This window comes from Paracoccus sp. Z118 (genome assembly GCF_019061185.1).
Taxonomy (GTDB): Bacteria; Pseudomonadota; Alphaproteobacteria; order Rhodobacterales; family Rhodobacteraceae; genus Paracoccus.
In genome coordinates, this window is sequence record NZ_JAHQZU010000022.1 from 1 (window position 1) to 40815 (window position 40815).

General features: G+C 69.9%; 31 protein-coding genes and 3 pseudogenes. 11 read left to right on the forward strand and 23 right to left on the reverse strand.

From position 1 onward, the window contains the following. Window positions 1–62: 62 nt before the first annotated feature. From KTN05_RS14120 to KTN05_RS14130, 3 genes and pseudogenes are all read right to left on the reverse strand, one after another. Window positions 63–839 carry an ISL3 family transposase gene (locus KTN05_RS14120; RefSeq protein WP_371823373.1) on the reverse strand — a complete coding sequence of 259 codons (777 nt, stop codon included), beginning with the start codon at window positions 837–839 and terminating at the stop codon, window positions 63–65. A 223-nt stretch (window positions 840–1062) separates the two neighbouring features. Next, window positions 1063–1456 (reverse strand): annotated as a pseudogene (locus KTN05_RS14125) (IS481 family transposase); the annotation flags it as partial. Between the two features lie 93 nt (window positions 1457–1549). Then, a pseudogene (locus KTN05_RS14130) lies at window positions 1550–1774 on the reverse strand (transposase); the annotation flags it as partial. Between the two features lie 309 nt (window positions 1775–2083). On the opposite strand from KTN05_RS14130, the gene KTN05_RS14135 reads away from it, so the two are divergent. From KTN05_RS14135 to KTN05_RS14145, 3 genes are all read left to right on the forward strand, one after another. After that, complete coding sequence (locus KTN05_RS14135) at window positions 2084–4042, forward strand: FG-GAP-like repeat-containing protein (RefSeq protein ID WP_217330051.1); 1959 nt, start codon at window positions 2084–2086, stop codon at window positions 4040–4042. Between the two features lie 102 nt (window positions 4043–4144). Next, complete coding sequence (locus KTN05_RS14140; protein WP_217330052.1) at window positions 4145–4396, forward strand: AbrB/MazE/SpoVT family DNA-binding domain-containing protein; 252 nt, start codon at window positions 4145–4147, stop codon at window positions 4394–4396. Next, window positions 4386–4784 (forward strand): PIN domain-containing protein, encoded by a 399-nt coding sequence (locus tag KTN05_RS14145; RefSeq protein ID WP_217330053.1) that lies wholly within the window; start codon window positions 4386–4388, stop codon window positions 4782–4784. Before KTN05_RS14140 ends, KTN05_RS14145 begins: the two co-directional genes overlap by 11 nt. Before the next feature lie 246 nt (window positions 4785–5030). On the opposite strand, the gene KTN05_RS14150 is transcribed toward KTN05_RS14145, so the two are convergent. Beyond that, a complete protein-coding gene (locus KTN05_RS14150; RefSeq protein ID WP_217330054.1) occupies window positions 5031–6074 on the reverse strand; it encodes a hypothetical protein in 1044 nt (347 codons plus the stop codon). A gap of 6 nt (window positions 6075–6080) precedes the next feature. Beyond that, entirely contained in the window at window positions 6081–7520 is a 1440-nt protein-coding gene (locus KTN05_RS14155; protein WP_217330055.1) for an oligosaccharide flippase family protein, read from the reverse strand. Window positions 7521–7689: 169 nt separating this feature from the next. Between KTN05_RS14155 and KTN05_RS14160 the strand changes: the two genes are divergently transcribed. After that, window positions 7690–8796 (forward strand): cellulase family glycosylhydrolase, encoded by a 1107-nt coding sequence (locus KTN05_RS14160; RefSeq protein WP_217330056.1) that lies wholly within the window; start codon window positions 7690–7692, stop codon window positions 8794–8796. Between the two features lie 30 nt (window positions 8797–8826). On the opposite strand, the gene KTN05_RS14165 is transcribed toward KTN05_RS14160, so the two are convergent. Then, complete coding sequence (locus tag KTN05_RS14165; protein ID WP_217330057.1) at window positions 8827–9555, reverse strand: hypothetical protein; 729 nt, start codon at window positions 9553–9555, stop codon at window positions 8827–8829. A 470-nt stretch (window positions 9556–10025) separates the two neighbouring features. Here KTN05_RS14165 and KTN05_RS14170 point away from each other — a divergent pair, with 470 nt between their 5' ends. The 3 genes from KTN05_RS14170 (at window position 10026) to KTN05_RS14180 (ending at window position 14284) form a co-directional block, all read left to right on the forward strand. Continuing rightward, window positions 10026–11798, forward strand: coding sequence for a type I secretion system permease/ATPase (locus KTN05_RS14170; RefSeq protein ID WP_217330058.1), 1773 nt, complete (start codon window positions 10026–10028; stop codon window positions 11796–11798). Beyond that, complete coding sequence (locus tag KTN05_RS14175) at window positions 11795–13240, forward strand: HlyD family type I secretion periplasmic adaptor subunit (protein ID WP_217330059.1); 1446 nt, start codon at window positions 11795–11797, stop codon at window positions 13238–13240. The genes KTN05_RS14170 and KTN05_RS14175 overlap by 4 nt, the downstream gene beginning before the upstream one ends. A 396-nt stretch (window positions 13241–13636) precedes the next feature. Next, on the forward strand, window positions 13637–14284 hold the full coding sequence (locus tag KTN05_RS14180) for a sugar transferase (protein ID WP_371823372.1): 648 nt from the start codon (window positions 13637–13639) through the stop codon (window positions 14282–14284). Window positions 14285–14313: 29 nt separating this feature from the next. Here the strand turns inward: KTN05_RS14180 and KTN05_RS14185 are convergent, their stop codons facing one another. The 5 genes from KTN05_RS14185 to KTN05_RS14205 form a co-directional block, all read right to left on the reverse strand. Next, window positions 14314–15681 (reverse strand): O-antigen ligase, encoded by a 1368-nt coding sequence (locus tag KTN05_RS14185; protein WP_217330061.1) that lies wholly within the window; start codon window positions 15679–15681, stop codon window positions 14314–14316. 61 nt (window positions 15682–15742) lie between these two features. Next, window positions 15743–16639: a glycosyltransferase gene (locus tag KTN05_RS14190; RefSeq protein WP_217330062.1), complete on the reverse strand. Its 897-nt coding sequence runs from the start codon at window positions 16637–16639 to the stop codon at window positions 15743–15745. A 1-nt stretch (window position 16640) separates the two neighbouring features. Then, window positions 16641–17681, reverse strand: a complete 1041-nt coding sequence (locus KTN05_RS14195) for a Wzz/FepE/Etk N-terminal domain-containing protein (protein WP_217330063.1) — start codon at window positions 17679–17681, stop codon at window positions 16641–16643. Continuing rightward, window positions 17678–18925 carry a polysaccharide biosynthesis/export family protein gene (locus tag KTN05_RS14200; protein ID WP_217330064.1) on the reverse strand — a complete coding sequence of 416 codons (1248 nt, stop codon included), beginning with the start codon at window positions 18923–18925 and terminating at the stop codon, window positions 17678–17680. The genes KTN05_RS14195 and KTN05_RS14200 overlap by 4 nt, the downstream gene beginning before the upstream one ends. Before the next feature lie 47 nt (window positions 18926–18972). After that, on the reverse strand, window positions 18973–20019 hold the full coding sequence (locus KTN05_RS14205; protein WP_254368231.1) for a glycosyltransferase family 2 protein: 1047 nt from the start codon (window positions 20017–20019) through the stop codon (window positions 18973–18975). A gap of 236 nt (window positions 20020–20255) precedes the next feature. On the opposite strand from KTN05_RS14205, the gene KTN05_RS14210 reads away from it, so the two are divergent. Further along, window positions 20256–21209 (forward strand): glycosyltransferase family 2 protein, encoded by a 954-nt coding sequence (locus tag KTN05_RS14210; RefSeq protein WP_217330066.1) that lies wholly within the window; start codon window positions 20256–20258, stop codon window positions 21207–21209. Beyond that, window positions 21202–22515 carry a glycosyltransferase family 4 protein gene (locus tag KTN05_RS14215; RefSeq protein WP_217330067.1) on the forward strand — a complete coding sequence of 438 codons (1314 nt, stop codon included), beginning with the start codon at window positions 21202–21204 and terminating at the stop codon, window positions 22513–22515. The genes KTN05_RS14210 and KTN05_RS14215 overlap by 8 nt, the downstream gene beginning before the upstream one ends. Window positions 22516–22555: 40 nt before the next feature. On the opposite strand, the gene KTN05_RS14220 is transcribed toward KTN05_RS14215, so the two are convergent. From KTN05_RS14220 to KTN05_RS14230, 3 genes are all read right to left on the reverse strand, one after another. After that, window positions 22556–23821: a family 1 glycosylhydrolase gene (locus tag KTN05_RS14220; protein WP_217330068.1), complete on the reverse strand. Its 1266-nt coding sequence runs from the start codon at window positions 23819–23821 to the stop codon at window positions 22556–22558. A gap of 1088 nt (window positions 23822–24909) precedes the next feature. After that, window positions 24910–26040, reverse strand: coding sequence for a ParB N-terminal domain-containing protein (locus KTN05_RS14225; RefSeq protein WP_217330069.1), 1131 nt, complete (start codon window positions 26038–26040; stop codon window positions 24910–24912). After that, window positions 26037–27341, reverse strand: a complete 1305-nt coding sequence (locus KTN05_RS14230; RefSeq protein ID WP_217330070.1) for an AAA family ATPase — start codon at window positions 27339–27341, stop codon at window positions 26037–26039. The genes KTN05_RS14225 and KTN05_RS14230 overlap by 4 nt, the downstream gene beginning before the upstream one ends. Before the next feature lie 562 nt (window positions 27342–27903). Between KTN05_RS14230 and KTN05_RS14235 the strand changes: the two genes are divergently transcribed. Next, on the forward strand, window positions 27904–28635 hold the full coding sequence (locus tag KTN05_RS14235; protein WP_217330071.1) for a DnaA N-terminal domain-containing protein: 732 nt from the start codon (window positions 27904–27906) through the stop codon (window positions 28633–28635). Between the two features lie 373 nt (window positions 28636–29008). On the opposite strand, the gene KTN05_RS14240 is transcribed toward KTN05_RS14235, so the two are convergent. From KTN05_RS14240 to KTN05_RS14275, 9 genes are all read right to left on the reverse strand, one after another. After that, window positions 29009–29683 (reverse strand): hypothetical protein, encoded by a 675-nt coding sequence (locus KTN05_RS14240; RefSeq protein WP_217330072.1) that lies wholly within the window; start codon window positions 29681–29683, stop codon window positions 29009–29011. Then, window positions 29680–29814, reverse strand: coding sequence for a hypothetical protein (locus tag KTN05_RS18480; RefSeq protein ID WP_256449527.1), 135 nt, complete (start codon window positions 29812–29814; stop codon window positions 29680–29682). Before KTN05_RS18480 ends, KTN05_RS14240 begins: the two co-directional genes overlap by 4 nt. Before the next feature lie 104 nt (window positions 29815–29918). Then, window positions 29919–30596, reverse strand: coding sequence for a hypothetical protein (locus tag KTN05_RS14245; RefSeq protein WP_217330073.1), 678 nt, complete (start codon window positions 30594–30596; stop codon window positions 29919–29921). Between the two features lie 427 nt (window positions 30597–31023). Further along, window positions 31024–33009 (reverse strand): AMP-binding protein, encoded by a 1986-nt coding sequence (locus KTN05_RS14250; protein ID WP_217330074.1) that lies wholly within the window; start codon window positions 33007–33009, stop codon window positions 31024–31026. Then, a complete protein-coding gene (locus KTN05_RS14255) occupies window positions 33006–33947 on the reverse strand; it encodes an alpha/beta fold hydrolase (RefSeq protein WP_217330075.1) in 942 nt (313 codons plus the stop codon). The genes KTN05_RS14250 and KTN05_RS14255 overlap by 4 nt, the downstream gene beginning before the upstream one ends. Beyond that, window positions 33944–35401: a peptidogalycan biosysnthesis protein gene (locus KTN05_RS14260; protein WP_217330076.1), complete on the reverse strand. Its 1458-nt coding sequence runs from the start codon at window positions 35399–35401 to the stop codon at window positions 33944–33946. Before KTN05_RS14260 ends, KTN05_RS14255 begins: the two co-directional genes overlap by 4 nt. A gap of 207 nt (window positions 35402–35608) precedes the next feature. After that, window positions 35609–35815, reverse strand: coding sequence for a hypothetical protein (locus tag KTN05_RS14265; RefSeq protein ID WP_217330077.1), 207 nt, complete (start codon window positions 35813–35815; stop codon window positions 35609–35611). A gap of 601 nt (window positions 35816–36416) precedes the next feature. After that, window positions 36417–38411, reverse strand: a complete 1995-nt coding sequence (locus KTN05_RS14270) for a BCCT family transporter (protein ID WP_217330078.1) — start codon at window positions 38409–38411, stop codon at window positions 36417–36419. A gap of 210 nt (window positions 38412–38621) precedes the next feature. Beyond that, window positions 38622–39857, reverse strand: a complete 1236-nt coding sequence (locus KTN05_RS14275) for an alpha/beta hydrolase (RefSeq protein ID WP_217330079.1) — start codon at window positions 39855–39857, stop codon at window positions 38622–38624. 250 nt (window positions 39858–40107) lie between these two features. Here KTN05_RS14275 and KTN05_RS14280 point away from each other — a divergent pair. Then, window positions 40108–40815 (forward strand): annotated as a pseudogene (locus KTN05_RS14280) (hypothetical protein); the annotation flags it as partial.

The following is a 40815-nucleotide window of genomic DNA, read 5'->3' on the forward strand; positions in this document are numbered from 1 at the left end:
TGAAAGCCGGGCTGTGGTTCCGGCGCGGTCGTCTGCTCATGGTCTCTCCTCGCTCCTCGGCATCATGCCGATGTCGCGCGGATGATCCACTCAACCCCCCTGTTCAGATTTCCCGACCCAGCTCTCTCGGCCGAGGTCAGCAGTTCCGGGTCGATTGTCCGGGCGCCGAGCGCTTGGCGGATCGGCGTCATCGATCGCCGCACCACGTCGAGGAAGGCTCTGCTGGCGTTCTCCATCAGGTGCCAGCGATCGGCGACCTGGACCACCACCGGTGCCGCGCGGGCGACGGCCTGGCCGTAACCGCCGCCGCGGTCGCGCGAGACGATTTCGACGGCGGGATGGTCCGCCAGCCACGCCTCGACGGTGGCCGCTTCGCGGTCGGGAAGAAGGTCGACGATCTGGCGCCGCTCCAGGTCGCAGACGACGGTGCCGTAACGATGCCCGCGTTTCCCCGCCCAGTCGTCGATGCCGATCACCCGCGAGGCCGGCTTCGCTTTCGGCGCCCGTGCCCGGACCACGCGCAACAGCGTGTCCTTGCTCACCGGCATCAGCAGCCGCCGGGCGAGGCCCTGGCCGGGCCGGCCGCCGAGCGCCAGGCCAAGATGGTGGACGATCGTCTGCAGCCGCGCCGTACGGCGGGCGTAGGGCGCGACGATCTCATCCCAGAACCGCTCAGCGAAGATCACCCTCGGGCAGCACGCGTTGCTGGACCGGAACCGCCGGACCGTGAGCTTGATCCGGACACGCCGGCCATGGGCTGGGAGGTCCGAAACAGATCGCTCGTAGCGGCTGTGCACCTGCCTCGACTGCATGCCGCAATCCGGACAGATCGATCCGATCTCACGCGAGCGCGGGTCGCCGCGACCTTGCTATCGTCTATCTGCACATGCTCGATGATCAAGCCCGGCGGCAACAACGACGCCGGTAATCGGCTCCGACCCATCCCTCACTCCCCTCAGCCCGGAACCAGAGACTATCGACGACCACGAGCGCCTGCACCGAAAGTGAGTCAGAGCCCCTGTTCAACGCCGATTGGGGATCCCGTTTCAGGGCCGTTGACACATAAGCCTTGAAGGGCTTGTGCGCGGGCCGGGGCGTGGCGGGCTTCAACTCGCGCAGGTTGCCCGCCCCGTGCCGCCGCAGGCAGCGGTCGAGCCCCGAGCGCGAGACGTTCGGGTTCAGGAACTCGCGCACCACCGAGAGCAGGTCGTCGAGCGGCAGCAGCAGGGACTTGCGCAGCGCCACGGCCACGGCCTCCTGCACCGGCGCAAGCGTGGTCTGAAGCCGATGCGGGGTGTGGCTGCGGTCAAGGACGCTGTCGCGCTTGCGCCATTTCCAGACCGTCTGCTCGGAGATGGTAGCGTTCGGCAACCATCCAGGCAGGCTCCGCGCTCGCCTGGATCGCCGCACGGATCTTCGGTGTCGTCGTCGCCTGCTTGTGCAGAGAGATCAGCATGGTCGGCTCCCTTCCCGGACCTCGCGCAGGATCGATCTTGCCATGAAGAGGGCGGTCCGGCGAGCGCCTATGTGATCATCCGGGATGGGACAGGACCGTGGTCTCGGGAAAGGCGGCGGTGATGGCTTCCGGGAAGCCCTTCAGCCCGTCGACGACCGCGATCAGGATGTCTTGGACGCCCTGGTTTCGCAGCTTGTTCATCACCGACAGCCAGAACTTGGCGCCTTCGTTGTCGGCGATCCAAAGCCCAAGAACCTCGCGCTCGCCCCCGTGGGTAACGCCCAGGGCGATGTAGACGGCCTTGTTCCTCACCATCTGGCTGTCGGCATCGCGGATCTCGCCCGCAGAGCGTCGAAAATGACGCCCAATATCCTTGATTCCCGCCCTGTCCGTTGCGATCATCCGTCTTGGGCAACCCATGCACGAACAGCCCGGCGGGCCGCGTGGCGGTCTGCGGGCGGGTGATGCCCGTGTCCTGCGCGCTTCCGGCCCCTTCGGGCGCCCGGACCAGCGGCAGGCCTGATCCGAGGAACGAACCGGCCCTTTGCGGGGCCGTCTGGAACGACCTCACATCAGCCGCCCGGCAGGCCGCCAAGGCCGCCCGGCACAGACAGCAGGATTATTCCCATGTCCAATTCACGCTTTGGCCAGTTCCGGCAGGCGATCCATGATTTCCGCGACCATTCCCGCGGCGTCGAGTTCGACGCGGGCGGCGGCCCAGACCTGGTGCTGGGCTCGCGCTTCGCCGACCGGCTGCTCGGCGGGCGCGGCCCCGACGCGCTGTTCGGCAACCGGGGGGATGACGATCTCCGCGGCGGGCGGGGCATCGACACCGCCGCCGGCGGGCGCGGCAACGACAGCTTCGTCTTCGCCCCCGGCGACATGGCCCTGACGCGCGGCTTCGGCAACGGCCATCTCGGCCTCGTCGATACCGTGCTGGACTTCCACGGCGCGGGCACCAACGGCAGCGGCCAGCAGGATGTGATCCGGCTGGAAGGCTTCGGCGCCGGCACTACGCTGCAATTCGCCGGCCACGCCTTCGGCCAGCGCGACCTGCAATACTACAAGGTGATGGACCCGACCACGCGCGGGCCGGACGGCGTGATCCTGATCCGCATGGCGGACGGCACGAACCGGCTCACCCCCGAGGACGTGGAGATCGTGCCCCGCAACGCCCCGCCCGCCTTCGCGGCGGATGCGTTCGAGTTCGCCATCGACGAAAGCAACGCCCCCGGCGCGGCGGTCGGCAGCGCCCCGGCCAGCGATCCCGACGGCGACGCGCTGACCTACGCCATCCTCGAGAACGAGGACGCCAGCCGCGACAACGACGTGCCCTTCGCCGTCGACGCCAGCGGCAACATCACCGCCACCGCCCCGCTGGATCATGAACGCGAGGCGAGCCACAGCTTCACCCTTGGCGTGACCGACGCCGCAGGGCTGACGGACACCGCCGCCGTCACGGTGCGGGTGGGCGACGTGACGGTCCCGGCGGCGCTCGACTTCGTGGTCGGCGGCGGGCTGTCCGGGAGCGCCATCCACTTCGGCGATGGCCAGGGCGGAGAGGACCGCATGGCCGAGCTGGGGGCCGTCATCTACTCGCCCGTCTTGGGCGACATGGACGGCGACGGCGATCTGGATATCGTCGCCATCGGCGGGGGGATCGAGCTGCGCCTGAACGACGGCAGCGGCGATTTCGGCGATCCCGTCCCGGTGGCGGCGGGGGATTTCACCTCGCTGACGCTGGGGGATCTGAACGGGGACGGCGCCCTCGACATGGTGGCGCGGGGGATCGGCACCGTGACCGCGATCCTGAGCGACGGTCAGGGCGGCTTCGTGCCCGGCGCCGATATGGCGCTGGCGGGCTCGGGCGCGGCGCTGCTGGGGGATCTGGACGGCGACGGGAACCTCGATCTCGTCAGCGCGGACAGGGACGGCGGCGCGGTGCAGGTGCGGCTCGGCGACGGTCAGGGCGGCTTCATCGCCGCGCCCTCGCTTGCGAGCGACAGCCCCGGCGCGCTGGCGCTGGGGGATCTGGACGGGGATGGCAGCCTCGATCTGGTGGTCGGCAGCGAAACCTCGGTCTCGGTGCATCTGGGCACCGGCGACGGCGGCTTTGCCGCGACGGGCACGGCGGTCGATACGCGCGGCTCCGACGTGGCGCTCGGCGACGTGAACGGGGATGGGGCGCTGGATCTCGTGACCTCCCATGACGGGGCGGGGGGCGCGGACGCGGCCCCGACCGTGAGCGTGCGCCTCGGCGACGGTCAGGGCGGCTTCGACGGCGGCGAGGATTACGAGGTCTACGGATTCCCCATGGCCACCGGGCCGCTGGCGCTGGCGGATCTGGACGGCGACGGCGATCTGGACATCGCGGCGGTCTTCTATACCGGCCGCCTCAGCACCGAGGTCTATTCCCTGCTGGGCGAGGGCGACGGCAGCTTCGGCCCCGGCGGCGGCTTCGGCTCGGTCCCGTTCCCGGCCGGGCTGGCGATCGGCGAGCTGGACGGCCCGGCGGAACTGACGAACTCGGGCCTGCCCGATCTTGGCCCGCTGGTGCCCGCCACGAACGAACTCGACTGGGCCTGACCCGTCCCGCGGCAGGCGGCGGCCACCGCCGCCTGTCCCTTGATCCGCGCCGGGCCATGATATACATTCTTCAAACGTATATCCGCACCGGAGGATCACATCATGCAGGTCGCGAAATGGGGCAACTCGCTCGCCGTCCGCCTGCCCGCCGAACTGGTCCGCGAACTGGGCCTGAAGGAGGGCGACCAGATCGAGCTGGAGCGGGCCGAGAGCCGCCTTGCCATCAGCCGCCGCCCCTCGGCCGAGGAGGTGCTGGCCGATCTGCGCCGCTTCCGCGGCCGCCTGCCCGCCGCGCGCAGACTGACCCGCGACGAGGCCAACACGCGCCCCCGCGACGACATGAATGCGCGCTGACTTCCTCGACACCAACGTCATCCTCTACCTGCTCGACGACGGCCCCAAGGCCGACCGGGCGGCGGCGCTGCTGGCGCAGGGCGGGCGGATCAGCGTGCAGGTGCTGAACGAGACGCTGGCCAACTGCATCCGCAAGGCCGGGATGTCGTGGCGCGAGGCGGGCGATTTCCTCGGCGGCGTGCGCGAGCTGTGCGAGGTCATCGACCTGACCGCCGAAATCCACCGCGTCGGCCTGGCCCTCGGCGAGCGCTACGGCTTTTCCGTCTACGACGCGATGATCGTCTCCGCCGCGCTGACGAGCGGCTGCGAGCGGCTGCTGTCCGAGGACATGCAGCACGACATGCTGGTCGAAGGCCGCCTGCGGATCGTCAACCCGTTCCGGGACTAGAAGCGCAGCAAGGGGGCGCTGCCCCGTCCTTCGGACTCCCCCGGGATATTTTCAGCCGCCCGAATGACACGCAGGACAGAACTCGGGACGCCGGCATTCTGAACCCGCGTCCAGGGCATGACTCGGAAAGCCAGAACTCCGGCGTTAGAGTTTGGAGCGCCCGCGTTCGGGCGGCCCCAAATATCCCGGGGGAGTCCGAAGGACGGGGGCGGAGCCCCCTTCTGCCCGCGGGCCGGACCCGCCGTCTTAGATCAGCCGGAAGCGGCGCAGCCAGCGCATGGCGGTCGTCTCGTTGTGAAGCTGGCGCATGCTCCGCAAGGCCGATCGCGCCAGGTTGCGGCGCGAGAACCCGCGCCCCGCGCGGCCCCCCGTCACGCCGCCGACCTCCACCCAATCCCCCCGCGCGCCCTCCGCGCCGTCGGCCAGCGCCTCCAGCGCGGCGAGCCATGCGCCCGCGATCTGCTCGGCCGCGGCGCGGGCGCGGGCGGGCACCCGCTCGGGCGCGTCCACATAGGGGTTGGTGTTGATCTCGAATATCTGCGGCTTGCCGCCCACCACGGCGTAATCGGCGCGGCCATACTGGATGCCCGCCGCGTCAAAGGCCGCCCGCAGCGCCTCGCGGTCCTCGTTCCCCTTCAGGAACGCCAGTTCCCGCTCGGCGGCGGGGACGCCGTTGGGGTCGCTGTGCTCGCCCTTGCAGACCCACGCGCGGCTCTGGTCCAGCGCCGCCGGGAACAGCCGGTCGCCCACGCGGGTATAGGACCGCTTTTCATGCAGGCCGAGATCGTTGCGCGCGTCGATGTATTCGGTGACGGCGAAGCCCTCCCGCTCGGCCGGGTCGAGCGCCGCGATGGCGTCCCGCAGCGCCTGAGCCGAGTCCAGCAGGTCGGACTTCGGCCCCTCGTGGTCGTCCAGCCGGCGCAGGAACACCGGATAGCGGAACGCCTCGGCCGGGGTGTCCAGCGGCAGCATGCGGAAGTCGTTGACCCCCGCCTCGTGCAGCCGCCGCATGATGTCCAGCCGGTTCCCGATCCGGGCCGGCAGGTTCAGCACCTCGCAGCCGGGGCAGGCCCGCCGCAGCGCCTCGACCCGGCGGATCAGGCGCGCCCGCCCGCCTTCGTCCAGCCGCTCCAGATCGGCCAGCACATAGGTGGCGCGGGGCAGGCGCGGGGATGACAGCAGTTCCTCATGGCTGAGGATCACCAGCCGCCCGTGCAGGGCATGGTCGCGCGTCTCGAGGACGTCGCGGACGGTGTACTGATGCTCGGTTGTGGCGACGAAAACGATCATGACTGGTTACCGGTTGCGAAGCAGGGACACGAAGCTCTGAAGACATGGCCTGCACGTGACCATCAGGGCGGCAGGATAGACGATCACCCCCGTCAGGATGATGAGCAGCAGGTTGGTCGGGGTGATGTTCGGCACTCCGCCGCGGAAATACAATGCGGCAATGACGCCCGCCATGACCGTCGCCGCCAGCCAGACCCGCCCCATCCGCAGCAGCGCCGCCCCCGCGCCGCCGCGGGCCAGCATCCGCGCGAAGATCAGGGCGACGGCGACGGTCGCGATCTCGTAGATCGAGAAGGCGGCGGGCACGGCGTAATGGCCGTCCAGCCAGGCGGCCACGGCGAAGCCGGCGACCATGCAGACCAGCGCCACGCCGCTGCCGACCAGCCCGTATTCCGGCCGGCCGAGCGCCGAATAGCCCGAGTAGTAGAAGCGGTAGGGCAGCGACAGCGCCACCGACAGGCACAGGATCCGCGACACCGGCACGGCCAGTTCCCAGCCCGGCCCGACCAGCAGCGGCAGCAGCACCGGCGCGCTGACCGCCAGCCCGACGAAGGCCGGGACCGCCGCCACCGCGACGCCCGCGCTGATGTCGCCCGCCGTGCGGACCAGCCGCGGCACGTCCTCCTGCAACCGCACCAGCACCGAGAAGGCGATGTTGTGCCCCACGCTCATCAGCGCGTTGCGCAGCGGATCGACGATCCGCAGCGCGATGTTCAGCTGGCCGAGCGTCGTCGCCCCGAAGACCGCGTTGACCATGAACGCCAGCACCGCAGGGGCCGCCGAGGTGACGCCCACATCGGCAAGGAACAGCCACGAGAAGCGGAAGATATCCCGGAACCGCTGCGCGTGCCAGCGCACGGGGATCCAGATCCGCTGCCCGCGCCACCACAGGAACAGCGCCGCCAGCATCGGGTAAAGCACGTTCGGCAGCAGCCGTTGCAGCAGCAGCGACCAGACCCCCCACCCCGCCAGCGCCGCCAGCACCGCAAGGGCCGAGGCGATGACCGTGCTGCCCGCCTGGCAGGTGGAAATCTCGACGAAGCGCCGCGAGCGCCGCGCCACCGCCCGCGAGACCGAGGCCGGTCCCTGCCACAGCAGCAGCAAGCTGGAGACGATCAGATAGACGGCAAAGCCCGGCGCGTCCGCCAGACGCTCGATCAGCGGGCCAAGCACCACGGACAGCCCCACCGCGATCCCCGTCAGCACCATCGAGGCGAACAGCGCCGTTTCCAGATGCGAGGTGTAAAGCCGCTTCCGTTGGCTCAGCGATTCCTCGAACGGCAGGCCGATGAACGCGCCCATGATCGTGCTGACGGCCAGGACCAGCGTCGCCACGCCGAATTCGGCCGGCGACAGGATGCGGGCGACGACCATCGTGCTGGCCATCTGCGCCACAAGCCGCAGGACCGCGTCCGCAGTCGATGCTCCGATCCAGATTCTGACCATAGGTGTCTTGCGTTCTTCTCGTCTGGTGTCTGGTATCGGGGCGGACTCCATATCACAAGAAAACCAAAGGCTGGTATCGCCTTTCCCGGAATCACATAACCGTTTGCCCGGCCGCCACGCAGGATTGCCCATGAAAACCCCGCCCTCCCGATTCCGATTCATTCCCGGGTTGATTTCCAATTCGGTCAATTCGCCTTTTACGCGTTTCCCCCCGCGCCTGCGGGAAACCGCCGCCGCCGGTCTGGCCGCATTTGCGCTGAGCTTTGGCGCGGCGGGCTTCGGGGCGGCCGCCGCGCAGCCCGCCATTCCAGCCGATACACTGGGCCTTGCCGTGGGGCTGGACGCATTGCGCTGGCAGGACAGTTTCGATCTGCGGGACGAGTTCGCGGATTACAGGGCGATGGGGGTGCGCTGGCTGCGCACCGATCTCAACTGGGAAACGGTGCAGCAGGACGGGCCGGACAGCTTCGACTGGTCCGAGATGGACCGCATCGTCGATACGGCGGCGTCCTTCGGGATCTCGGTCCTGCCGGTCGTCGGCTCGACGCCGGAATGGGCGTGGGAAACGCCCGAGCAGATCACGCCCCCCACCGATCCCGGCGCCTTCGGCCGCTTCATGTCCGAGGCGGTGCGCCGCTACGCCCCGCGCGGCATCCATGTCTGGGAAATCTGGAACGAGCCGAACCTGAAAGGTCCCTTCCCGCCCCGCCCCGATCCGGCGGCCTATGCCATGCTGCTGAAGGCGGCGGCCCCCGCGATCCGGGCGGCCGATCCGCAGGCGACGATCATCCTCGGCGGGCTGGCGGCGGCGAGCTCGACCGACCGCGGCGGCAGGGCGATGGCCGCGGCCGAGTTCCTGAACGCCGTCTACGAGGCGGGCGCGGGCGGGTCGTTCGATGCGGTCGGGTTTCACCCCTATACGGGCGACGATCTGCCCGACATCGGCGCGCGGCGCAGTTCCTGGGGGATGATGGCGGGGCCGATCCGCGACGTGATGGCCGCGCATGGCGATCAGGACATGCGGATCTGGATCACCGAATACGGCGCCCCGACCAACGAGGAGGAGGGCGGCGTCTCCGAGGCGCGGCAGGCCGAGCTGCTGGCCTCGGGCGTGCGGCTGGCGCGGGAGACGCCGTGGATCGGGCCGCTGTTCTGGTACAGCTACCGCGACCTCGGCACCGATCCCGACGACGCCGAGGACTGGTTCGGCCTGATGGCCGAGGACGGCCGCCCCAAGCCGGTGCGCGACACGCTGGAGCGTATCCTGTCCGAGTAACCGCAGGCCCCTGCCCCGCGAAATTCCCCGTCAGGCCGCTCCGTCAGGCTCCCTCAGGTCCGGCGGCCCTCCCCGGATCGCGAAGCGCAGGACGCCGCCCGGCCCGGCCAGCACGCCCAGGGTCGCGTGCAGAAGGACCATCAGCCCCGTCATCTCCAGCGATTCCTCCAGCGTGGCCAGCAGGCTGTAGGCGGCGTTGTCCCAGCCATGCCGCGTCCAGTGGTCCGCGCCCAGCATCTCGACCCCGACCGCGCCGCCCACGAAGATCGCGCCCGCCAGCAGGAACAGCCCCGCGCTGCGCCGCGGCAGGGCCAGCAGGAACCGGCTGAACGCCACCCCCAGCACCACCACCAGCGCCAGCGCCGGAACGACCCAGGCGAAGCCCAGATAGCCGTCGGCCTCGACCACCCGCGCCATCACGCCGTTGAGCCGCTCATGCACCTGCGCCGCCTCGTCATAGGTCATGAGCAGGAAGAACCCGGACAGGAAAAGCCAGTGCCAGCGCCATCTGCTGCGCCCGCCAAAGGCGAACAGCGCCACCATCCCCAGCGCGGCCATGTTCGCCGCCAGCAGCGCGAAGTTGAACAGCGTGGGCAGGTTCCCCTCTTCCTCGAACAGAAGCAGCCCGGCGATCCTGTGCAGCATGGCGTTGCCGGTGCCGTAGGTCAGCGCGCTGCCGGCGAGGCTGAGCAGCAGCACGATCAGGAAGCCCCGCCCGAGGATGGCGTCCACCTGCGAAAGCCGGATTCCCGGCGTCATGCGGCCGATCCCGTGCCCCTTCGCCCGCCAGCCGGCGCCCGGTCCATGTCCGCCAGTGTCATGCCGCTTTCCCTCCCTGCGGAAGACCTCCCCTGCGCGGCCCGAGTCCATCAAGCCTGCGCCGCGCCGGCCGCTGCCGTCAATCCTTCATCAAATCTTCATCCGGCCATGATGATACAGTCATGAAGCGAGTCGCGGAATCGGGCGCGGGGCCTCGGCTGACGCGGATGTGACCCCGCCCGGCCCCCACGCAGCAAGGGCGCAGCAGGGAAAGGAACGGGATCGGCAAGGAAAATCACCGGGGAATCAACGCCGCAGGCCGCGAACGGCTGGAAATCGCCGCCCGCCCGACCGCCCCGTTGCGGTGGCGCCGCGGCGGCCGATAAACACCCGTCTTCGCTTTCAGGCGGCGACGACCTGAACGGCGGGCGAGTCGCCTGCCGGATGACAGTGCAAGGCATCGAGAAAACATGGTCCAGACATCACAAGACGGTCTGCGGGAGCTTCGTTCGGCCCGGTCGGCGGGGTGGCATCTGCTGTTCTGGGTGGCGCTGTTCTCGGCGGCGGTGAACCTTCTGAACCTGACCGGCCCGCTGTTCATGATGCAGGTCTATGACCGCGTTCTGGGCAGCCGCTCGGTCGAGACGCTGGCGGCGCTGTTCGTGCTGGTGGCGTTCCTGTTCCTGATGATGGGGCTGCTGGATCTGGCCCGCAACCGGGTGATGGCGCGGCTGGCCGCGCGGTTCCACGACCGGCTGGAGGTGCGGGTCTTCGGCGCGGCGCTTCAGGAAGGCGCGGCCAGCGGCAACGCCTCGGCCTCGCAGGCGGGGCTGTCGGATCTGGAATCGATCCAGCGGCTGATCTCCTCGCCGGTGCTGCTGGCGCTGTTCGACCTGCCCTGGGCGCCGATGTTCCTGGCCGGGCTGTTCATCTTCCACCCGCTGCTGGGGGTGGTCGCCTGCCTCGGCGGGGTGGTGCTGGTGATCGCCGCGCTGCTCAACCAGATGATGGCGCAGGCCCCGCTGCGGCAGTCCTTCGCCGCCGGCCAGCAGGCCGACCGCTCGGCCGCGCTCTACCGCGACGAGGGCGAGCTGATCGGCGCGCTGGGGATGCGCGGGGCCAGCCTGACGCGCTGGCAGCGCCTGCGCGCCCGCGCCGCCGAATTCGGGATGCAGGGCACCGACCGCTCGGCCGCCTTCACCGTGTTTTCCCGCACCTTCCGGCTGTTCCTGCAAAGCGCGCTGCTGGCCGCCGGGGCCTGGCTGGTGCTGCAAGGCAAGCTGACGCCCGGCGCGATGATCGCCGCCTCGATCCTGATGGGCCGGGCGCTGGCCCCGATCGAGCAGATCGTCGGCGGCTGGTCCCTGATCCAGCGGGCGCAGGACGGCTGGGCCCGGCTCGGCCGGCTGCTCTCGCGCCGCCCCGCGCCCGCGCCCCGCACGCCCCTGCCCCGCCCCGCGGCGCGGCTGGAGGTTTCCGGCCTGACCGTGGTGCCGCCCGGCGCGAACGCCCCGACCCTGCGCGGCGTCGGCTTCGCCGTGCAGCCGGGGCAGGCGCTGGGGGTGATCGGCTCGTCGGGGGCGGGCAAGTCCACGCTGGCGCGGGCGCTGATCGGCGCCTGGCCGCCCGCCGGGGGCGCGATCCGTCTGGATGGCGCGACGCTGGACCAATACGACCCCGACGTGCTGGGAAGCCTCATCGGCTACCTGCCCCAGCAGGTGACGCTGTTCGACGGCACCGTGGCCGAGAATATCGCCCGCCTCTCGCCTTCCCCCGACGCGGCCGCCGTGGTCCGCGCCGCGACCCAGGCCGCCGCCCACCGGATGATCCTCGACCTGCCGCAGGGCTACGACACGCCGGTCGCGCAGGCCGGGGCGCGGCTGTCCGGCGGCCAGATCCAGCGGATCGGACTGGCCCGCGCGCTTTACCGCGACCCCGCGCTGTTCGTGCTGGACGAGCCGAACTCCAACCTCGACAACGAAGGCTCGCAGGCGCTCAACCTCGCCATCCGGCAGATCAAGGCGCGCGGCGGGGCGGTCATCATCATGGCCCACCGCCCGGCCGCCATCGCCGAATGCGACCTGCTGCTGGTGATGGAGGGCGGGTCCGTCCGCGCCTTCGGCCCGCGCGACGAGGTGCTGCGCACCACCGTCCGCAACGCCGAGGACATCGCCCGCCCCGCCAGCGCCGGTCCCGCCATCACTGGCCCCACTGGCCCTGCCCGCGCCGGAGGCATCGCATGACCCGCCCGATCCTGCATCTGGCCGACGCCACCCCCGGCGCGGCGCAGCCCGCCCCACGCCCGGCAGCGCGTCCCGCCGCCCCGACCGGCGGCGCGACCGGCGGCACAAACGCCCCCCGCGCGCCCCAGCCCGCCAGCGCCGAACCCCCGCGCCCCGGCTGGCCTGTCGGCCGCTCGCTGGCGCTCGGCATCCTCAGCCTGCTGGTGCTGGTCGTCGGCTTCGGCGGATGGGCCGTCACCTCGCGCATCTCGGGCGCCGTGGTCGCCCCCGGCCAGATCGAGGTCGAGCAGCAGCGGCAGGTCGTCCAGCACCCCGATGGCGGCGTGGTGGACGCGATCCTCGTGCGCAGCGGCCAGCGGGTCGAGGCGGGCGAGCCGCTGATCCGGCTCGACGGCCAGCTTCTGCGGACCGAACTCGCCATCGTCGAGGGCCAGTATTTCGAGATTCTCGCCCGCCGCGGCCGGCTCGAGGCCGAGCGCGATCAGGCCGACGCGCCGCAATTCCCCGCCGACCTGATCCAGACCGCCGCCGGCCGCCCCGATCTTCAGGGGCTGATCGACGGGCAGGCGGGCCTGTTCGCCGCCCGCCGCGACACGCTGCGTCAGTCGCTGGAGCAGCTGGAAACCCAGTCCGAGCAGGTCGCCCAGCAGATCGACGGCATCGACGCCCAGACCGAGGCGGTCCGCACCCAGCGGGCGCTGATCGAACGCGAGCTGACCGACCAGCGCAGCCTGCTGTCCAAGGGGCTGGCGCAGGCCACCCGCGTCCTGGCGCTGGAACGCGAGGCGGCCAGCCTCGACGGCCGTCTGGGCGAACTCGCCGCCTCGCGCGCCCAGGGGGAAACCCGGCGCACCGAGATCGGCATCACCCGCCTGCAACAGACCTCCGAGCGGCGCGAGAACGCCGAGACGGAGCTTGGCGATCTCGGCTATCGCGAGCTGGAACTGGCCGAGCGCCGCCGCTCGCTCAGCGACCAGATCGCCCGGCTGGACATCCGCGCGCCCGTTGCGGGGGTGGTGCATGAATTGCAGGTGACGACCCCGCGCTCGGTCATCCGGCCCGCCGATCCGATCCTCTATCTCGTGCCGCAGGACCGCCCGCTGGTGGTCGCGGCGCGGGTGCAGCCGATCCATGTGGACGAGGTGCATACCGGCCAGCCGGTGGTGCTGCGCCTGTCGGCCTTCTCCAGCCGCACCACGCCCGAGATCGGGGGCGTGCTGTCGCAGATCTCGGCCGACGCGGTGGTCGATCCGGCCACCAACCTGCCCTATTACCGGGCCGAGGTGACGATCCCCACCGACCAGCTGGCCCGCCTGGGCGATCTGGATCTGGTCCCCGGCATGCCCGCCGAGGTCTTCATCCAGACCGGCGAGCGCAGCCCCATGGCCTACTTCCTCAAACCCCTCGCCGACTACTTCACGCGGGCGTTCCGGGAGACCTGAGGCAGAGGGGGCGGCCGACTCTGCGCCGCCCTCTTCCGGCCCCCCGCACCGCCGGATCGGTGTCGCGACACGCGGACGGTGTGGCGGCTCCGGTATTATTTCCCGCTTCGCGCGAAAATCGCCCGCAGCAGCGCAAATCCGCCGATTGTGATCGGCCGGATTGCGAAATGATGCGTCAAAAATTTTTCTTTTATTTCAAAAGCATAGATTAATTCGCCCAGAAATTACCCGCTCCGGTTGATTAACTCCCCATTTGCTCACCCAAAAACAAACGTGGTTAACTCGCCCCAGCGTTAAGGTTAACAAGTTCTGCTCCATCTGTTGGTGCAGAGTGGGGTTGTTTTGCAAATGTCCGACGTCAACGAACTGTCCACCCGGACTGTGCGCCCGATAAAGGTGAGTCCAGCAGACCCGGATGATATCAAGCCAACCCTGTATTCCCGTTATTTCAAACGGGCGCTCGACGTCATTCTGTCCATCGCCATCCTGCCGATATTCCTGCCGCTGATCGCCCTGCTGGCGATAGCCGTATTCCTGTCCGATTTCCGCAATCCGTTCTTCTCGCATAAACGGGTCGGCCAGGACGGGCGGATGTTCGGCTGCCTGAAATTGCGCTCGATGGTCGTCGGCGCGGAAAACCTGCTGCCCGAATTGCTGAAAGGCTCGCCGGAACGGCAGAAGGAATGGGACGAATCCCAGAAGCTGGACGACGATCCCCGGATCACCCGGGTGGGGGCGTTCCTGCGCCGGACCAGCCTCGACGAGCTGCCGCAGCTTTTCAACGTCCTGCGCGGCGACATGAGCCTGGTCGGCCCGCGCCCGATCGTGCCGGACGAGCTGCGCCGCTATGGCCGGGACGCCGCGACCTATCTGCGCCTGCGGCCCGGCGTCACCGGCATGTGGCAGACCGCCGGCCGCAACGACGTGTCCTATGCCGAGCGGGTCCACATGGACGTGGAATACGAACGCAACATCCTGTTCTGGATGGACATGAAGATCATGGCGCTGACGGTGGTGGCGGTCCTGCACAAGACCGGCCGCTGAAGGCCCCTGCCCCCCGCCTACGCCCCGGCCTACGCCCCCGCCTTCTGCCGGGGCGTGCGCCACAGCGCCAATCCCACGCCGAGCGCGATCCAGCCGCCGAAAAAGCGGAAGCTGTCGATGCTGGCCCCCAGCATCAGCCAGCCGGTCAGCGTCATCGCCACCGCCAGATGCAGCCGCCCCGCAGGGCTTGCCCCGGACGCCCGCGCCAGCGAGCGCAGCAGCAGCGGCACGATCATCGCCAGCCACAGCAGATAGCCCAGCAGCCCCGTCTCGGCCAGCAACCGGACATGCAGCGAATAGGCCGGCGGCCAGGTCAGCCCGGTGTCGGCGGCGGTGGCATAGCGGCGCACCTCCCAGCTGCGCAGGTCCTCGGCGCGGATGTGATAGGGATAGTTGAACCCGTATTGCCCCAGCCCGACGCCCAGCAGCGGCCGCTCCTCGGCCATGGACAGCCCGGCGCGGATCGCGGCCATGCGGGTGATGTTGGACACGTTCTCGGTCACGCCCGGCGTGGGGTCGATCAGCCCGTCCATGCTGCCATAGCGGATCAGGTTGCTGCCCTTCTCCATCACCGAGCTCTGCACGCTGGGGATCATCATCGTCGTCAGCAGCACCAGCGCGGCGGCCGTCGCGGCATGGACGATCAGGTCCTTGCGGTGGCGGAAGAAGCCCAGCAGCAGCAGCATGAACTGCACCGCGACCACCAGCATCGCGGTGCGCGATTGCAGCAGCAGCATCAGCACGACGACGATGCCGGCGACCAGCGCCACCCGGCGCGGGCTGCCCCCCGTCAGGGCGAAGGGGAAGATGAAGGTCAGCATGACCGCCGCCCATGACGCCTCGAACGCGGTCATCCGCAGCCGCGTCGCATAGTAGCCGCTGGTATCCGCATGGATCACCAGCGACAGCGCCTGATGGACATGGCTCAAGCCCGGCAGCCCCACCCACGAGGCGACCTCGAACACCGCCACCCCGGCCATCACCAGCAGCGCGATCCACGCCCCGCGCGAGATGGCGGGCAGCCCGCCCCGCACCGCGAAGTTGAAGAACATCAGCGTCACCACCGGCCCCATCGCCACGGCCATCGCCTGCGTGATGACCCGGCTCATGCCGCTGCGTTCCTTGTACCAGGCGGTCGAGATCTCGGCGAAGTTGCTGGCGACGCCCAGCACGATGACCAGCAGGAAGGCCAGCGTCAGCGCGAAGAACACGCGCGGCACCGCGATCCGCCCCGGCCGGCGCAGGAAATACAGCAGGGCCAGCGGCACCGCATAGACGAAGCCGTCATTGGCCATCTCGCCCACGGGCAGCAGCGGGTGCAGGTCGTTGAAGACCGTGGCGACGACCAGCAGCACGATCAGCGCCGGCATCCACGACGCCGCGCGGTCTGCCGGCATCGCCGGGGCCCCCATCCTGCCGGGGGCGGCTCCGGCGGCGGCGAGCATTATTTCCCGGCCTTCATTTCCACGCCCTTTTCTTGACGGCGGTCAGCCAGCCGAAGGGGATCGCCATGAACAGCGCCGTCCGCGCCAGCCCCGCCCAGGCATGCGGATCGGTCCACGAGAAGTAATCCCGCTGAATCCGCATCCGCGACACCAGGTTGCGCTTGCGCTTGGCCGCCGTGGTGCCGGTCTCGCTGACGATATACTGGGTCAGCACCTCGGGGATGTTGGCCAGCCGCCAGCGCCGGCCCATGCGGATGAACAGGTCGTAATCCTCGGCCGTCTTGTAGCGGTCCGAATACAGCCCCACGTCGCGCAGCGCCTCGGCCCGGATCATGATGGTGGGGTGCAGCAGCGCGGGAACATAGCGTTGATGGCGCAGCATCCGGTCGTGCTCGGTCGGAAAGCGCAGGGTGAACAGGTAGTCGCCCTCGTCGTTCACGCAGCGCGCCCAGGTGCCGACCATGCCGACATCGGGGTTCGCGTCCAGATACGCCTCCTGCCGCTCGAACCGCCCCGGCAGCGGCAGGTCGCCGCAATCCAGCCGGGCGACGTGGCGGTACCCCCGGATCAGGATCGTCTTGAGCCCCGCGTTCAGCGCATGCTCGATCCCCCGGTTCCGGTCCAGCCGGTGCAGCGTGACATCGTGGCTGCCATAACGCGGGGCGCATTCGATGGGCACGGGCGAGCCGTCATCCACCACGACGATATCGAAGGGATGGCTCTCGGCCCCCAGAACCTCCAGCGTCCCGGCCAGCCCCGCCTGATCCTTGTAGACCGGGATCAGCACGCAAAGGTCAGCCGCCGCATCCGGCCCGCCGCCCCGTCCCATCTTCTGTCCCGAAATATCCTCCGGGGGTCTGGGGGTGGAAAACCCCCAGCGCTCCGCCTCCACCCGCTCAGCCGCCGCCATCTCACACCCTCCGCGCGCGGCGCCGCCAGGCGTTCCGCAGGATGGCGAGCGACGCGCCCCCGAGGAACCCCGCCATCAGCCCCAGCGCGAGGATCACCGGCTTGGCGTTGAAGCCCGCCGGGCTCAGCGGCACGACGGCGGGGGCGAAAAGCTGCACGGTCAGTTCCGGCGCGCCGATCCGGCTCTGGATCTGGCGATGCTCCAGCAGCAGCCGCTCATAGACCGCGGCCGTCGCCTCGACCTCGCGCTCGGCCTCGCGCTGCTGGGCATAGACCCCGGCGCTGGCCTCGATCGCCTCGTCCTGCTTCTGGCCGGTCAGCGTCTCGAACCGCATCGACATCAGCCGCCCGCGCTCGCGCGTGGTCTGGGCGCGGCGCTCGGCCAGGGCGAGGCTGTTGGTCAGCTCCTCGATCTCCTTTTCGAGATTGGCCAGCATCTGCCGATAGACGTTCAGCCGCAGCTCCGAGCGCGAGCGCAGATAGCCGTCCGCCACCGCGTTGGCGACCGCCGCCGAAAGCTGCGGGCTTTCCGAATTGTAGGTGACCTCGACCACATAGGACCGGCCACTGTGGGTCACGTCCAGATTGCCCGACATGTGCCGGATCAGCATGGCGCGTTGCAGCGCCGGGTCGTTCGCGGCCTCGGGCGGGAACTCGATGGTGCCGCGCAGCGCGGCCTGCAACTCGGCCGGCAGCGAATCCAGCGCGTGGCCAAGGGCGACCGGCGTGTCGATGGTCTCGACGATGGTGGCGGTGGCGGAATCCTCGGTGTTGGACACCTGCTCCACCCCGCCGAGCGCGATCAGCCCGGAACGGTCCGCATCCGAGATGATCTTGGCCGTCGCCTCGTAGGTTTCGGGCATGATCTTGGCGACCATGAAGGCCCCGCCGCCGCCGATGGCGGTCAGCAGGACCACCAGCAGCGGGCTGCGCCGGATCGCGTCGAACACGTCGGCCAGGGTGAAGGCCGCCGCCGGGCGGGCCGCCGCCCGCGCCTCGGCCAGCCGCAGCGGCCGTTCCGGGATGTTGTTGATCTGGTTCATGGGGTGGCTCTTTGCTGCCCGCTTCCAGCGGACGGGTCTGCGCGGGGAATGGCGGGCGCCGGGCTGCCGGCGGTCGAGGCGATGTTGGCCGGTTGCGGGACGCCGTAGAAGCTGTCGGGCAGTTCCACCTCGACCAGATCGCCCGGTTGCAGCAGGGTGCTTTCGGTGGCGGAAACCGGCGTTTCCTGCCCGCCGGTCACGCGATACAGCGTCACCCGCACCGCGTCGTGCCCGGCCAGCCCAAGCTGGGTCAGTTGCGCCGTGACGCCCCGCAGCCGCGCCTCCAGCGCGCCGATCTCGGTCAGGGCGGTCTGCGCCTCGGCCTCCAGCGTGGCGGCGCGGCGGTCGTCGTGGCGGGCGAGTTCATGCATCGCGCTTTCCCGCTCGCGCCCGACATCGGTGATGTAAGCCTCGATCTCGGCCAGATCGCTGCGCAGCTCGTTCAGCGTGCGGTACTCCTCGGACACGCGGGTCTGCGGGGTCAGCCCGCGCCGCTGCATGTCGCTGTAGCGTTCCACCTCGGCGGCCTGCTGCTCGACCAGTTCGCGCTGATGCTCCTTCTGCTCGCCGAGCCGTTCGATCCGGTCGGCGATGATGTCCAGATCGCGGACCAGAAACGCCTTCTGCGCGTCGCTTTCCACGCGGGCGGCGTCCAGCAAGCTGTTCGCCAGCGTCAGCACGGCGGCTTGATCGCTGCCCTGAAGGCCGGGCACGTCCTGGGCCGAGATGTCCTCGGCGTCCGCCAGTTCCGCCCGCGCCCGCGCCAGCGTCGCGCGGCGGCCCGCGAGCTCGGCGGCGATGGAGCCCTGCTCGGCCCGCAGCTCGGTCGCCATGCCCATCGACGGGCGCAGCGCCCCCATCCCCCCGGCCAGCGCCATCGCCCGCCGCACGGTCATCCCGCGCTCGAACGGGATCGCGCCGGGATTGGCGATGTCGCCGCCGATCACCACCGGGCGGACGGCGCGCAGCCCGACCGTCACCTGCGCGTCCATCATGATCTCCAGCCCGGCGAGGCGCTGCTGGATCTCGGCGGCGATCTCGGGCGCGGTCATCCCGGCGGCGGGGATCTGCCCCAGCGGCGGAAAGGCGATCTGCCCGTCGATGTCCACCACCACCTCGCGCGCCAGTTCCGGCACCCGGAAGACCGAGATTTCCAGCGTCTCGCCCGCCGCGATCTCGTGGTGCTGCGCCCGCGCGGGCGCGGCGGTCAGCAGGGCGGTCAGCAGCAGCAGGGCAAAGAGCATTGCCGCAAGACCAGAGCCCCGGCGCGCCGCTTGTCTGAAAAGCCCCATCAGCCCGTCACCCCGGCCATCGCGACGTGTTGTCGCGGCTCCTGCACTTGCGCCGCGTCGCAGAACGCCTCGGCCCGCGCGTTCATGTCGTGCCATGTCCTCAGCGCCGCCACGCAACCGCCCGCCGCGCCCGGAACGCGCCGCCGGCTGTGATAGCTGCCGCGCATCCGCGCATAGATATCGCGCCCGACGATCATGCTCAGCGCCCGCCGCGCCGTCTCGCGCGGGTGGACCGGCGGGGCGAGGCTGCGGGCCAGCGCCAGGAACGCCTCGGCCCGGCGACCGGTATCGGCCAGCCGCCACACGCGGTCCTGAAGGTGATAGCCGGCGCGGGCGGCGGGCGACCAGTCGCGGCTCTCGCGCCGATACCAGGCATAGGAAAAATCGGCCGTCTCGACATGGTGGCTCAGCCGGTCGTGGCGGCGGCTTTCCTCCTTGATGACGCCCGGCTCGGGGTCCATGTGAAAGCCGACGCCCGCCCGGTCCATCCGCATCACCAGATCCGTGTCCTGATTGACGCGCAGCGCCTCGTTCCAGGGAAATTCGCGGGCGATCCCCGCCGGCAGGTTCAGCATCGAGGTCTGCACCCACCCCATGTCCCGATAGACATATTCCACCAGCGAGCTGCCCGGCCGCCATTCCGGCTGGCGCGGGCGGCGGATCACCCCGTCCTCGTGCAGCAGCACGTTGCTGACCATCACCGTCCGCGGGGTGCCGGGCGCGGCATAGAACCCGCGCACCCGCCCCGCGCGGCCCCGCAGCCACACATCGTCCGAGTCAAGGAAAGAAACATGCGTCCCCCGCGCCTCGCGCACCCCCCGGTTGCGCGCCGCGCCGCCCCGGCGGTGGGTGTCCTGCCGGAAGATCCGCACGCCCATGTCGGTCAATCGGTCATATTCGGCGGAAAGATCCACATCCGAGCAATCATCGACGACGATGATTTCGCAATCGGGGCTGTCTTCGCGCACCGAAAGCACCGCGCGCACGAGCGAATGCGCACGATTTCGGTTAGGAATTACAACTGATAGTTGAAATTTTCCGGTCATTACAAGCAAACACTCAATTACCAGTTGAACGACGCATCCCTTTGCATAGGCAGATTACCGCCCACTTCATTACCATACCGGCTATGCGCGTGATGTGACAGAGTATCTCGGCCCGGCGCAAGGCTTGTGTGTTCACATTCCGGCTGATTCGCCCGCCCCTGCCCTTCGGCTTTACGGGTGGCTGCGGGGGCCGCATAAGACATGCAGCATTTGCAAATGGGGGGATGACAGCCGAGATGGACCCGCGATCTTCCAATGACCCGGACGCCGCGCCCGCGCCGCGATTCTCGATCGTCATTCCCGCCTATAACCGCGCCGGAGAGATCGGCCGCGCAATCGCCTCGTGCCTCGCGCAGAGCTTTTCCGATTTCGAGATCGTGGTCGTCGATGACGGCTCCGCCGACGGAACGGCCGATGTCGTCGAGGCGATGGACGACCCGCGCATCCGCTGCATCCGCCAGGCCAACGCGGGCGCCTCGGCCGCCCGCAACACCGGGGCCTGGGCGGCGCGCGGCATCTATCTTGCGTTCCTCGATTCCGACGACGAGTTCCTGCCCGCCAAGCTGGAGCGCATGGACGCGGCGATCCGGGCCGAGGCGCGGCCCGACCTCACCGTCTGGTATTCGCAGCTGGTCTTCGACCGGGGCGGCGGCAGCCGTCTGGTCAAGCCCCCCCGCCCCATCCGCGAAGACGAGCCGGTCGGCGACTACCTCTTCGCCGATGACGGGCTGATGCAGACCTCGACCCTCGTCGTCGCGCGGGAGCTGTTCGCCCGCACCGGCTTCGACACCGACCTGCGCTGCCTCGAAGACCTGGACCTCTGCCTGCGGCTGGAGGAGGCGGGCGCGCGGTTCCGCATGCTCCCCGGCCCGCCCGAGGTGATCTGGCACGACGACCGCCCCGCCGGCCGGCTCAGCTACACCACCTCGCCGGCCGAGATCCGGGACTGGGCCGCCCATCACAGGCACCGCCTGACCCCGCGCGCGCGGCGCGGGTTCCTGGCCCGGTTCCTGGTGCCGGGGATCGCGCGGCGGCATCCCTTCGGCGCGCTCTGGATCCTGGGCATGGCCGTCGGCCGGGGCGCGCTGGCCCCGCGCCGGGCCGCGATGCTGATGGCCCGCGGCGCCGCCCCCACCGCCTATGGCCGCCTGCGCGACACGCTGACCCGCTCGCGGTCCGGCCATGCGTGACGAGATGGGTGACGGGGTGGGTGACGGGGTGGGCGACGAGATGGGCGACGGGGGGCGGGACGCGATTCGTGACGCCGCGTCGGATACCGCGCCTGACACGATGCCCCACGCCAAGCCCGACACCGCCCCCCGCAACTCCCCTTCCCGCCCCCTGCGCCGCATCACCCATGTGACCGAGGCTCCGCTCGGCGGCGTCGTCAGCTATCTGGACGAGCTCATCGGCGGCCAGCTCCGCAGCCTGCCCAGCGTGCAGATCGACCTCATCACGCCCGAGATCAACCGGCCCGCGCTGGCCGACCTCTCCGGCCCGCGCTTCGGCCTGATCGCCTTTCCGCACAGGCGCGGCTCGCCCCGCGCGCTGCTGTCGATGGCCCTGCGGACGCTGCGTCACGTCCGCCGCACCCGGCCCGACATCCTGCATATCCACTCGACCTTCGCCGGGGCCGCGATCCGCCCCTTCGCCCCGCTGTTCCCGCGCGAGACCCGCGTCGTCTATTGCCCCCACGGCTGGGCCTTCGCCCGGCAGGGATCGGCCCGGACGCAGCGGGCGGCGCAGGCGGTGGAACGCTGGCTCGCTCCGCGAGCCGACGCGATTCTCTGCATCTCCGACCACGAGCGGCGCGAGGCCGAGGCGATCGGCATTCCCGCAGCCCGCCTCGTGGTGATCGAGAACGGCATCAGCCCCCGCAAGGCGGCCGCGCAAGCGGACACGGCCCCCCTGCCCCAGGATTCGGCCACAGATTCGGGCCCCGACCTTCCCCCGCACGGGCGGCACGGGCGCAAGATGATCGCCTTCGCCGGCCGATTCGACCGGCAGAAGGGCTTCGACACCTTCCTGAACGTCATGCGCCAGCTTGAGGGAGAGGCCGACGGCATCGCCATCGGCAGCGCCATCACCTCCTCCGCCGCCCTGCCGGACTGCCCGCCGAACGTGCATATCCTCGGCTGGCAGAGCCGCGACGCGGTGTTCGACCTCTATCGCCGCGCCGACCTGCTGCTGGTCCCCTCGCGGTGGGAGGGATTCGGCCTCGTCGCCGCCGAGGCGATGCAGGCGGGGCTGGCCGTCTTCGCCAGCCGCGTCGGCGGCCTGCAGGATATCGTCGTGGACGGCGAGACCGGGCGGCTGGTGCGCCCCGACGACGTGGACGGCATCGTCGAACTGATCCGCGCCACGTCCGAGGCCGACCTGGCCCGCTTCGGCGCGAACGGCCGCCGCCGCTATCTGGCCCGCTACACGTCAGAACGGATGGTGAACGAAATCACCGCGCTGTATGCCGGCCTGCTGAACGGAAACGCCGGGCGCTGAAGGGCGCCCGGCGTCTGGTCTGCTGCTCCGGTGGATCGGATCAGAGGATGAAGTCCGACGCGTCCAGCTGGTGGACGCCGTTCAGCACGATGCTGACCTCGAAATCCGAATCGCGGTCGGTGTTGGCCTGAACATAGGTCTTGTTGTTGGCGCGATCGACATAGACGCCCAGATCGCCCGCGTCCTTCAGCCAGTTGGAGCCGATGAACTTGAACGCCTGGTCGCCCGAGCGGCTGGCATTGGCGTCGATGCCGCTCAGATCGATGCGGTCGCCGTCGCCGAAGCCGCGGATGGTTTCCCACATCACGGCCTTCTTGAACACGAACGTATCGGCGCCGAAGCTGGGAGCCGGCTCGGGACGCGAAGGCGAGGGAGCGGGCGAAGGCGAGACCTCCGGCGCGGGCTCGGGCCGCGGCGAGGGCGCGGGGGCCGCGCTGTGGCCGCCGCCATCCTTGGTCCCCAGCTCCTTGAAGACGTGATAGGCCTCACGCGTGCGGCCGCCCCCGTCGCGCAGGCCGAAGCCCGGCTCGAAGCTGGAATCCTGGTACGAGAACCACATGATCGGCCCCGCCCAAGGGGTATCCTCGGCCAGATCCACCGCGTCGCGCAGCATCCTCGCCGCCTGGCTTTCGCTGACGGTCTGGCCGCCGCCGGTGGTCTTGGCGCCGAACTCGGTCATCCAGACCTGCTTGTCGCCATCGCCATTGGCCACCATCGCATCGCGGATGCCGTCTTCCATCATCTGCCAGCCGTTCCACTCGGCGCCGTCGCTCGGCATCAGCGGGAAGCTGTAGGGGTGATAACCCACGGCGTCGAAATAGCCCTTGGCCCCGGCGTCATACATCTGTCCGAGGTAATCAACCGCGCCCCACATGCCGTTTCCGGTCGAGGGGATCGCCGCCGTGCCGCCGGTGATGACGACATCGCTGCCGTCCACCGCCTTGATGGCGTTGTAGGACTGCTTCAGAACCTCGGTATAGCTCTGCGGCGTGATGTTGTGCTTGTTCTGTTCGTTGAAGATTTCCCAGTGGTCCACGATGTCGCCATAGCGTTCCGCGGAGGCGGCGGCGAAGCGGCCGAACGCCTCCTGGTCAGAGCGCGAGGACAGGCTGCTGCCGACCCAGTTGGGGGTGTTGTTCAGCACGGCGACGATGTTCATTCCCTTGTCTTCGATCGCGTTGAACACCTTGTCGACCTGGTCCCAGTTGAACCTGCCGTTGCCGTTGGGCTGAACCAGCGTCCAGTGGATATCCAGGCGAACCCAGTCCACCCCCATTGAGACGTAATCGTCCAGTTCAGCGTTCATTTCCGCGGTCGATCGTCCGAGCAACTCCCCAAAAGGCGTCGCCATTCCCAACTGTCCCGGTTTTGCTAGGGCTGCCATGATGAGCAGGTATCCTTTTATAGTTTTTTCATTCCGGTGGGGGAGCTACGCGATCAACCGGCGGCTGTCAGCAGCTTCAAAATATGGGGCGGCGGCAACCTGCCCATACCATAGGCAGACTCACGCCTACACGCTGAGGTTGCGCAGGCGAGCGCCTCTTGACGTTTTCGCGTTGTAATTGAACGCGCGTTCGTCCGGGGATTGCGGCGGGATTCGCGCCTTGTCGGGCACGGTCCGGGCCCTGGGGTTGAGCGGCGATGGTTCGCTAACAAAGGTTTATGTGGCGCCGCCGCGGCGCGCCCAAGGGGTCGGCGCAATCCCCGGTTGCCCCGGCCGATCTTCCCCGCGGGGAAGGTAGCGAGGTGAGAAGGGCCGGAACCTTCCCCGTGGGGAAGGTCGTGAGGGCGCAGGGGGGCAAGCCTTCCCCGCAGGGAAGGTCGAGAGGAGCAGGGCGGAGCCTTCGCCCGGAAGGTTGAGAGGGGCGGGACAGCGGCCGGCCTTCCCCGCAGGGAAGATCGGCAGGCGGGACCGGGCGACGGAGCCGTCCGCGTGGGGAAGCTCCGCCCATGCTCCAGCCCGCGACGCCCTGCCCTGCGCCGTCCCCACGGGGAAGCTCGGGCGACCTGCACCCCACGGGAGCCCGCACGCCGGTCCCTTGCTGCGAGGAAGTCCAGCCGAGGCCGCGTGGCAGACGGATGGTGGCGACCCTTCCCCCCGTGAGGAAGGTCTCCCGTGCCGCACGAGGCGAGGCCCGGTCCCCTGCCCTCCACCAGCAAGCCGCCCTGCCAGATCTTCCGCGGGGAACCCGCTCCGCCCTGCCCGCATCTTCCCTGCGGGAAAGTCCAGCCGAGGCCGCGGTGGATGGTGGCGCCCCTTTCCCCACGGGGAAGGTTCCCCAGCCTCACGGGAAGGCCATGCCTCACGGGGAAAGGCCCGGCCCCCTGCTCCCCACCGGCAAGCCCCAGCCGGATAGTCCCTGCGGCCCCCCCTGCCCTTCCCCGCAGGGAAGGTCAGCCGATGTCGTCCAGCAGGCGGACGATGGCGGCCTCCAGGCGGCGGCGGTCCACGGCGGTGAAGTCGCGCGGCAGGCGGATTTCCAGCCGGCCGTTGGCGGCGGTGCATTTCGCCTTGCCCTGCGGCCGGGGCAGCTGGAACGTCGTGCGGGCCTTGCCCGAGGCCGGCGGCTCGCCCGGCGGCGAAGGCGGCTTGGGGCGCGGCCCCTCCCCTGCCCCGTCCTCGGCGCCCGCGAAACGGCGCAGCACTGCCAGCTCGTCCATGACCGAGCGCGTGTCCCAGCCATCGAACTCGGCCTTCAGCGCCGCGACCATGCCCGGCTGATCCTCCAGCCGCCGGGCCAGCGACAGGCCCAGGGCGCGCGGGATCTCGTGCGGATACAGCAGCACCCCGTCCAGCCGCTCGACCAGCGGGATGAAGGCGCGGATATAGCTGCGCTTCTGATAGCCCGCCGACTTGAACAGCACCGCGACCGCCTTTTCGGCGTCATGCTCGCCAGTGTGCGGGTCCATCGCGTAGTGCAGCGCCATGCGGGCCATCTCGGCGAATGACAGGTCCTTGCGGACGAGGTTCTCGTCCACCATCCGCCGATACAGCGCCTCGAGCGCGTCGCCCCGCGCGGCGATCCCGGCCGGAATCCGGCCCCAGCGTTCGGTGTCGCCGGTCTCCTCCAGCAGCTGGCGATAGGCCGTCAGACGCCGCCAGCCCTGAATGAGTTCGTAGCGCCCGTCCGCGCCCGGCTCGACCCGGATCGGGTTCGAGAGGCCGATGTCGCGGATCGAGGCGACCAGTTCCGCCATCTCCGGGTCCGGCGCGTGGGTGCGGTCGCGGATCAGCTTGCGGGTGTCGATGCTGTCCAGCGCGATCAGGTCCACGATCAGCCCGGCGCGTTTCAGGCGCACATGCTCCTGCGCGAGGGCGTCGTTCTCGGCCCGGATGTCGGCTTCCAGCATGGCGCGGGCGCGGTGGGATTCCGCCGTCTCGACGATGGCGGTCGCCATCGGGCCGCGGCGCTGGTCCGTGCGCTGGTCCGCATTCCCCGCGGGGAAGGTTTCGGCCCCAATGCCATCCGCCGCCGGGTCCTCGGGGGGCAACTCGATATCGAACATGCGGCGCTTGCGCGTCATTCCGTGGCCTCCAGCTTGTCCCACGCGGCGATCAGGTTGCCGCGGAATTCCTCGTAGGCGCGGTCGAAGGTGGCGCGCGCCCGGCGCCATGTGCCACGCGTCATCTCGCGGTAGTCGATCTCGTAGATCGAGGACAGGAACCGGCCCGACTGCTCGACGGCGCGGGTCAGCTCGATCGGGTGTTCGGTCATCCGCTCGCCGAAGACCTGCCGGAACGCGCCCAGCATCGCCTGGTGCAATTCGTTCGACGGCTCGAACCGGGTCATCAGGAAGCGGATGTCCGCGAACGCCTTGGGCAGGGCGATCTTCCCCGTGGGGAAGTTCTCGAACCCGTGGGACAGATCGCCGAGCGCCTCAGCCAGCTGGCCGATGAAGCTGGTGGTGCTGTCATATTCCCAGTAGCCGGGGCCCGAGGGGATATAGAGCATGTCGGCCGCGAAGACCGCGTTCATCGACTGGTAGCCGATGGCCGGCGGGCAGTCGAAGAGGATCAGGTCATAGGCGTCGTCCGGCAGGCTGTCGAGGAACCGCGAGACGGCGGCAAAGAAGGTCCATTCCGGGTTCAGGTGCCGATACTGGGCCGAGGCGAACTCGACGAAAGCGGCGTTGGCGCAGCTGGGAACGATGTCGATGGTGGACCAGGCGGTCGGCTTGATGAAGTCGCCGGGCCTGAGCGCGCCGAGGCCCATGTCGCGGATCGAGGCCGGCAGCTTGCGGCGGGGCAGGGCGGTCCCCGACTCCGCGCCCTCGGCGGCGGTGTTCATGCGGTCGGTCTCGCGTTCCAAATCGCGGGCCATGATGCCCCAGACGGTGTGATCCTCGCCCACGTCGTTGAGGCCCATCGAGTGGGACAGCGTCGCCTGCGGGTCGAAGTCGACCGCCAGCACCCGGTAGCCGTCGAGGGCTGCGGCATGGGCGAAGTGCAGCGCCACGGTGGACTTGCCGGCGCCGCCCTTGAAGTTGGCGATGGCGGCGCGGATCGCCCGCTTGCCCTTGGGCCGGGGCGGCATCAGCGACTTGCGGCTGATGCGGATGCGGCGGCGCAGCTCGTTGATCTCGTCGAGGCTGAACCAGCGCTGGCGCCCGTCATCCTGAACTTCCCCGAGGGGAAGGTTCGGATCGGCCGCCAGCTTGCCGCGGAAGGTGGACTGGTTGATGCGGAAGATCAGCTCCGACACCTCCCAGCTGGAGAAGCGGCGCAGCGTCTTCTCGTGGTCGGGGCTGAAGGTCTGGCGCCGGATCCAGCCCTGCATCCGCAGCGACTGGCCCTGAAGCCGCGAGAGGTCCTCGTGCGAATACATCTATCCCTCGTATCTGCCGGACGTTGATTATCGTCGATCCAGCTTTTACGCGGAATTTGCAATTCTGGCAAAGTCATTGTTTGGTGATTCCAGGAACAGGGCGGGCAGCCCGGCATCATGCCACAGCTTCGGCCCCGTTGCGCCGAATCGGGTTGGGGCGAACGGCCCAAGGCCGATCCGCGCAACACCCCCGAATCGGCCCTGACCGGCGACGGACGGGGCGGGGCGCACAACGGATCGGGGGACACCCTGGGCGCGGACCCAAGTTATTGGGGGACATTCCGGGCGGAATGGGGGACATCCAAGGCGGCCCCCATAACCATTGATACCTTTCATTTCATCTTCGATGAGGGACGGACCGGGTCCGGCAGACCGGGTGTTGCGCGCGCAACACCCACCGCACGCTTGACACGAGGCCCCCTCAGGACGCTAATGGGTTCAAGTTGGTCAAAAGCGTTCCGAAGAGCCCCTGGGAATGCGGGCCGGGACGGCGGGCGGCACCCGCGCGCCTCCTTGGGGGAGGGGGCGCGGGGCGTGCGAGAGGGGCGGCGAGAGAGGGGCCATGCAGGTGATCCGTCCGGTCGGGCGCGAGGCGGCGAGCCGCAAATACGACCTGCTCTCGGCGCTGATGGCGCACGGGCTGGCCGGCGACAAGCACCGCCAGCGGCTGGTGCTGCGGCTGATGGCGCTGATCACCACCCGCTACAACTGGCAGCGCGACGAGCTGACGATGGCGCAGACCGAGATCGCCCGGCTGTGGTCGGTGGACGAGCGCACCGTCAAGCGCGACATGGCGCGGCTGCGCGCGCTCGGCTGGATCGTGGTCAAGCGGCAGGGCGCGCGGGGGCGGGTCTCGGTCCTCGGGCTGGGGCTGGAGCGGCTGCTGCTGGACACGCGCCCCGAATGGTCGAATGTGGGGCCGGATTTCGTGGCCCGGCTGGGAGGGGGGGATACGGACTCCGCCGGGGCGGGGCAGGGGGGTGAGATGGGGGGTGACGGCCCGACCGTGGTGCCGTTCCGCCGGCCGGGCGCCGGGGTGGAGCCTGCCCAGATGGCGGCGCCGGGCGGCATCTGGGCCGCCGCGCGGGCGCTGCTGCTGGCCGAGGACCCGGCGGTGTTCGACGCCTGGCTCGCCCCGCTGGCCGAGGCGGGGATCGAGGACGGCCAGCTCGTGCTGCTGGCCCCGAGCCGCTTTCACGCCAGCTACGTCCTGACCAACCTGCGCGAGCGGCTGAGCACCGCGCTCCGCCGCGCCGACCCGACGCTGGCGGGGGTGATGGTGCGGGCGGGGTAGGTCTTGCGGCGAGGTTGAAAGCGGGGGCTTCGCGCCCCCACACCCCCGCGGGATATTTTTAGCCGCCCGAGGGAATGGGTGGCTCTGCCGCCTGCATGTCGGGATGATGGGAGCGAGGGGGCGGTCATTTACCTGTGTCAGCACGGCAGAAGATATGGCCTGCACCTGTCATGGTTGACCCACCCGGATCAGGCTTGCCTGCAAGGACGACAGGGAGGGCCGCCCCCGAGATGCCGCGTCATGCGTGCGGAGGGGGATTGTCGCGCAGGGTGGCCCCTTTCCGCGCCGCCGAGTGGCGATCGTGGGACGGTGGCAGTCTCCGGCTGGGCGAGGGCAGGGGCCGGAGACCGGGCGGGTCGGGATGCGCGGCGGCTCAGCTTCGCCGCTGCACGCCGTTCCGCGCGGTGACGGCGGCGCTTGCCACGGCGGTCCAGAACAGCGTCCAGATGCCCAGGGCGACGAATTTCAGCACGTCCTCGATGATGGTGCCCGCGTCGTTCTCGCCGTCGGGGGTCACGCCGAGGTCGATCACGATCGAGCCCGCCATCAGCGCCAGCGCCAGATAGAGGCCGAAGGGGTGGGCCGGCGCGGCGAGGGCGCGGGTCCGCAGCAGGGTCGCGAGCAGCGCGGCGGCGAAGCCGAGCAGGATGACCTCCTCGGGGATGCCGATGCGGGGCCAGACGGCCTCGTGCAGCATCAGCAGGTCGTCGAGCGCGAAATAGGCCGAGAAGGCGGCGACCCCGGCCAGCAGCCCGCGCTTGCGCGTGCCCACATGGGCGGCGAAGGCGCAGATGGCGGCGGTCGAGGACATCAGCCACACCCCGCCATAGGAGACGAGGCCCGAGAGCGGCGAGACCTCGTGATACGAGGCCGGATCGTCCAGCATCTGAAGCAGCGGCACCCCGCGCAACCACGCCGCCCCCAGCAGGAGGCCGACCGCCCCGGCCAGCAGCAAGGCGGCCAAGAGGTAGAGGCGCGGGGCGATCCGGTCCAAGGGCTCGGCCCCGGTTCGTGGCAGGGCGTGGTCCTGCGGGTCGGCTGTCGTCATTTCGCGCCCTCCGGCGTGGCGAAGTTGCGGGGGGCCGTCCCGGCAAGCAGGTGGAGTGCCGGGAAAAGCCGGTTCAGCGGCTCGGCCCCGGTTCGCGGCAGGGCGTGGTCCTGCGGGTCGGCTGTCGTCATTTCGTGCCCTCCAGGCCTGGCGAAGTTGCGGGGGGTCGTCCCGGCGGGCAGCGGGTCCAGCGGCTCGGCCTCCGCCCGTGGCGGGGTTCGGCCTCGCAGGTCGGCTATCGCCATTTCGCGCCCTCCAGCTTGATGACCTTGGCGGGGGCGGGCATGGCGGCTTCGGCTTCGGCTTCGGCCGCCACGGCGCCGCTGGCCACGCCGGTCCAGAACAGCGCCCAGACCCCGATGGCGGTGAATTTCAGCAGGTCCTCGACTACGGTGGCGGGATCGCTCTGCAGGCTCATGTCGATCAGGATCGAGCCGACCATCAGCCCCAGCGCGACATAGAGGCCCCATGTCCGCTCCGGCCCCGCCTGGGCGCGGACGGCCAGCAGGATCGCCAGCCCGCCGACCGCGAACAGGGTCATGATGACCTCTTCCGGGACGCCGAGGCGGGGCCAGACGCCCTCGTGCAGCATGAACAGATCGTCCAGCACGAAATATCCCGAGAAGGCGGCGACCCCCGCCAGCACTCCGCGCCAGCGCAGCCCGGTGGCGGCCGCGAAGCCGCTGATCGCCGTCGCGGCGGTCATCAGCAGGATGCCCCCGTAGGAGATCATGCCGGAAAAGGGCGAGTAGTCGTAATAGGAGGCCGGGTCGCGCAGCATCCGCACGAGGGGTATCCCCCTCAGATACGTCGCGAGCAGCAGGGCGGCGGCGGACAGTGCCAGCAGCCCGGCGGCCCCCAGGTAGATGCGCAGGGGAAACCGGTCGAGGCGGGCGGACGAGGGATGGCGCATGGAGCCTCCGCGACAGTCATCAAACCGTTGCAGATTGCCCATAAAATCGTCTGGCGCAAAGGAATACCCGTGAAAATGCCGCGGATTCATCCGCAGGTATCGGGGCGAGGCCGGGGGCTCGCTTCTGGCGCGATCGCGGCCCGCGGCCGGTGCCGGTGCCGGTGGCGGCCGCTGCCGGGCGGGGGATGGCCTTGGCGGGCCGGGCGGTGGGGCGGCTTCTGGCGGGGGGCGCTTCCGGCGAGCCTGCCTCTGGTCGCCTTCCTTCGTCGTGCCGGTGCCAGCCGTTTTCGGGCGGCGGGACGGCCCCGGCGGGTCGTCCGGTGGGGCGCTTCCGGCGCGAGCCTGTCCGTGGTCGTCCTCCTTCGTGCCGTCGCCAGCTGCCCTCGGAGCGCGAGACGGCCCCGGCGGGGGCCGTCCGCTGGGGGTGTTATTGCGGCTGCGCGCGGGAGACGATGTCCTCGGCGTCGCCGAGATTGACGAAATCCATCACGTCGCCTGCCGAGAAGGTCAGGCCGAAGGCGGATTCGATCTCGGTTATCAGCTTCACATGCGCCAGCGAGTCCCAGCCCGGCGTGTTGAAGGGTGAGGAATCGCGGTTCAGCGCGTCCGGGTTCAGCCGCAGGGCGCGGGCTGCGACCGCATAGACGCTGGCCGGGGAACCCGCCGCTTCCGCTTCCGCTTCAGGGGCGGCGGTGTTCATCAGCTCGGACCGGATCACCTTGCCCGAGGCGGTGCGGGGCAGGCGGCCCAGGACGTGGATTTCCACCGGCACTCGCTCGGGCGAGAGGTTCGCGCGGCAGAAGGCCCAGACCTGTTCCACGCTCAGCGACGTGCCCGGCACGGGGGCGACGGCGGCGACCAGACGCTCGCCGCGCTCGGGGTCGGGGCGGCCGAAGGCGTAGGCCTCGGCAAGGCCCGGCATGGTGGACAGGATCGCCGTCACCCCCTCGGGGTGGATGGTGGCCCCGCCCGAGACGATCACCGTCTTGCGGCGGCCGACGAAGTCGTAAACCCCGCTTTCGGTGACGCGGACCAGATCGCCGGTGCGGAAGGCGCCGTCCTTCAGCACCTCGGCGGTGAGGTCCGGCGCGCCGAAATAGCCGCGCATGACGGTGGGGCCGATCAGCACCAGCTCTCCGGTCTCGCCCGGCGGGACGGGGGTGCCGTCCTCGGCCACGACCCGGGCCGTGACGCCGACCGGGCGGCCGATGGTGCCGGGGATGCGGGTGGCGTCCTCGGGGCCGGCGAACAGGGCGTCGCAGACCACCTCGCTGAGGCCGTAGGCGTTCACCACCGGCACGCCGAAGCTGTCCTCGAACCGGGTCCAGAGGCCCGCGTCCAGATAGTCGGCGCTGCACAGCACGAAGCGGAAGGCGGGGGTGCGCAGGGCGTCCTGACGCTCGCGGCCCACGCGCTCGATGATGCGCAGGATGGTGGGGACGGCGATGAGGTGGGTGACGCCGTCCGCCGCCACGCGGTCCAGCATCGGCGGCACCGCCTGCACCGAGAACGGGAACGGCCGGACCAGCGTGGCGCCGAACCACAGCGCCGAGATCGGGCCGCGCGTCAGCCCGTCGGTGTGGTGCAGCGGCAGAAGGTTCAGCAGCCGCGTGTCGGCGTCGAAGCCGTAGGCGTCCGCGAAGATGTCGAGCTGGCCGAGCAGGTTGTCGTAGGTCAGCTCCACCGCCTTGGCCGAGGAGGTGGTGCCCGAGGTGAAGATCAGCATCGAGGTTTCGGGATGGCTGCCGCCGAGGGCGGGCGACCCGTGTTCCAGCGCGGGGCCGTCCACCGCGCGGTTGCTTGCGGCGTTGCTCTCCGGCGGGTTGCTCTCCAGCGCCCGGCCTTGGGCCTTCCCGCCCTCCGGCGTGGCGCGTTCCGTCGTGCCGCTCTCCGCCGTTCTGCCCTCCGCTGTCCGGCCCTTTGCCGTCCCGCCCTCCATCGTGGCGCCTTCCGCCGCCCGGCGCTCCGCCGTCCCGCGTTCCTCCCCGTCCCAGCCGTCCACGCGCAGGACGCGCAGGCCCGGCTGGGTCTGGTCCAGCCCCATCCCCACGATGGCGTCCGCGTCGGTCAGCACGGCGGCGGGGCGGCAGACGGCGAGCAGGCTTTCCGCCTCGATACGGCTGGTCTGCCGGTCGCCCACGACGAAGGCGATCCCGGCGCGCAGCGCGGCCACCACCAGCAGGATCTGCCGCCGCTCATTCGTGCAGAACAGCGCCACGCGGTCGCCGGGGACGATTCCCTCGGCCCGCAGCCGCGCCATGAGGCGGTCCGAGCCATCCCGCGCCTCGTCATAGGTCAGCGGGCCGTCTTGCAGGATCGCGAGGGGCTTGCCGCCGAGGGCGGACAGGTGATCCTCGATCTGCCCGCGCAGGCGGTCATGGCCGCCGACCCGGATGGGATGAAGCTTCGTCATGCGCTGGTCCTTTCGTCGTTCATGGTTTTTCTTTGGACGCCCGGCGGTGTTCCGGGCGGCGCTGTAGTCGACGCTTCCGGCGATGTTGTCGGTGGCGTTTCGGGCGGCGCTTGCGTCGGGGTGCCGGCGGCAAGGCCGTTGTGGACGGCCGCCGCGACCTCGGCGACGGAATCCGGGTCGGTCATCAAGCCCAGATGCTTGCCGCTGACATCCATAACGTCGCATTGCGGCAGAAGCTGCCGCCAGCCGAGATCCTCGGGAAAGCCGCGATAGCGCCGCTCCTGCGTGCCGCGAATCACGATGGTCCGGCGCGGATGGCCGGGGCCGTCCATCCATGGCCGGGGCCGATAGGCGATCATGGCGGGGTAGAGGCCGCGGATGATCTCGCGGCAGCCCTCGGGGTGTTCCCACAGATACATCGGCACGTCGCCATAGACATGCAGCACGTCGGGGTTCTGCTTGCCGCCCAGCATCACGCGCCAGTTGCGGCGGGTATAGCCGAGGATGCGGCGCGTTTCCGCCAGCGGCGCGCTCCATGGGCGGTAGCCGGGGACTTTGCGCAGGATTTCGGAATCGAACTGCCACAGCGTGTCCACCTGCACGCCGAGCGTGGCGAGGTGGCGCGCGGCCTCGAACGCGACATAGCCCGCGAAGGAGAAGCCGCCGAGATGAAGCGGGCCGGGCAGGGCGGCCCGCGCGATGTCCTCGGCCAGCCGCCGTCCCAGTTCGGGCACGGTCAGGCGGTCCAGATCCTTGTGCAGCCGCGCGTCCAGCCGGGTGCCGACGCAGCCGACCGTCCCGGCGATCTGCTGCACGAGCGAGCGGGCATAGAACACGCTGCCGCCGAGATCGTGCATGAAGACCAGCGTTCCGGCGGGCGCGGGACCGGTCAGCCGCACCAGCGTCGGCGGCAGGCGGGGGGCGGTCGGACGGTTCATGTGACGACCTCGGGCTGGGCTGTGTCCGGGAGGGCCGCGGCGGGCCGGGTCTTGCCGGAGGGGGCGGAGCCGGAGGGGGTCTTTTCAGACGCGACGGTGCCAGACGGCTCCTTTTCAGACGCGACCGCACCGGATGGAGCCATGCTGGATGGGCTTTTGTCCGAGGGGGCCTTTTCAGATGGGGCCTTTTCAGACGCGACCTTGCCGGAGGGGGCCTTCCAGAGGGTCGCGCCAGTTCCAGCCATCCCAGTCCCGGCCTCGTCGGACCCGTCCATGTCGGGGGCCTTGTCGGGGAAGGGGAGTTTCTGCGCTTCGGCCTCGCGCTCGGCGGCGGCGTCGGCGCGGCGGCGGGCGCAGGCTCTGGCGGCGAGGGGGGTGAAGGTTTCGTCGCGGAACCACAGCGCGTGGCAGGTCGGCTCGATGCCGATGCCGCGCAGGGTCTTGTGGTGGCCGGTGCCGCCGAAGTCGATCTCCTCCAGCCGGCGGGTCAGGGCGTATTCCATCTCGCGGTAATACATCTCGAACAGCAGCCCCTCCTGCGGGGCGGCGAGGCCCCAATACTGGGCGTGAAGCCGCGGCGCGCCCGCGACGCTCATCAGCGCCGCCGCCCATTCCTCGCCCTGCAGGGCGACGGACAGGTGGATCACGTCCGCCATCTCGCGGAAGGCGGCCTCGAAATAGGCGAGGTTCAGGGCGGGCGTGGTGCCGTAGCGGTCGTAGGTCGCGCGGTAGAAGGCGAACATGCGGGGGGCGAGATCCGGCGTGATCCGCGGGCCCGTCAGCCGGTCGAACCGCAGCCCCAGCGCCGCGGCCCGCTGGCGTTCCTTGCGCACGCGGGTGCGGCCGTTCTGGGTCATGGCACCGGCGAACTCGGTGAAATCGGCCTTGCCCCGGTCGCGCCAGACGAAGACGTTGCCTTCCGCCGGAACGAAGCCCGCCGCCACCGCCGCCCGCTGGTCGGCGCCGGTCATGTAGGCGATCTGGACCGAGGACGCGCCCGCCCGCCGCGCCGCCTCGCGCAGCGCGGTCAGCAGGGCGGCCCGCACGCGCGGCGCGTCCGCGCCGGGGCGCACCAGCAGGCGCGGGCCGGGATTCGGCACCATCGGCACCTCGACCTGGAGCTTGGGGTAATACGGCCCCGCCGCCCGCTCATGCGCCAGCGGCAGGCCGAGATCGACGCCCAGCTCGCCCGCCGAGTTCGTCTTGAGCCAGGCCGGAGCGGCCCCGATCACCGCGCCGCCCGTCGCCCCGCCCGCCTCGCGCAGGATCAGGTGATGGGGGGTGAACCCGGCCTCGGGCGCGGCGAGGCCGCATTCCTCGAGGATGCGCAGATGGCGGTGCTGAAGCAGCGGATGGCCGGCGGTGCCGCAGCAATCCCAATCCGAAGCCGGGATGGCCGACATGGCCCCGTGGCAGGACGCCACGAGGCCATCAACCTCGAACCTGTCGATCACGATGAAAACTCCGCACCAGACAACCGAATCGACGACAAATAACCGGCGCCTCCCCCTCGGGCGGGCGGCGGCCCGCCAGAGGCGACACGGGAGGCGGATAGAACCGGGGCAAGACTGGACCAACGCGGCCCGCTTGGCACCCCCTATTTCGCACGACTCTATCACACCGGCATGAGCCTGCCGAAGAGGATATATGCCGCCCGCCGGTCAGAGCGCGAGTTCGCGCGCCCTGTGGTTGCGGCAGGACCAGCGGTTCACCCGCCAGTCGGGATGGTGCTGCTGCCATCCGGCGATGACGGCCTGCCCGCGCATGACGCAGGTGAGCAGCGAGATCTCGGCCCCGTCGAAGAGGAGCGAGAACGCGCGGCAGTCAGGTCCGGTGGCGTGACAGGCGGAGATCAGCATCTCGATCATGGTCGGACCCTCGGAGCGGGGCCTTGAAGCGGGGCCTTGAAGCGGGGCCGTTCCGGCCGGCGCTGTCGCTGGCGCGGCGAGGGTTGCCGGGCCGGTGTCCAGAATCGGGCCGCCTGCCGCGAGGGCCTCCGGGCGCGATTGTCCCACGGGGCGGCTCGCCGGGCAAGGATTTGCGGGGCAGGCGGCGGGCGAGCCGATCCGCGCCGTCTCGGACAGCCGTCTCGGACAGCCGGGCCGCGCCCTTCGGGGCGGCGGTGGGCCGATGCTCGGGCGCGGCGGTGAGCCATGAGGCTTCGGGCGCGATTGTCCCACGGGGCGGCCCGCCGACAAAGGATTGGCTGGCGGGGCGGGCGGCGGGCGATCCGCGCCGTCTCGGACAGCCGCCCCGCGCTGACCGGCGCTGTTGGTGGAGCGGCGGAAGTCGCCGGGTCGGATTCCAGTATCGGGCTGCCTGCCATGAGGCTTCGGGCGCAAGTCTTCTGCCGCCAGTCCACCGATCAGGAATCGACGAGACGGAGGCAGGCGCGTGTCGCGGGGCGGGCCGGGCCGCGCCCTCCGGCACCGGCGCATCCCGGCGTGCGGCTGTCAGGCGGCCCCCCAGTCAGGCGCCCGGCGCCGCCTCGGGCTTGTGTTCGGGCGCGGCGACCACCAGCGAGGTTTCGGGCGCCTGCACCAGCTTCAGGTAACGCTCGAACTGGACGAGGACGTCGGCGGCGATCTGGTCCTCGGTCAAGGCCATGAGGTCATACCCCTCGCTGCCGTCGCTGAAATAGGTGCGGGCCTCGTGGCGCAATTCGTCCTGACCGGCCTCCATCGGGGAAAACGCCGCGCGCGGCTTGGCTGCGGGCCAGACGCCGTAGATGAAGTCGCGCGTCGCCTCGGACGGGATCGTAAGCGCGACCTTCGCCTCGTCGGGGGTTTCCTTGACCGTCGCCGCGATGCCGCGCTTCTGCATCTCGGCGGCGAGGCGGCGCAGGGCGGGGACCACGGAGTCGGCGATGTGATGGCGCACGGCGGCCTCGTCCGGGGCGTGCAGCAGCAGCGCCAGCCGCCGCTGCACCGAAGGGCCGGCGCCGGGATGGGCGCGGCCGACCAGCCTTGCCTCGCGCTGCGCGACATCGGCGCGCATCCCCTTGGCCAGCCCCCAGATCAGCACCAGCATGATGAGCGAGAAGGGCAGCGCCGTCGCGATGGTGGCCGATTGCAGCGCCCCCAGCCCGCCCGCGACCAGCAGCACCCCGGCGACCACCCCCATGAGCGAGCACCAGAAGACCCGCTGCGCCGTGGTGGTGTCGGTGCGCCCGCCGGACGCGATCGTGTCCACCACCAGCGAGCCGGAATCGGCCGAGGTCACGAAGAACACCGCGATCAGCACCACCGCCAGCGTGGACGTGACCGCCGGCCACGGCAGGTATTCGAAGAACTGGAACAGCGCCACGGACATGTCGGCGGCCACCGCCTCGGACAGGGCGCCCGCCGCGACGGTCGTGTCGAGGAACAGCGCGGTGTTCCCGAACACGGTCATCCAGATGAAGGTGAAGCCCGCCGGCACGAACAGCACCGCCAGCACGAACTCCCTCACCGTGCGGCCGCGCGAGATGCGGGCGATGAACATGCCGACAAAGGGCGACCAGGAAATCCACCACGACCAGTAGAACAGCGTCCAGGCGTCGATCCACGGGCGCGGCTCGTAGGCGTAGATGTTGAAGGTCCGCAGCACAAGTCCGTCGAGATAGAAGCCGATATTCTGCACGAAGTCGCGCAGCAGCAGCGCCGACGGCCCGACCAGCAGCACGAAGGTCATCAGCAGGATCGCCAGAACGAGGTTCGTCTCGCTGAGGATGCGCACGCCCTTTTCCACGCCGGTCACGACCGAGATCGTGGCGGCGCCGGTGACGACGGCGATCAGGGTCAGCTGCACGACCGCCGTGTTGGGGACGCCGATGAGATGAGCCAGCCCCGCGTTGATCTGAAGCACGCCGAAGCCCATCGAGGTCGCCACGCCGAAGATCGTCCCGCAGATCGCGAAGATGTCCACGACATGGCCGATCGGGCCGTTGATGCGGTCCTTGAGCAGCGGATAGAGGCCCGAGCGGATGGTCAGCGGCAAGTTGTAGCGATGGCCGAAATAGGCCAGCGACAGCCCGACGATGGCATAGATCGCCCAGGCGTGGACGCCATAGTGGAAGAAGGTCACGGTCATCGCCTGCCGCTGCGCGGCGATGGTCAGCGGCTCGGCGTCGGGGGGCGCGGCGTAGTGGGTCAGCGGCTCGCCGACGCCGAAATACATCAGCCCGATCCCCATCCCCGCCGCGAACAGCATCGCGACCCAGGACACGAAGCGGAAATCGGGCGTCGATTCCTCGGGGCCGAGCCTCAGGTTTCCGAACCGGCTGGCGGCGAAGTAGATGCAGGCCACCAGGAAGATCGCCACGCTGAGCAGGAAGAACCAGCCGAACCAGGCCAGCATCCAGCCCTGCACCGACCCGAAGATCACCTCGGCCCGGCCCGGAAGCAGCACGCCGACGGCGACGAAAAGCCCCGTGATCGCGACGGAGCCGATGAAGACCGGCTTGTTGATGATGAAGGGACGCATCGGGGCCGGCCTTTCGCGAAGGATAGAGGTCGGCTTTACAACGAGATGGCGGGGAGTCCGGTTCTCTCCTCGCGGGAATTATCTTGCGGAAGGCGCGGGGGTGTGGCGGCCCGGATACGATGCGGGGGGAAGCGTTTCGCCGCATCCGGGCGGCCGGGTCGGAAAACGGCGGGACCGGTCAAGGTCCCGCCAGAGTTGCAGGGCCGTCGATTACAGCAGGAAGTCGTCTTCGGTCAGGTGATGGATTCCCTCGATCCTTCCCTTGGCCTCGTAATAGCTGTCGCGGTCGGTGTTCAGATACACGTAGGTATCGCCGTCATGGTGGCGCAGACGGATCTGCGCGCCATCCGAGGTAAAGGCGCTCGGTCCCACAAGGCCCAGAAGATCGAAGTCCTGATGCCCGCGCTGGCGCGAATGGGCGTCGATGTCGCGGAAATCGATCACGTCGCCCTTGGCAAAATCGCCGATGACCGCGCCATGCCATTCGGACACCCTGTCGAAATCGTGGACATTCCCGGGAGAGGCGGATTCGGGTGCTGTTTCGGGCACCCATTCCGGCGTCTGTTCGGGCACCCGTTCCGGCGCCCATTCCGGGCGCGGCGCAGCCTGAACCGGGCCGCGGTCATCGCCTGTCCGCCCGTCGAATGCTTGCCGGAATTCCGGCGCGTTCAGCATCCGACTGGACGAATGGGCCACGCCATCGGCGACGACGAGTTCCCAGTTGAATTCCCAGCCTTTCGATGCGGCGAGCTCCCTGGCCTCGTTATAGACGTTCTGCGCCCGGTCCAGCCGGTGCGAACCCTGGCGCATCGCCGCGGCGCCGCTGGACAGTTGGGAATCGTTGGGGTCATTATCGCGCGAGCCGGCGTAGATCGTCACCGGATCGGCGAGATAGTCTTTCAGATAGGCTTCCGCGTCGGCCGCCGGCAGGCCGTCGAAGCCGTAAGGCATGTCTTCCGACAGGCTGGCGCGGACATGCGTCGAGGGGTTGGCGATGATGATCTTGTCGAAGATGTCGGGGCCGAATGCGGCGACCCGGCTCAGGAACTGGCCGCCCGCCGAATGGCCGAAGGCGATCGTTTCGTCATTGGGATCATTGCCCAGTTTCGCGTGAGCCCACTCCGCGATGTCATCGACCAACGAGACGGTCCAGTCTTCCTTCGGCAGAAGCCGACTGCCGTCCAGCATCCCGCCCCTGTGATATTCCGAGTTGGAGAACTCCCGCGAATCGAATTTCGGCGCGACGACGTAAAGCCCGTATTGGTCCGCAACCTTGACGGCTGCGTCGCGGTAATCGTCGGCATTGCGGGATGTTCCGTGAAAATTCAGCAGGACCCCCTTGATTTCCCCTGAGGGCCGGTAGGTGAAAGTTTCGAGTGTCGTTCCGCCGAAATCGACGTTGAGCATTTCTTTGCCCAGAGGCGCGGCAGGCAGGTTCAATGGCATTCAAGCAGTCCTTCAAAGCTCTGCTGGTCGAGAGCGGCGGGGTTGTGCTTGCCGCCTGAAGATCAGTCAACCAGAGCGAGTAACCTGCCTCTACTTCTGCGCGAAAATACGCTTGGGGTATGGGCGGAATTGTGCTCGGACACCAAACTGCCGTTGCGTCCGGGCGTCGGGCGCGGCGCCCCTTCCGGGTACGATGGCTGGCTTGACAGGTCCGGTGGCGGTTGCGCTTGATGGCGGCAGGGGGTGGAATGTGATCAGGCTTGTTTCTGCGAGCGTATTCTGGGCCGTCGTGGCGGGCGCCGCGCTCGCACAGGGCACCCCCGCCGATACGGCGACTCCCGAAAAGGCCAATGCGCTGCGCGAGATCATCGTTCTCATGGAGGACGAGGCCGAAACCCTGCGCGCCGAGATCGAGTCCATGCGAGCCGAGCTTGCCGAGGGCCGGGCCGGGGCCGCCGCGCCTGACCCGGCCGCCGAGCATGAGGCGGCGCGGGCCGAGGGCGCCACTGCCGCGGAAAGGGCAGAGGCGGCCGAGCGCGAGGCCGAACTCGCCGCCGCCCGGCAGGAGGCGGAGGTTCAGGCAGCCAGTGCGGAGGCGCTGCAAGCCGCCGAGGGCCGGGCCGAGGCGTTGACTGCGCAGCTCCAGGCCGCGCAGGACGAGGCGGCCGCGACCGCCCGCCGCCTCACCGCCGTTGAGGCGATGCTGGCCGAGCGCGAGGAGATGGCTCCCGAAGCGCAGGCCACGGCAGAGGCCGAACTGACCAATCTGCGCGCGCGGCTTGCCGAGGCAGAGGCGCGGCTGGCGGAAGCCGGCACCGCCCGGCAGGAGGCCGAGGCGGCGCGGGCCGACCTGACCGCGCAACTGGACGCGGCGCAGCAGGAAACGGCAACGCTGCGGGACGCTGCGGGGCAGGCGGGTGACGCCGAGGCCGCGCTTGCCGAGACGGAGGCGCGGCTG

Excerpts from the sequence above, each read along its gene's own strand:
- KTN05_RS14135 (WP_217330051.1), top strand. The coding sequence starts at position 2,084 with ATGTCCAATTCACGCTTTGGCCAGTTCCGGCAGGCGATCCATGATTTC.
- KTN05_RS14140 (WP_217330052.1), top strand. The coding sequence starts at position 4,145 with ATGCAGGTCGCGAAATGGGGCAACTCGCTCGCCGTCCGCCTGCCCGCC.
- KTN05_RS14145 (WP_217330053.1), top strand. The coding sequence starts at position 4,386 with ATGCGCGCTGACTTCCTCGACACCAACGTCATCCTCTACCTGCTCGAC.
- KTN05_RS14150 (WP_217330054.1), bottom strand. The coding sequence starts at position 6,074 with ATGATCGTTTTCGTCGCCACAACCGAGCATCAGTACACCGTCCGCGAC.
- KTN05_RS14155 (WP_217330055.1), bottom strand. The coding sequence starts at position 7,520 with ATGGTCAGAATCTGGATCGGAGCATCGACTGCGGACGCGGTCCTGCGG.
- KTN05_RS14165 (WP_217330057.1), bottom strand. The coding sequence starts at position 9,555 with ATGACGCCGGGAATCCGGCTTTCGCAGGTGGACGCCATCCTCGGGCGG.
- KTN05_RS14170 (WP_217330058.1), top strand. The coding sequence starts at position 10,026 with ATGGTCCAGACATCACAAGACGGTCTGCGGGAGCTTCGTTCGGCCCGG.
- KTN05_RS14175 (WP_217330059.1), top strand. The coding sequence starts at position 11,795 with ATGACCCGCCCGATCCTGCATCTGGCCGACGCCACCCCCGGCGCGGCG.
- KTN05_RS14185 (WP_217330061.1), bottom strand. The coding sequence starts at position 15,681 with ATGCCGGCAGACCGCGCGGCGTCGTGGATGCCGGCGCTGATCGTGCTG.
- KTN05_RS14190 (WP_217330062.1), bottom strand. The coding sequence starts at position 16,639 with ATGGCGGCGGCTGAGCGGGTGGAGGCGGAGCGCTGGGGGTTTTCCACC.
- KTN05_RS14195 (WP_217330063.1), bottom strand. The coding sequence starts at position 17,681 with ATGAACCAGATCAACAACATCCCGGAACGGCCGCTGCGGCTGGCCGAG.
- KTN05_RS14200 (WP_217330064.1), bottom strand. The coding sequence starts at position 18,925 with ATGCTCTTTGCCCTGCTGCTGCTGACCGCCCTGCTGACCGCCGCGCCC.
- KTN05_RS14205 (WP_254368231.1), bottom strand. The coding sequence starts at position 20,019 with ATGACCGGAAAATTTCAACTATCAGTTGTAATTCCTAACCGAAATCGT.
- KTN05_RS14210 (WP_217330066.1), top strand. The coding sequence starts at position 20,256 with ATGGACCCGCGATCTTCCAATGACCCGGACGCCGCGCCCGCGCCGCGA.
- KTN05_RS14215 (WP_217330067.1), top strand. The coding sequence starts at position 21,202 with ATGCGTGACGAGATGGGTGACGGGGTGGGTGACGGGGTGGGCGACGAG.
- KTN05_RS14220 (WP_217330068.1), bottom strand. The coding sequence starts at position 23,821 with ATGAACGCTGAACTGGACGATTACGTCTCAATGGGGGTGGACTGGGTT.
- KTN05_RS14225 (WP_217330069.1), bottom strand. The coding sequence starts at position 26,040 with ATGACGCGCAAGCGCCGCATGTTCGATATCGAGTTGCCCCCCGAGGAC.
- KTN05_RS14230 (WP_217330070.1), bottom strand. The coding sequence starts at position 27,341 with ATGTATTCGCACGAGGACCTCTCGCGGCTTCAGGGCCAGTCGCTGCGG.
- KTN05_RS14235 (WP_217330071.1), top strand. The coding sequence starts at position 27,904 with ATGCAGGTGATCCGTCCGGTCGGGCGCGAGGCGGCGAGCCGCAAATAC.
- KTN05_RS14240 (WP_217330072.1), bottom strand. The coding sequence starts at position 29,683 with ATGACGACAGCCGACCCGCAGGACCACGCCCTGCCACGAACCGGGGCC.
- KTN05_RS18480 (WP_256449527.1), bottom strand. The coding sequence starts at position 29,814 with ATGACGACAGCCGACCCGCAGGACCACGCCCTGCCGCGAACCGGGGCC.
- KTN05_RS14245 (WP_217330073.1), bottom strand. The coding sequence starts at position 30,596 with ATGCGCCATCCCTCGTCCGCCCGCCTCGACCGGTTTCCCCTGCGCATC.
- KTN05_RS14250 (WP_217330074.1), bottom strand. The coding sequence starts at position 33,009 with ATGACGAAGCTTCATCCCATCCGGGTCGGCGGCCATGACCGCCTGCGC.
- KTN05_RS14255 (WP_217330075.1), bottom strand. The coding sequence starts at position 33,947 with ATGAACCGTCCGACCGCCCCCCGCCTGCCGCCGACGCTGGTGCGGCTG.
- KTN05_RS14265 (WP_217330077.1), bottom strand. The coding sequence starts at position 35,815 with ATGATCGAGATGCTGATCTCCGCCTGTCACGCCACCGGACCTGACTGC.
- KTN05_RS14270 (WP_217330078.1), bottom strand. The coding sequence starts at position 38,411 with ATGCGTCCCTTCATCATCAACAAGCCGGTCTTCATCGGCTCCGTCGCG.
- KTN05_RS14275 (WP_217330079.1), bottom strand. The coding sequence starts at position 39,857 with ATGCCATTGAACCTGCCTGCCGCGCCTCTGGGCAAAGAAATGCTCAAC.